This is a genomic window from Algoriphagus terrigena DSM 22685, from assembly GCF_000429445.1.
GTDB lineage: Bacteria > Bacteroidota > Bacteroidia > Cytophagales > Cyclobacteriaceae > Algoriphagus > Algoriphagus terrigena.
In genome coordinates, this window is sequence record NZ_AUBW01000006.1 from 173015 (window position 1) to 230685 (window position 57671).

45 protein-coding genes and 1 riboswitch are annotated in these 57671 nt (G+C 49.6%); of the genes, 18 read left to right on the forward strand and 27 right to left on the reverse strand.

The genetic code is table 11. The features are described from left to right. The first annotated feature begins 598 nt into the window (after positions 1 to 598). The 3 genes from G459_RS0106690 to G459_RS0106700 all read left to right on the forward strand — a co-directional run bounded on the left by G459_RS0106690 (position 599) and on the right by G459_RS0106700 (position 4646). Positions 599 to 2317, forward strand: a complete 1719-nt coding sequence (locus G459_RS0106690; RefSeq protein WP_035455327.1) for a tetratricopeptide repeat protein — start codon at positions 599 to 601, stop codon at positions 2315 to 2317. 49 nt (positions 2318 to 2366) lie between these two features. Then, complete coding sequence (locus G459_RS0106695; protein WP_026966947.1) at positions 2367 to 3614, forward strand: erythromycin esterase family protein; 1248 nt, start codon at positions 2367 to 2369, stop codon at positions 3612 to 3614. Between the two features lie 156 nt (positions 3615 to 3770). After that, positions 3771 to 4646 (forward strand): hypothetical protein, encoded by an 876-nt coding sequence (locus G459_RS0106700; protein WP_026966948.1) that lies wholly within the window; start codon positions 3771 to 3773, stop codon positions 4644 to 4646. 261 nt (positions 4647 to 4907) lie between these two features. Here G459_RS0106700 and G459_RS0106705 read toward each other — a convergent pair whose 3' ends face one another. Continuing rightward, positions 4908 to 5624, reverse strand: coding sequence for a 3-ketoacyl-ACP reductase (locus G459_RS0106705; protein ID WP_035455331.1), 717 nt, complete (start codon positions 5622 to 5624; stop codon positions 4908 to 4910). Positions 5625 to 5869: 245 nt separating this feature from the next. Here G459_RS0106705 and G459_RS0106715 point away from each other — a divergent pair, with 245 nt between their 5' ends. Next, on the forward strand, positions 5870 to 6463 hold the full coding sequence (locus G459_RS0106715) for a dihydrofolate reductase family protein (RefSeq protein ID WP_026966950.1): 594 nt from the start codon (positions 5870 to 5872) through the stop codon (positions 6461 to 6463). Here the strand turns inward: G459_RS0106715 and G459_RS0106720 are convergent. Continuing rightward, a complete protein-coding gene (locus G459_RS0106720; protein ID WP_026966951.1) occupies positions 6460 to 6948 on the reverse strand; it encodes a hypothetical protein in 489 nt (162 codons plus the stop codon). The two genes, G459_RS0106715 and G459_RS0106720, sit on opposite strands and share 4 nt — an antisense overlap. A 376-nt stretch (positions 6949 to 7324) precedes the next feature. Here G459_RS0106720 and G459_RS0106725 point away from each other — a divergent pair, with 376 nt between their 5' ends. The 3 genes from G459_RS0106725 to G459_RS0106735 all read left to right on the forward strand — a co-directional run bounded on the left by G459_RS0106725 (position 7325) and on the right by G459_RS0106735 (position 9703). Next, entirely contained in the window at positions 7325 to 7777 is a 453-nt protein-coding gene (locus G459_RS0106725) for a DUF1569 domain-containing protein (protein WP_026966952.1), read from the forward strand. A 136-nt stretch (positions 7778 to 7913) separates the two neighbouring features. Next, entirely contained in the window at positions 7914 to 8363 is a 450-nt protein-coding gene (locus tag G459_RS0106730) for a nuclear transport factor 2 family protein (protein ID WP_026966953.1), read from the forward strand. A gap of 170 nt (positions 8364 to 8533) precedes the next feature. Further along, a complete protein-coding gene (locus G459_RS0106735) occupies positions 8534 to 9703 on the forward strand; it encodes an MFS transporter (protein ID WP_026966954.1) in 1170 nt (389 codons plus the stop codon). Positions 9704 to 10101: 398 nt separating this feature from the next. Here G459_RS0106735 and mph read toward each other — a convergent pair whose 3' ends face one another. From mph to G459_RS0106765, 6 genes are all read right to left on the reverse strand, one after another. Beyond that, positions 10102 to 10986 carry an Mph(E)/Mph(G) family macrolide 2'-phosphotransferase gene (gene mph, locus G459_RS0106740; RefSeq protein WP_026966955.1) on the reverse strand — a complete coding sequence of 295 codons (885 nt, stop codon included), beginning with the start codon at positions 10984 to 10986 and terminating at the stop codon, positions 10102 to 10104. A 35-nt stretch (positions 10987 to 11021) separates the two neighbouring features. Further along, positions 11022 to 11567: a pyridoxamine 5'-phosphate oxidase family protein gene (locus G459_RS0106745; protein ID WP_026966956.1), complete on the reverse strand. Its 546-nt coding sequence runs from the start codon at positions 11565 to 11567 to the stop codon at positions 11022 to 11024. A gap of 95 nt (positions 11568 to 11662) precedes the next feature. Continuing rightward, positions 11663 to 11953, reverse strand: a complete 291-nt coding sequence (locus G459_RS0106750) for a Trm112 family protein (RefSeq protein ID WP_026966957.1) — start codon at positions 11951 to 11953, stop codon at positions 11663 to 11665. Further along, positions 11950 to 12579 (reverse strand): thiamine phosphate synthase, encoded by a 630-nt coding sequence (locus G459_RS0106755; RefSeq protein WP_026966958.1) that lies wholly within the window; start codon positions 12577 to 12579, stop codon positions 11950 to 11952. The genes G459_RS0106750 and G459_RS0106755 overlap by 4 nt, the downstream gene beginning before the upstream one ends. Next, positions 12576 to 13640, reverse strand: a complete 1065-nt coding sequence (locus G459_RS0106760; protein ID WP_026966959.1) for an AIR synthase family protein — start codon at positions 13638 to 13640, stop codon at positions 12576 to 12578. The genes G459_RS0106755 and G459_RS0106760 overlap by 4 nt, the downstream gene beginning before the upstream one ends. Then, complete coding sequence (locus G459_RS0106765; RefSeq protein WP_026966960.1) at positions 13640 to 14365, reverse strand: class I SAM-dependent methyltransferase; 726 nt, start codon at positions 14363 to 14365, stop codon at positions 13640 to 13642. The genes G459_RS0106760 and G459_RS0106765 overlap by 1 nt, the downstream gene beginning before the upstream one ends. 45 nt (positions 14366 to 14410) lie before the next feature. Beyond that, a riboswitch (TPP riboswitch) is annotated at positions 14411 to 14504 on the reverse strand. A gap of 184 nt (positions 14505 to 14688) precedes the next feature. On the opposite strand from G459_RS0106765, the gene G459_RS27015 reads away from it, so the two are divergent. After that, positions 14689 to 15786 carry a serine hydrolase domain-containing protein gene (locus tag G459_RS27015; RefSeq protein WP_051315108.1) on the forward strand — a complete coding sequence of 366 codons (1098 nt, stop codon included), beginning with the start codon at positions 14689 to 14691 and terminating at the stop codon, positions 15784 to 15786. A gap of 36 nt (positions 15787 to 15822) precedes the next feature. Here G459_RS27015 and G459_RS0106775 read toward each other — a convergent pair whose 3' ends face one another. The 5 genes from G459_RS0106775 to G459_RS0106800 form a co-directional block, all read right to left on the reverse strand. Next, the gene (locus G459_RS0106775; RefSeq protein ID WP_026966961.1) at positions 15823 to 16650 is read right to left on the reverse strand and encodes a cyclase family protein; all 828 of its coding nucleotides are present in this window, start codon (positions 16648 to 16650) and stop codon (positions 15823 to 15825) included. A gap of 107 nt (positions 16651 to 16757) precedes the next feature. Then, the gene (locus G459_RS0106780) at positions 16758 to 17606 is read right to left on the reverse strand and encodes a sugar phosphate isomerase/epimerase family protein (protein WP_026966962.1); all 849 of its coding nucleotides are present in this window, start codon (positions 17604 to 17606) and stop codon (positions 16758 to 16760) included. A gap of 359 nt (positions 17607 to 17965) precedes the next feature. Then, positions 17966 to 18982, reverse strand: a complete 1017-nt coding sequence (locus tag G459_RS0106785) for a ThuA domain-containing protein (RefSeq protein ID WP_035455333.1) — start codon at positions 18980 to 18982, stop codon at positions 17966 to 17968. 106 nt (positions 18983 to 19088) lie between these two features. Continuing rightward, on the reverse strand, positions 19089 to 19958 hold the full coding sequence (locus G459_RS0106795; protein ID WP_026966964.1) for a DUF808 domain-containing protein: 870 nt from the start codon (positions 19956 to 19958) through the stop codon (positions 19089 to 19091). Positions 19959 to 20187: 229 nt separating this feature from the next. Next, positions 20188 to 21090: a phytanoyl-CoA dioxygenase family protein gene (locus G459_RS0106800; RefSeq protein WP_026966965.1), complete on the reverse strand. Its 903-nt coding sequence runs from the start codon at positions 21088 to 21090 to the stop codon at positions 20188 to 20190. 205 nt (positions 21091 to 21295) lie between these two features. Here G459_RS0106800 and G459_RS0106805 point away from each other — a divergent pair, with 205 nt between their 5' ends. Next, the gene (locus G459_RS0106805) at positions 21296 to 22720 is read left to right on the forward strand and encodes a Gfo/Idh/MocA family protein (RefSeq protein ID WP_026966966.1); all 1425 of its coding nucleotides are present in this window, start codon (positions 21296 to 21298) and stop codon (positions 22718 to 22720) included. A gap of 186 nt (positions 22721 to 22906) precedes the next feature. Here G459_RS0106805 and G459_RS0106810 read toward each other — a convergent pair whose 3' ends face one another. Together G459_RS0106810 and G459_RS0106815 are read right to left on the reverse strand one after the other, a co-directional pair. After that, positions 22907 to 24139 (reverse strand): M48 family metallopeptidase, encoded by a 1233-nt coding sequence (locus G459_RS0106810; RefSeq protein WP_026966967.1) that lies wholly within the window; start codon positions 24137 to 24139, stop codon positions 22907 to 22909. A gap of 6 nt (positions 24140 to 24145) precedes the next feature. After that, positions 24146 to 25192, reverse strand: a complete 1047-nt coding sequence (locus G459_RS0106815; protein ID WP_026966968.1) for a PorP/SprF family type IX secretion system membrane protein — start codon at positions 25190 to 25192, stop codon at positions 24146 to 24148. Between the two features lie 82 nt (positions 25193 to 25274). On the opposite strand from G459_RS0106815, the gene G459_RS0106820 reads away from it, so the two are divergent. From G459_RS0106820 to G459_RS0106845, 6 genes are all read left to right on the forward strand, one after another. Then, positions 25275 to 30788, forward strand: coding sequence for a T9SS type B sorting domain-containing protein (locus G459_RS0106820; protein ID WP_026966969.1), 5514 nt, complete (start codon positions 25275 to 25277; stop codon positions 30786 to 30788). Position 30789: 1 nt separating this feature from the next. Next, complete coding sequence (gene yaaA, locus G459_RS0106825) at positions 30790 to 31542, forward strand: peroxide stress protein YaaA (RefSeq protein ID WP_026966970.1); 753 nt, start codon at positions 30790 to 30792, stop codon at positions 31540 to 31542. A gap of 101 nt (positions 31543 to 31643) precedes the next feature. Further along, the gene (locus G459_RS0106830; RefSeq protein WP_026966971.1) at positions 31644 to 35144 is read left to right on the forward strand and encodes a T9SS type B sorting domain-containing protein; all 3501 of its coding nucleotides are present in this window, start codon (positions 31644 to 31646) and stop codon (positions 35142 to 35144) included. Between the two features lie 86 nt (positions 35145 to 35230). Beyond that, positions 35231 to 37984: a T9SS type B sorting domain-containing protein gene (locus tag G459_RS0106835; protein WP_026966972.1), complete on the forward strand. Its 2754-nt coding sequence runs from the start codon at positions 35231 to 35233 to the stop codon at positions 37982 to 37984. Between the two features lie 115 nt (positions 37985 to 38099). Next, positions 38100 to 39326: an MFS transporter gene (locus G459_RS0106840; RefSeq protein WP_026966973.1), complete on the forward strand. Its 1227-nt coding sequence runs from the start codon at positions 38100 to 38102 to the stop codon at positions 39324 to 39326. Between the two features lie 49 nt (positions 39327 to 39375). Next, positions 39376 to 40758 (forward strand): glycoside hydrolase family 140 protein, encoded by a 1383-nt coding sequence (locus G459_RS0106845; protein WP_026966974.1) that lies wholly within the window; start codon positions 39376 to 39378, stop codon positions 40756 to 40758. Here G459_RS0106845 and G459_RS0106850 read toward each other — a convergent pair. The 6 genes from G459_RS0106850 to G459_RS0106880 all read right to left on the reverse strand — a co-directional run bounded on the left by G459_RS0106850 (position 40755) and on the right by G459_RS0106880 (position 47451). Continuing rightward, positions 40755 to 40988, reverse strand: coding sequence for a DUF903 domain-containing protein (locus G459_RS0106850; RefSeq protein WP_026966975.1), 234 nt, complete (start codon positions 40986 to 40988; stop codon positions 40755 to 40757). The two genes, G459_RS0106845 and G459_RS0106850, sit on opposite strands and share 4 nt — an antisense overlap. Before the next feature lie 89 nt (positions 40989 to 41077). Continuing rightward, positions 41078 to 41746: a 3-keto-disaccharide hydrolase gene (locus G459_RS0106855; protein ID WP_026966976.1), complete on the reverse strand. Its 669-nt coding sequence runs from the start codon at positions 41744 to 41746 to the stop codon at positions 41078 to 41080. A 400-nt stretch (positions 41747 to 42146) separates the two neighbouring features. Then, entirely contained in the window at positions 42147 to 43187 is a 1041-nt protein-coding gene (locus G459_RS0106865; protein WP_026966977.1) for a hypothetical protein, read from the reverse strand. Positions 43188 to 43306: 119 nt separating this feature from the next. Continuing rightward, positions 43307 to 43705 (reverse strand): group III truncated hemoglobin, encoded by a 399-nt coding sequence (locus G459_RS0106870; RefSeq protein ID WP_026966978.1) that lies wholly within the window; start codon positions 43703 to 43705, stop codon positions 43307 to 43309. A gap of 2 nt (positions 43706 to 43707) precedes the next feature. After that, positions 43708 to 44955 carry an alkaline phosphatase family protein gene (locus tag G459_RS0106875; protein ID WP_026966979.1) on the reverse strand — a complete coding sequence of 416 codons (1248 nt, stop codon included), beginning with the start codon at positions 44953 to 44955 and terminating at the stop codon, positions 43708 to 43710. A gap of 114 nt (positions 44956 to 45069) precedes the next feature. Next, positions 45070 to 47451: a tetratricopeptide repeat protein gene (locus tag G459_RS0106880; protein ID WP_026966980.1), complete on the reverse strand. Its 2382-nt coding sequence runs from the start codon at positions 47449 to 47451 to the stop codon at positions 45070 to 45072. Positions 47452 to 47926: 475 nt separating this feature from the next. On the opposite strand from G459_RS0106880, the gene G459_RS0106885 reads away from it, so the two are divergent. After that, entirely contained in the window at positions 47927 to 48598 is a 672-nt protein-coding gene (locus G459_RS0106885; protein ID WP_026966981.1) for a YiaD family glycine zipper/OmpA-like lipoprotein, read from the forward strand. Here the strand turns inward: G459_RS0106885 and G459_RS0106890 are convergent. From G459_RS0106890 to G459_RS0106920, 6 genes are all read right to left on the reverse strand, one after another. After that, positions 48595 to 49125 carry a GNAT family N-acetyltransferase gene (locus G459_RS0106890; protein WP_026966982.1) on the reverse strand — a complete coding sequence of 177 codons (531 nt, stop codon included), beginning with the start codon at positions 49123 to 49125 and terminating at the stop codon, positions 48595 to 48597. The genes G459_RS0106885 and G459_RS0106890 overlap by 4 nt on opposite strands. A gap of 1 nt (position 49126) precedes the next feature. Further along, positions 49127 to 49717, reverse strand: coding sequence for a hypothetical protein (locus G459_RS28890; RefSeq protein ID WP_051315110.1), 591 nt, complete (start codon positions 49715 to 49717; stop codon positions 49127 to 49129). A 43-nt stretch (positions 49718 to 49760) separates the two neighbouring features. Continuing rightward, positions 49761 to 50624 (reverse strand): bile acid:sodium symporter family protein, encoded by an 864-nt coding sequence (locus G459_RS0106900; protein WP_026966983.1) that lies wholly within the window; start codon positions 50622 to 50624, stop codon positions 49761 to 49763. Between the two features lie 192 nt (positions 50625 to 50816). Beyond that, positions 50817 to 51950 carry a DUF819 family protein gene (locus G459_RS0106905; protein WP_026966984.1) on the reverse strand — a complete coding sequence of 378 codons (1134 nt, stop codon included), beginning with the start codon at positions 51948 to 51950 and terminating at the stop codon, positions 50817 to 50819. Positions 51951 to 52012: 62 nt separating this feature from the next. Then, the gene (locus G459_RS0106910; RefSeq protein WP_026966985.1) at positions 52013 to 53308 is read right to left on the reverse strand and encodes a glycosyltransferase family 4 protein; all 1296 of its coding nucleotides are present in this window, start codon (positions 53306 to 53308) and stop codon (positions 52013 to 52015) included. Between the two features lie 337 nt (positions 53309 to 53645). Then, complete coding sequence (locus G459_RS0106920) at positions 53646 to 55100, reverse strand: NADP-dependent isocitrate dehydrogenase (protein WP_026966987.1); 1455 nt, start codon at positions 55098 to 55100, stop codon at positions 53646 to 53648. Positions 55101 to 55312: 212 nt separating this feature from the next. Here G459_RS0106920 and G459_RS0106925 point away from each other — a divergent pair, with 212 nt between their 5' ends. Together G459_RS0106925 and G459_RS0106930 are read left to right on the forward strand one after the other, a co-directional pair. Next, positions 55313 to 56098: an enoyl-CoA hydratase/isomerase family protein gene (locus G459_RS0106925; RefSeq protein WP_026966988.1), complete on the forward strand. Its 786-nt coding sequence runs from the start codon at positions 55313 to 55315 to the stop codon at positions 56096 to 56098. A gap of 15 nt (positions 56099 to 56113) precedes the next feature. Next, a complete protein-coding gene (locus tag G459_RS0106930) occupies positions 56114 to 57619 on the forward strand; it encodes a lipopolysaccharide biosynthesis protein (protein ID WP_026966989.1) in 1506 nt (501 codons plus the stop codon). The last annotated feature ends 52 nt before the right edge of the window (positions 57620 to 57671 follow it).

A 57671-nucleotide genomic window follows, 5' to 3' on the forward strand; every position in this document is an offset into this window, starting at 1 on the left:
TTTTTCTAGCACCTCTTTCCTTCCTTTATTCCAGCCATTGAAATGACTGGCTAGGTAATCGGCCATGCCTACGGCATTGTTTCCAAATATACATTTCCCGCCCTGCAAGCTGGCTGCTCGCTGGATTTGTCCACTGGACAATTCCTTTACGCTCGCTCCTCCCGTATGGACGATCCATTTTCTTGCCAGTGGTTTCAACCTCTGGAAAATTTGATGGCAATAGGTTGTGGCAAAGTCCCGTAGGGACGACCGATATAATTTTCATCCGCATTTAATCTAAACTGGATGTATTTCCAATCTGAGTGTAGTTTGACCTAGGCTTAGACGTATTTTTCAAAACGCCTTCATATCCAAACGAATTTGCTATTCGCTAAAAATCAACCTCCAAAATAAATCCGTCCAGTTGAAGATCGGCTAGAATATTCAAGTGTTTTACAAGCCGCTAAAATATGTTTACCGCGACCAAAAACCCTCCTGTATTTCAATGAATTGGACTTGCTTGAGGTGAATTTTTTAATTAAAATCACAGCAGTTTGAATTGCTGGATTAAGTAATCTTTTTAGTTGAGTTTTTTTTTATCCCACCAACCTTTCTTGCCATGAGAATCCTATCCAATCTTCTGTTCTTCTGCCTGCTGCTCTCAGCCTGCAAGCAGGAACCTCCTACTTTCAAAGCTCCCCTGCTTACGAACATCGGGGAATATCAGGTACCAGTCACCACCAAGTCACCGTATGCCCAAAAGTTTTTCGACCAAGGCATCATCATGGCCAACAACTTCAACCATGCCGAGGCCGAGCGTTCCTTTCGGGAAGCAGTCCGGCTTGATCCCGATTTTGCCATGGGCTATTGGGGGATCGCTTATGTCCTGGGCCCCAATTTCAACTCCTCTTCTAACATGGGAGCTGTCGAAGAGATCCGAAATGCGGTAGCAGAAGCCTTACGACTCAGTAAAAACGCCAGTCTCTGGGAGCAGGCCGTGATACAGGCCATCGCCATCAAATTCCCTTCTTCCTCCACCACTTCCGAAGACGAGGCCTTCTCCAGCGAAGTGCGGAAAGCCCACGAAGCCTTTCCCGAAAACTCTTTCGTGGCCACGCTGTATGCAGAGTCAGTGATGAATCTCCACCCCTGGGACTTCTACGACAAGCGCGGCGGCACACCACGACCCTGGACACCCGAAGTGGTGACCCTTTTGGAGCGGGTCATCGCCATCGACCCCAAAAATCCACTGGCCAACCATCTCTACCTGCACGCCACGGAGGCCAGCGGAAAGATGGAACAACCGCTCCAAGTGGCCGAGCGCCTGAAAGACCTCGTGCCTGCTGCCGGACATTTGGTCCACATGCCCTCCCATATCTACATCAATACCGGAGACTATCACGCCGGTTCCGTTGCCAATGAAAAGGCCGTCCTGGCAGACAGCACCTATATCGCGGAATGCAGGGCACAGGGCTACTATCCCCAGATGTATTTCACACACAATTACCATTTCCTTGCCGCCACTGCTGCTTTCGAAGGCAGAGCTTCCCGATCGATTGAGGCGGCTTTCAAGACCGCGAGCTTGGTGGACCCGGCCTACACGCACGAGCCCGGCTTCGAGATGGTGCAGCACTATCTGACCATCCCCTATCACATTCTGGTGAAGTTTGCCCAGTGGGAAAAGATCAGATCACTCCCCCAGCCTGCCGAGGACCTGGTGTACCCAAGAGCCATCTGGCACTATGCCCAAGGCATGGCTTTGGCCCAAGAAGGGAGAAACGAGGCGGCCAAAAAGGAACTGGAACAGCTCCGGCTTTTGGCCCAGGACTCGACCATCGCGGACCAGATGAACTGGGGAATCAACAAGGTGACGGAGGTTTGCCAGATTGCCTCCAGGGTTTTGGAGGCAAAATTGTTGACCAACGAGGGAAAGGACGGGGCAGCCAAAAGCCTGCTTGCAGAGGCGATTGTGATCGAAGACGGACTCAACTACAATGAGCCTCCGGATTGGTTTTTCTCCGTCCGACATATCCTGGGAAATCTATACCTGCAAGCCGGCGACTTTGCCACTGCGGAGCGGGTGTATCGGGAAGACCTGTACAACTGGCCCAAAAACGGTTTTGCGCTCAGCGGTTTGACTGCTGCCTTGATGGCTCAGGGAAAAAACGAAGAAGCGGCGGAGATGGACAGGCAATTTCAGGAGGCTTGGAAACTTGCAGAAATGGATCTGAAAGGCTCAGAGATAGATCCTGAGAAACGACAGGATGTCGCGCTGACCATCGATGCTACTTCACCCAAGGAGCTGGTTTATTTAGCGGCTGCTTTCTGCATGCGGTAAGTCTGATTACAATCCCAATTGGCGCGCGCAGAAAACAAGAGATGAGGAAATGATGAGACACCCTATACTCGGATTGGTCCTTGGACTGTCCACTTTCACCGCAGCATTTAGCCAATCCCTATCTGATGACCAAACAGCTTTCCTCCAAGACTATTCACAGACGGTATACCTGGACAGTCTGCAAACTCAGGCAAAGTGGGATTTCCTATCGCCGCATGTAAAAGGCAAAAAGCTCATCCTGATCGGAGAATTCAATCACGGCTCAAAGGAGATTTTTGAACTGCGCAACTCTCTGATCGCCTACTTGCATCAGGAAATGGGTGCAAATACCATCCTGCTCGAATCAGGAATCGGTGAGTTAATCACTGCCGATATCGACCGGGAATTCATGAGCCCTTCTCAAATGACAAACGGGCTGTTTGGAGGCTGGCGTACCAAGGAATTTGTAGATCTATTCAGCTATGCAAAATCCCAGGACATCTCCATTGCAGGCTTTGATGTTCAGCGTACGGGAGTCTCGTTCAATCCGATCTTCAAAAAAGTAATGCTGGACTGCAAACTCGACACCTCAAGTATACACGACCTTGAATCGAGGTATGGCGCGGCGGCAAGAGACTTAACCAACAGAAAGGCCGTCTATGACTCTTTGAGGGACAACACCACAAAACTGATGGGTGATTATCAGAAAGTCAGGGCTGACCTAGCACCCTTCGTCACTGCAGAGGCTCCCAAAGAACTGATGCTGGTAGATCATACCCTCGAAAACCGGATCAAATACCTGTCCTACATGCTCCAATTTCTCAAAGACGGGGACTGGAGCAGAAGGTGGGCGGCGCGGGACTCAGCAATGGCAAACAATACGGAATGGCTACTCACCAAGGTCTACAAGGATCATCCGGTAATACTCATTGGTCATAATTTCCATTTGGGAAAGTGCAACGAAAACGAAACCGTGATGGGCGAGTTGCTTAAGGACAAGTACGAAAAGGACATGTATTCCATCGGGATTTTTGCCGGGTCCGGCTCCTACAGCGATAATTCCGGCAAAGAAGTCGCGATGACTCCGCAGGATTCTACAGGTCTGGATATCAAACATATCATTACCGAACTTGAGGCTGCCGTCACCTTTCTGGACATGCCGGAGGAATTCTCGCCGGGAAGCGACTGGCTCAATCAAGACCTCATCGTCAGCGACACTTTCATCGACCTGAAAAACAGCAACAAGATGGTGCTGGCAAGGACCTTTGACGGTCTTTTACTCCTGAAGAAGGTCTCCCCAACAAAAGTTGACTGGTAATCCGACCGATAGGGTTTGTAAAACGCCTTCATTTCAAGATGAATTAACAATTCGCTAAAAAAATCCTCAACCAATTAAAGAATGATGAGGATATTGGGCAAGACAAGGCAATGAAATACTACCCAATTGCCAGCCAGAAACGGGCGTCTCAAAAATATGACAAGAAACAGATTTGACTATTTCATTACGCCAATGGCAGCTTTGCCGGCTGTGACTATCGGAGCTGTCGCGATGAAGGCACACGCTGTTAATGGGCTTATTGCGACATCAAACCTTGTATTCGTGGTGGTCGGATGGTTAATCTCATGCTATGTGATATATAAAAATTCCAAGAGCATAAATGGAACACTGATGACATGCTTGATAATCGCTTTGTACGCACTGACATTTGTTGATCCTGGCATTGACAACGTCCACAGATGGCTGTCCATCGGACCAATCAGCCTATACATCTCCAGCATATTCGCTCCGATTTTAATCATTACACTTTGGACTCTTCTGAAAGACAATAAGGATCTATGGGTGAGTGCAATTACGATCACAGTAGCTATTCTGCTTGCTTATCAGCCAGACGCATCGCAGCTAACTGCATTTGCTATTCCCATGGGGATCATCCTCTATCATAAAGTCGGCAACAGATTTATTTCACTTTTCACCATCTGCATCTTAATCTTCTTGGTAATCCTGTCATGGATACACTTAGATACGCTTCCAGCGGTGGACTATGTGGAAGAAATCTTTGGGTTGGTAATGAAAATGGGCTCAATCTGGACTGTTCTCGGGATTATTTCGCTGATCCTTATACCGCTTCCATTCTTTGTTACACTGAATCACAAGGAGAGGCTGCTATCCGGGCTTCTGGGTTTATACTTTACGATATTGATCATCACCACATTTTTTGGAAACTTCCCGGTCCCACTGATGGGCTATGGTATTTCACCCATAGCAGGTTATCTAATGGCAATGACTTGGTTGATTAAAAACAAGGACAACAAACGCCCAGAGAGAGGCGGTGAACTTGTGAATTTTTAGAGCAAAGCTCCCTGCCTTTATATCCAAACGAATTTACAAATTGATCAGCGGACAGCTACCAAGTTGTCGTCCGGGTTCGGAGCATTTGAATAACGCTTAGGTTTCGTTCAGACAAAGGACGACTGGCTAAAAATAAGACAAGAGGCTTATCGGAATCGACCCAACCGGCAAAAAACTAGACTCCCAAAACACAAAGCCCACAGTCTAAACCATGGGCTGGGTATCCTTAAAAGAGGAAAGCGCAATTTGTAAACCTATAATTTATGGATTGGTCGAGAAAATAGAACCATTGGCAATGAGGGCCCGTCGGTTCATCTTCAGCATGTCCCGTACCCACTCAGCAAAGTCTTCCGGCTGCAATACTTTTTCGGGATTGCCGTCGGTCAGTCCGCCTTGGATGCTCATATCGCTGGCGATAGTGCTCGGTGTGAGGGTGAATACGCGGATATTCTGCTTGCGCCATTCGGACATCATGGATTGCGAGAGGGAAACGACCGCAGCCTTGGACGCTGCATAGGCCGACATCGTAGCCCCACCTTTGAGCCCGGCTGTAGATGCCACATTGACGACATCACCTTGGCCTCTCGATTTCAAATGCGGATATACCGCCATCGCCGTATAATAGACACCAAACAAATTGGTGCGAATCACCTGCTCCCAATCCGCCGAAGACATCACTTCCAGCGTCCCTAACTTGGCGATCCCTGCGTTGTTGATCAGGATATCCACTCCCCCCAGCTGCGCCACCAAGGCATCGATTCCCGCCACAACTTCGGCTTCATAATCAACACTAAATGCTGCGTAGGCCGCCTTAACACCGAGCGCTTTCAGCTCCTCCACGACTGCCTTTAGTTGTTCTTCGTTTCGTCCCGTAATCCCGATATGAACGCCTTCCTCGGCGAGTTTCAGTGCCACTGCTTTCCCCAATCCACGTCCACCACCGGTGACAATCGCTATTTTTCCTTCCAATGAAATCATGTTGCTAAAGTTTTTTGTCAGACCAGTAAACCCAAAACAGCCAAGAAATGTCCCCGACTATGGGCAGAAATTTGCCAAAATCAAATGTTTCCAAAAAAAGGCCGATCCTTTACAAATCGTTAAAAATCATCAACCAAGATAAATTAAGCCAATTGACGCATTGCCCCTCTAAGATTGCCGCATTTCACTAGCGTAGCCAAGCCGCAATTGACGAAATTTATATTCTGACCAAACCACTGGAAATCATGAGAAAATTCATCGTCTTATCATTCATTTCACTAGATGGGGTAATGCAAGGCCCGGGCAGTCCGGAAGAAGATCCCTCAGGCGGATTCAAACACGGCGGTTGGGTCGCGCCCTACGACGACGAAGTCAACAACAAGATGATGGAGCGGCTGCTGAAGCCGGCAGACCTTCTCCTGGGCAGAAAGACCTTCGAGATTTGGGAAGATTACTGGCCCAAACACACCGAATATTGGCCCACCATCAATGACGTCAACAAATACGTCCTGTCGACTACCCGAAACAAAACGGACTGGGAGAATTCCGTTTTCGTCCAAACCGTCTCTGGCATCAAAAAAATCAAATCCTCAGAAGGTCTGGATATCCACGTGTGGGGCAGCAGCGAGGTCGTTCAATTGCTTCTTGAGCATGAACTGGTGGACGAATTCTGGCTGATGATCCATCCGGTAATCCTTGGTCATGGGAAACGTCTGTTTGACGACAAAGCAATTCCAGCCGCATTTACCTTGGCAGAAAGTGTCGTAACCCCCACTGGCGTGATCATCGCCAACTACCAGCGGGCCGGAGAAGTTAAGACAGGAAGCATAGGGACTTAGCGGACATTGGAGATACTGTTTTTTACCGTATCGTGCTTTGTTTTCATGATGTTACTTATAGCTGTATAGCTCCTGTTCTCATTCTGCATCTGCTGCTGAAGCTGGAGGTACTGAAGATTGAAGGACATCTGCGTTTCCTGAAATTGCTTCGTCAAACTCCCCACGGGAGCCATTGAAGTCTTTCTACCGGAGGGCTTGGAAGCGGCCTTGGTGGCTAATCCGTCATACACCGCTTCCAGCTTTTCAGTACGCGTCACCAGCTCCTTTTGCTGTGCATCAAGTGCCGCCATTCGATCCAGCAGGTCTTTTCGTTGTTTTTCAAGTTGCTTCAGTTCCTTCTGAACTTCTTTGTACTCCGATTCGGATTGCTCAAAAGCAAGCACATCAGCGCTTGACAGTGATTTATCGGAAGTACTAACCTGTGCCACCAGGGCATTGCTGAGGAATAAAGCCAAGATCAGGCAGGCCAGTTGTTTGATTTTCATATGATTGTAATTTGATTTTTATTGGACATATGGAATCTCGCATGGCATATAATCATTCCAGTGTGTGAGGTTTTTGTTATGCTCGATTTCATAGTCGTTCATTTTTAAAAATTCATTTTCTCTGATGGGATCTTCTCCCGGGCATCATCCCAACTATTATAAATATCAGCAATTTCCGGGTTTGAGGCTTGAAATTCCGCTCTGAGAACGGGATTTCATTGGGCTTTCCACCCTGAAACAGAATCGACTGTTTGCGTCGGCAGTTTTGTTTGCAATACTTTTGTCGCTAATTTTTGGTCAAGGGGTATACGTATTTTGTCTTGATCCAATCGACAAAACATTTCATTTTCCACCTCAGTCATCAAGCATTTGAACTATGAAAACCATTTTTGACCAAGCTACAAGAAACGAACTGATCGAAAGAATTGCCCAGATCTGCGAAAAGGATCAAGCTGAATGGGGAAAGATGAACGTCTTCCAGATGGTTGCTCACAATACCTACTGGAACGGATGGATTCTCGGGACAGACCCCCATACCTACCGTCAGGAATGGCTCGGGAAGATCTTTGGAAAGATCGCGCTGAAAAGTATGATCAAAAACGAAAAGCCCTTTGACAAAAACGTCCCAACCTCCGAGCAATTCAAGGTAAAAGCAACCACCTGCGATCTGGAGGCCGAAAAGGCCAAATGGATCTCCTTGCTCCAGGCTTACGAGAACTTTGACAACCCGGATTTGATCCACGACTTCTTTGGAAAGATGAGCCGGGAGCAGGTTGGCATCTTGGCTTACAAACACACGGATCATCATCTGAGGCAGTTTGGGGTTTGAATTCCTCTGCCCAGGAGTCCCAATCTCCTAGATTGACTTCGCTTGCTGCCGTCCTTCTGTTGCCAGCGGTCGGACAGACCCAAAGCCAGTTTTCAATCCCTTTTCCTACTTCCACTTTAACCCAAAACACACCACCTTGAAAAAATCCCTCGCCATCCTATCCCTCTTTTTCCTCTTTTCCTTCGCGACGCAAGCACAGACACCTTCTAAAGAACAACTCTTGGAACTGGACATCGCCTGGGAAAAGGCTCTCCTGACCTCGGACGCGCCATTTTTGGAAAATCTGCTCGCGGAGGATTTTGTCTGGGTACACAACCATGCCAGCTTGGTAGACGGAAAAACCAACGCCGTCGAGCGGGCAAAACGGATTCAGGCCGGTCAAGCCGACAATACCAAGGGCCGGTTACCCCGCGATCAGCAGGTGGTGATCTTGGGCAATACCGGAGTGGTCAGCGGCTTCACGGTGGTGGATCGCCCGCCAAGTCCCGTGACTTACCACTTCATGCGAACCTACGCCTGGATCGACGGGAGATTTTACCTGCTGGCCAATCACACGATGGCTATACCGGATGAGGAAGTGAAGTAGGCTTGTCCTCAGTCGACAGACCACAGACGACAGCCCGTTATCGATCTATTTAAAAGAGAAGGCAAAGCAGTACTGCTGCTAAATTCTAAAAAACCGCGGCAGTAGACCGTCAACCGTAGTCCGCTGACAAATCAAAGCTTAACAATTAACCCCTCACCTTCCGATCCATTTTGAAAAAAATCCTCCTGCTCCTCGTCATCTACCTGGCCTTTATCAGCCTCGGTCTTCCCGATTCACTCTTGGGGGCTGGATGGCCCGCCATGTTTGAGGACCTGGCTGTTCCGCTGGACTACGCGGGTATTCTCTCCATGATTGTAGCCGCCGGCACGGTGGTGTCGAGTTTGTTCAGCGGCAAGGTCATCGATCGGTTCGGGGTGGCCGCCGTCACGACGGTGAGCGTCCTGATGACCGCTTTGGCGCTGATGGGTTATTCTTATTCGCATCATTTCGGCTTCCTCTGCCTGCTGGCAGTTCCCCTCGGACTGGGAGCCGGAAGCGTGGACTCCGCCCTGAATAACTACGTGGCACTGCACTATCAGGCCCGGCACATGAACTGGCTGCATAGCTTTTGGGGAGTCGGCGCAGCGATCGGGCCGATGATCATGGCAGGTCACCTGGCCAAAGGAGAATCCTGGTCTCAGGGCTACCATACCGTTGCCTGGATTCAGCTGGCCTTGGTCCTGATCTTGCTGGCTTCTCTTCCGCTTTGGATTAAGGGAAAGACAGTAACAACGGATCCTGCTTCAGAAAAATCTCCCAGCATCTTCTCCCTGATCGGCACACTACCGGGACTCAAACAGGCCCTGGCTGTGTTCTTCTGCTACTGCACTATCGAGGCAACTTTCGGACTTTGGGGAGCAAGTTACCTGGTATTCGAGCGCGGATTGGAGGCGGATCAGGCTGCGCGGTTGGTTTCCCTGTATTTCTTGGGGATTACCTTGGGCAGGTTTCTCTCCGGATTTCTGACCAGCCATTTCTCTAACCGACAGTTGGTGTACCTGGGTCAGGGCGTGATTGGGTTGGGGATTCTGACGCTATTTCTTCCGTTTTCCGACACCATCCTGCCTGGATTCTTGCTGATCGGGCTGGGTTGCGCGCCGATCTTCCCAAGCCTGCTCCACGAGACTCCTGTCAACTTTGGCGAGCAGCACTCACAGAGCATCATGGGCATGCAGATGGCCAGCGCCTATGTGGGCATTACGCTCATGCCTTTTCTGTTTGGGAAAATATCCAATTTCACCGGTCACGGCTTTCTATTGGCCTTTTTGGGCATTTTTCTGGTGCTGATACTTCTGCTGACGAGAGGAATGAACAAAAAGGTCAGATCCGCTCATCACTGACAGTAAAGCAAGATTTACTTTCCCTTGGAGGAGAGACCCAGGAGCTTTCACGCTTTGCGACTTCGCGCCTCTGCGAGATGATAGATCTTTCTCGCAAAGACGCTAAAGGCGCAAAGTTCACCTCCGGTCGCTAAAGTCCATTTTCTGCTTCAGCATTTACAGGCTCGATTTGCAATTAGGCCTGTTTATCCCGCCTGCGATAAAGGCTCCTGTATTTTTACCACCACCAGTGATCGAATCCGGGTTTTACCCTTCGCGACTTCGCGCCTCTGCGAGACTATAGATCTATCTCACATAGACGCCAAAGGTGCAAAGTACGTTCCCGCTCGCTACCGTATAATCTCAGGCTTGTAATTTCGTAGCCACTTAATTCCCCAGCATTTTTAGCGAGGTTACCACTAGCCAACGCCCAGCTGGGCCTTTGCTCCGAGGATGTGCTTCTCATCCTGTGTTTCGACGGCAAAGAAGCCATAGGCCAAGGGTGCAGCAGCGGCCCGCTCGAGGCTTTGCTCAAAGAGCTTATCCCAAACCTCTCCGCCCTGTTTTTGGTACTCGGTAACAAGCGCCTTGAGGCTCTCTTCTCCAAAGACAGTGGCGTGCCCGGAAAAGTCTAGCGCGATGTCGGCCACTTGGGCGGTGGACCAGTCTATGATGCCCGACACAGCTCCAGTTGGGGAGGTGAGAACATGCCCGGCATAGAGATCTCCATGGATAAATCGCGTGAAATCAGGCCAGAGTGCGTCCTGATCCAACCATTTCAGGTAGCGTTGCTCCAGTGCTTCGCTGATCCCGAGCTCGGACTTTACCAGCTGGAGCCGGTCTGCGATCTCAGTTCTTACCGCTTGGGGGCTTAGCACCTTCAGGCCATTTGCCCGAACTTCCTCCTGAGGAATGCCATGAAGTTCGACGAGCGCCTTTGCCAGGGATGGAATATAGTGAGGACTGTTCTGATCCATATTCCAGGTCACCTCATAGGTGTCTGCATCAAAAGTCAGGGCAGGTTTGCCGTCAAGTAAGGGATAGGCTACCAAGTTTGGCGTGGCAATCTTCCAATCCGGCACCTGCACCGATAGATGTTGGCCCGCGAGCTTCAGGATGCGCTTTTCTTCGTCGATCTGCTCGCCCAAACCTTCTCTCCGGGGAATCCGCAGCAGCCACGGCCTACCGTCCAAGTCCTTTGCAAAACCGACCCGAAAGTCGATCCCCATCTCATTGAATTCCATCTCCTCCGACAGCAGCAGTCCATGCTCCCGGGCAAGATCCTGGATATCCTTTATTTCCAATTTCATTAATCGATGTTTTTCTGGTTTAACGGAGCTTAGCTCTCCAAAATCCTGGTCTCAAAACCGTCGAGGCTTTTGGTGTTTTTTCGCTCCCAATACTCTTCGATGCCATCGGCCCCTTGCTTGGAAGACCAGGCATTCAGCGTCCCCCGCTCCTCCTTGAAGTCCATAAACGGCACGGCAAAACCGCAGCTGGTCTGCACCAGGTCGACCTCCATCTCGATGATCTGCCGTGAGCCGGTGTTTGCGGGGAACAGGTCGATGTACTGATGAAATTCCCGATCCCGTTGATGGTAGATCTTGGCTTGGCCATAAAGCCTCAGGATCAATGGCTTTCCCTCAAAGGCACAAAACATGATCGTCATCCTCGGATTGAGCAGCAAGTGGGCAGCAGTCTCGTTGCCACTGCCGGTCAGGTTAAGCCAGACGACTTTGTTTGGACCGATCACCCGAAAGGAATCCGTTCCCTTCGGCGAGACGTTGACCTTGCCTTCTGCGGCGGCTGTACCGACAAAAAATACCTTTTGGGCGGCGATAAACTCGCTGAGCTCCTCCGTGATCGATTCCAATTGCTTTCCCATAGTTCGATGGCTTGATTGATTTTGATGAAAAATAGAGAGTTAGTCCCAAAAATAGCTAAAATCTCTGTCGAAGCCTTCTCCCAGCCAGCATTGGATTACCCCTCCAATTCCTTCGGACTGATGGGTTTTTCCAGTCTAAACGATCCACTCTCCGCATCCAACTCCAGCCCCCACCGCTTCAGACTGGGCAGTTCGAGAGATTTTTCCCGATACTGGTCCGGCGTCATGATCGGTATCCCGTAGATGATGGGAAAGTAGCGCTCGCAGCTCGGACAGCTGAGGAGGCCTTCGATGATTTCGTGGTCTTCGGTTTCATGAAAGATCTGCACCTGCAGGTCACTCTTGTCAAATGGACAGCAAAGACGGTCTAATAGCTTTCGGTTCATGGTTTGGTTTTCATTTTTAATAGATAGTCACTTGCAGCCTGTTTGGGGTCGGCTGCGCCTAAAATCCCCGAAATCACTGCGACGCCGGCATAGGAGTAGTCGAGCTGGGGAAGATTTTCGGGGCGGATTCCCCCGGAGAGAAAGATCGGAATCGGGGTTAATTTCCGCGCTTGGCGGATGCTTTCTGGTGTGACCAGCTCGCATGTATCGACCGAACTGGACGGAAATACCGAGCAAAAGCTGATGTAGGACAAGACGTTTTCGTGAGCCCAACGCACCAGATCCAGGTCGTTTCCTACCGTGATCCCCGTGAGCTTGCCCTGGAGTCGGGGTTGGATTTCCTTCCAGTTCTCTGGAATCCGGTCAAAGTGTACCCCGTCCAGCCCGGCTTCCAGAGCGAGCTCCATATCTTCATTGATCAAAGTGGGAACGTCAAAATCTCCGGCCACCGCTTTGATCTTTTTTGCCAGTTCCAGTTTCTCTTTCTTCGAGAAATCTGTAGGCCAATGATCCCAAATCTGCACCAGCGCTACTCCACCGCTTAGCGCTTGGCGAAGACTTTCGAGCAAAGAACCTTCCTTCTTTGCTGGGTCCAATACGAGGTACAATCCTTGTGGCTTTTTCATTGCTTTCCTGACTCTACGGCTTTAAAAAATGCTTCCCAATACGGGTCTTTTCCATCAAAGTCGGCTTCCTCCACGACTCCGTTTTCTCTCTGAATCAGCTTGCTCCTCTCCGCAGTGAAGTGTCCAATGACCGTCGCCGATATTCCATCTTCGGCTAGTGCTTGGATCAACTTTTCCTCGAAACCCATCTTGACCGAGATCAGCATCGAACCCGCTCCTACAGAGATTAAAGGATCAATCTCAAAGAGTCTTGCAACTTTCTCCACCTCGTCGGGAACGGGAATTTTGTCCAAGTCCAGCAAAAATCCCAGGCCGGATGCCTCAGCCATCTCGGTCACAGCACCCAGGACACCGCCCTCGGTGACGTCGTGCATCGCACGTAATTCCATCTTGGGTTTTAATGTCCGTGCTGCAATAAGTGCCTCAGGAAGTACCGAAAGCTTCCAAAAATTGTCGCTCGCTTTTTCCTGAATTTCTTTTCCAAAAGCATCCGTCACCGTCTGGGGGAACGCCATCGCCAAGATAGCCGTGCTCGAGATCGCGGCATGCTTGGTGAGGATCACCGAATCTCCCGGCTGGGCTTGATTGCTGCTGAGCAGCTGATCTTTGGGAGCTTTCAAAAACATCGTCCCGCCACCTGCAATGGTCGACTCCTGACCGGGAACCTGGCCGGTATGGCCGCCGGTGATTGCGATACCTAGTTCCTGACAAATCTCATGGATGAACCTCCAGTATTCGGCAAACTGCTCCCGGGAGACACTTGGCGGCAGGTTGAGTACGAACTGCGCAAACTGCGGCGCAAAACCTGTGGTACTCATGTCGTTGGCCAACAAATGAACCGACAGCCACGCTGAGACTTTCATCCCCAAGGAAGGAATCAGCGAAAGTGGGTCGCTGGAAACCGCCAGCGCCTGCCCGTCTCCGAGATCAATAGTCGCAGTGTCTACCCCAAAAGCAGGTCCGCAAATGACCTCGAGTCGCTCAGCTCCGCACAGGTTCATCAGTTCGTCCTTGAAAACCTTGGAGCTCACCTTACCTGAAAAATCCTCAAAAGCAGCCATCAGACGTCGAGGAGTTTGACATGCATCCCGAAGAAATCGCCATAGGGAACATTCCACTGCTGGGTTGGAAACCACTTCGGAAGGCCCGTCGCCTTCCATTCGATGGAATAATTCCGATCCGGCAAAGCCTCAGCAATCAGTGCTTTCAGCGAGCTCGGCGTATAGAAATTCGCGGTGGTGTAGTAGTTGTTTTTCCCAAAAGCCTGTTGTACTCGCCTCCGGATGAGCTTGGGAGTGTTGCGGTTCATCATCCCAAAGATGATCCCATACTTACCTACTCTGACGGCTTCCCGGATCACCTGTACGGGATTTTGGTAGTATTCGAAGGTGGTCACAAAGGCCAAGGCGTCGAAGGAATGATCCTTAAAAGGCATGTGGTGCGAGTCGGCCAGCACCAAGTCCCCGTCAAAGAGCTGAACCCCCTGCGCCAACATGAAAGGAGAAATATCACCCCCCGTCGCTTCGAGTCCGATCTCGTGCCACCATCGGGTAAAGCGGGTGGTTCCACAACCGAATTCCAGCAGGGTTTTGACGCGGGAGTCTTGGGTGATGAGGCCTTCGAGCGTCTTCTTTTGCCAAACCTCCTGGAACTTGTATGGGCCCTCGTAGTATTGCTCGTAGTGATCGGTGTCGTCCCGGTTGAAAAACCATTCTTTCCTGCCTTGCCAGGTGCGCAACTCCTCAGGAGCTACTTGGAATTTTTCTTGTTTGATCAGTTCGCTCATTTGGTCTAAAGTTTAGACCTGAATGCATCCCAGAAAGGTATAAAGGCGAGTGCCTTTGACAATTCCTACGCTGGCATTATCCAGATCAGGTGTTCGGGTATGATCTCAGCCTTACAGTCAGGCACCCCGTTGTTTTATTTAAATCCAAATATAGGCTTCAATTTGGATTCGTCAACAGTAAACAGACGACCGCCCACTGATTCGGAACACTTTTATGAAAATGCCGGGCGAGATTCTGTACCTCAAAAAAACGACTGGAGAAAGCAGGTAGAAAGATTTCGTCTAAAGGCATATTTTAGCAGTCACTAATCCGCAGCCAGCCCATGAAATTCCTCGCAACTTCTATCTGCCTCTTTCTTTTTATCTGGGGAAAAAGCCCAGCTCAAGACTTTCAGCAAACGCTAACCTCGGAACTCAGCTACAAGATGCCCGGGATACTGTTTACTATAGAATCCGGTGACGAAAAGCTCTCTTGGACCGGCGCTTCCGGCTTCGATGACCTTGCAGCTGGGGACTCATTGGAGCCCGATCAGACTTTCCGAATTGCCAGCGTTACCAAGACCTACGTGGCAGCCAGTATCCTCCGACTGATGGAGAAGGGAATCCTAAACCTGGACGACCCAATTTCCAAGCACATCTCTTCTGAGCATGCTGAGATTCTTTCAAAGGATTATGACCTAGAGCAAATCACCATCAGGCAGATCTTGAGACATTCCGCGGGCTTTTTTGACCACACCCATGCTCCGGAATTCTTTGAAATCGTCCTCCAAACCCCGACGCATGAGTGGACCCGAACCGAGCAGTTCCGCATGTGTGTGGAAAAAGGTGAGCCAATCGGCACTCCGGGGAAGCAGTTCAGCTATTCGGACACCGGATATGTGATCCTGGGAGAGCTGATCGAACGCTACACCGGCAAAACGCTAGACGGCGGGATCAAGGAAATGCTTGGACTCCAGCAACTGGGACTCGAGCGAACCGACTTCGAGCGGGTCGATCCGCAGACGGATCAGCTGCGAATCCACCAGTATTTCCAGGGCAGAGACACCTACAGCTTCAGTCCGACCATGGATTATTATGGGGGCGGAGGTATCCTTTCTTCAACCCAGGAATTGGTGGATTTCTTTCAAGCTCTTTTTGGAGGGAAAGTCTTTGACCATCCCGAAACCCTGCAGCTGATGCTGGAACCCGTGACTTATGAAACCAAAGCCCAGATGGACTATCAGATGGGAATGTATAAGGTGAAAGTCAATGGGCTAGACGCATATTGCCACTCCGGATTTTGGGGCACTCAAGTGCTCTATATCCCTTCACTGGATCTCTATCTGGCCACCAACTATTCAGGAGGCTGGAGAGGGAGCCCGGTTGCGCCGGTTTTCGGGAAGGTGCTGTTGGAACTGGGAAACTCCAAAACTGAAAATTGAGAGGTATTTCGCCGGTATTACCACTCTACATCAAACTCACTTCTTCACTCCAGCAATCACCCGCAGTGGTCCACCGCTGCCGCCTTTGATCTTCATCGGAAGTGCCACGATGTAGAAGCCCGACTCCGGCAGCTGGTCGAGATTCGCAATGTTTTCGAAACCCGGGATATTATGTCCCATCAAAACTTGGTGCGACTCAAACTCCTTAGACTGTCCATAATCCAAGCTGGGCGTGTCCAAACCTACCGCTTTGACCTTTATCTTCTCTGCCAAAAACAGGGCGGCCTCGGGGTGAATTCCCGGAAAATGAAGTTCAGGAATGGCTTCCAGTCCCATCTTAGCGGTACCGAAATACTTCTCCCGATCCGGGTAGAAGCTTCCATACCCCGTTCGGAACAGCACCATGCTTTGCTCGGGAATGTGTCCGTTTTTTTCCTCCCAAGCCAAGAGCGCCGCGACGTCGATACGATAATCCGGATCTGCCAAGGCTTCCTTGCTCACATCGATCAGCACAGCAATGCCAGTAAGCTGAGAAAGGCTGAGTTCGTCTAGCTTTTGCCCCTTTGCAGAAAAATGAATCGGCGCATCCAGGTGCGTTCCGCCATGCTCTGGTGTGGACAGGCTATAGGACGAGTAAAAGTATCCGGCCTCTGTCATTCCCTCCGCCTCAGTCACGAGCTCAAAGCCTTTTAGATTGTTTGGCCAGTAAAGTGTAGTGGAATCGAAAGAATAGCTCAGGTCGATCCATTCGAGTTCGGCGAGAGTTGCAAGAGGATCGGTGGGCGCTGTTTGAGCCGGCGGCTGGCAGGAGACTCCTACAACCGTCAAGATCAAAAAGGAAAGGCAAGCAGAAACGTATCGCATGGCAGGAAGAGATTTCGGAAGAAATAGCGCCGAAATTCACCGAATCCCAGAGCGCATTATCCCTGAAAATATAAAACTTACCTCACAAAACGGCCAGAGGCTTCTTTCTATCTGTGCTTTTCAAGCATCCCCTTGATCAGCTTAAATCCGTTCTCCGCCATATCCCAAGGCTCGGAGAAGTTTCTCCATACGCCGATGGAGTTGGCAAAGGCAGGATCGTTGCGGGTAAAGCCCTCGATGGTCAGCCAGCCCTGGTAGTTTACTTTCTTCAAGGCTGCGAAGGCCTCGTCAAAGTTCACATGACCCGAACCCGGAGTGCCACGGTCGTTTTCCGAGATATGAAAGTGTCCCAACCGGGGAGCAATGAATTCAATGGCTGCACCGGTCTTTTTCTCCTCCATATTCGCGTGATGGGTATCAAACATCGCCTGGACGTTGGGATGGTTGACCTTGGTCAGGAGGTAGTCCATCTGTTCCATGGTATTAGCCAGATAGCATTCAAAGCGGTTGAGCGCTTCAGGTGTCAGGAGAATTCCCAGCTTCTCGGCGTAGTCGCCCATCTCGTGCAGAACTTCCGCCGACCAGTTGTACTCCTCCTCCAGCGGCTCGCGTGCTGCAAACGTCGCAAAAGCCGAATGGAATGGCCCGCAAAGCACTTGAGAACCCAGGTCCGCCGAGCGGTCCAAGACCCAGCGAAGCCGTTCTTTGGACTTTTCTCGAATGTGTTTGTCTGGCGAAATCGGGTTTTCCTCCGGACTGAGGACAGTCACCGTGGTGACTTCGAGTCCGATATCTGCACAGTGCTTGCCCACTGCCTTGAAGGCTCTCTCTTCCCAAGGCCCGACAAAAAATTCCGCTCCGTCGTAACCTATCGCCTTCAGTCGATCCAAGATCGGAAACAAGTCTTCCGATACTACCGCTGACCAGGCCAGCACGTTAAATCCTATTTTGTTCATGAATTCTTTGTTTCAAATTTTAACGGAATCTTGATTCTTCAATATTCAAAATTCGCCGTTCGGTGTTCGGTGTTCGGTGTTTAATGATTTACTCTCCAAAATCTGCCGTTAGTGGAGACACTAACGGCGGCGGACATAAACGCCGGCTAAGGTTTCCACATCTTCGTTATTCTAGATTCGACGTTCGGTGTTCGATGTTTCTTAGAAATGAATATAGAATGCTGAACTCCGAATATCGAAGTTTCGTTCATGCCGTTTGTGAAGACACAAACGGGCGGCGAAAGATCATTAATAATGAATATGGAACTCTGAATTTCGAATGTCGAAGTTCTTGATACTTGATTCTAGCGACTTGCTACTTACTTAAAATCAGCCACTTTCATCCCCTTGCGGAAGGTATCAAAGCCAAACATCGTCGGATTATATTCCCCCACGATCTCGACGTTGAAGTCCGGAGTGATCCTCTCTCCCATTCCCAAAAGCCAAAAAGAAGCATTGACGATCATTCTTCTCAGATCCTCGTTTTGGAAACCCAAGGAAGAGCCCATGGTAGATGTGAAGGCCATTCCTGCTTTGCCATCTTCGATCTGATATGGCTTGGTCCATGCGACTGGCATCACGGACTTTTCCCACATCAATGGTGCTTTATCATCCATGCCGGCAGTAGATTGTCCATAGAGCAACACCTCGGCTTCGGCAGGCAAGCTTTGGATTCCATAGACGTCCTCTGGCACCCAGATGTCATTAAGACCCCGAAGTACGGGATGGTCGTTCATCTGCTGAACTCCGTCTACTAGTGCTCGTGAACCTTCTTTGCCGTGATTTCCGTGGTGGTTTACCCAGGTTTCACCAAAGATCCGCATGCCAAACCCCTTCTCCCAACCTGCTTCGTTGCCATTCCAAGTCCACTTGGCGTAGGGAGAAAGTTTGTTTTTCTGATAGGCAAAAGCGTGGGTAGATGTCCGTAAACCGATGATTGGCTTCCCTGCTTTCAGGAAATTCTCAATGTATTTCGTCTGGGCATCTGGCAACTCCCGGAAGCGCGTCAGCATGATCATTAGATCTGCCGACTCCAAGTGCTCTAGGCCGGGGATGTTATTCTGATAGCTGGGCAAGATATCGCCGGTTTCCGGATGAATTGGGAAAAGCACCGTGGTCTTAAACCCAAATCGAGTCGAGAGGATCTTTGCCAGCATGGGCATGGATTCCTCGGAGCGGTACTCATCGTCTCCGGCCACCAGGACAATGTGTTTTCCTTTGCCCAGCCCTTCCTTCCCTTCATATTGGAGGAAAGTTGTTCCATTTTGGGCGCATGCCAAGAGGCAGCAGCAGGTCATTAAAAAACTAAAAAGGAGGCTTTTGGGTAGGTAGGACATAGCTATTCGGTTTATTTGAAAAGATTCAGCGAGAGAATGGAAAATAGATTCCCGCCCTCAAAATAGGGCTTTCGGACAAATTTGAAGCAGAAACTTCCAAGTGCGGTCATTTTCTTTTGAAAATCCACTTGATAGCGGAAACCAACAGCAGCACCACCACGCCGACTACCAGACCGATCAGAAATTCCTTAACGATGGCCGGCCAGGATTCCAGCAAATGATGAAAAAAGTCAATGTTGTGAGCGAAGATCCCTCCGGATACTAGCAACAAGGCGATGGTACCAATAAAGCCGATCACCCGAATAAGGTGCGGAAGGGCATTGACCAAGAGAAGGCCGACTTTATCTGAAAAGCTGTCTTTTCGGTCGTTTAGTGCGATGAGCTTGTAGCCAAATTCATCCATCCGGACGACGATCGCTACGATGCCATACACCCCCACAGTTGCAATCAGCGCAATGATGGTCACCACGGCAATCTGGTTGGTCAAGGACTCGCCCACCACCGTCCCCAAGGCGATGATGACAATCTCCACCGAAAGGATAAAATCGGTCGTGATGGCTGATTTGATCTTTTGCTTCTCCAGCGCCAACACCTGCTCCTCCGTGATATCTTCATCCAGCTTCTCCGCAGTGTGCTGGTGATGGGGCGCGAAGTACTCGTAGATCTTCTCCGCCCCTTCATAAGCCAGATACAAGCCGCCAAGAACCAATATAATCGTGACCGCCACCGGCAGAAACGCGCTGAGCAGAAACGCTACGGGGAGGATGATTGCCTTATTGAGCAGCGAGCCCTTGGTGATCGCCCAAAGGACCGGAAGCTCGCGGTCTGAGACGAAGCCGGAAGCTTTCTCAGCATTGACCGCCAGATCATCGCCCAAAATCCCGGCGGTCTTCTTTGCCGCCACTTTACTCATCACTGCCACATCGTCCATCAGCGTGGCGATATCATCCAAAAGGGCAAATAATCCTGAAGCCATTCTTTAATTTATAATTTTTGATATTCGAATTACGGGAAAGGAGTACAAAGTATCGAGTACAAAGTACCAAGTAAATAAAAAAGTGTTCAGTAATCAGTCTCAGCAGGAAGTTTGTTGCAGCCTAAATTATTGAGTTGACACTTTCGCATTACAACATTCAAACCCAATTTTCAAATGAAAAATATCGAACATCAAATGTCGAACTCCGAATGTTGAAGAGGGTTCAACCTTAGCACTTTCCAACTTTACTACTTTCCAACTCCTTCGGATCAAAGATCAACGGAAAAAACTTCCCTCCCATCGTTTCCCCTTTTGAAATCACCGGCACACCCGCCAGAAGAGGTTCATTTGAATCCGAAATCGTCCCATTTGCAAAGACATTCAGTACAAAGGCCTTTCTTGATTTATCAGAGTAATTTGCGAAGCTCCCATGGACCAGCAACGGATGGTGAAATGCGGCATAGCCGGCTTTCAGCGGAATCGCCACGGGTTTGAAAGCCGCCTTTTGCTCCTCGCTCATCATCGCCATCAGCCCGTCCATCTCTCCGGCAAGCGCAGGCTTCTCCAACAATCCCCACCGATGCGAACCCGGCACATATTGCAGGCAGCCGTTTTCCTCCGTGGCGTCATCCAGTCCACACCAGCAGGTCAGATGCTGCATCTCAATCGTCCGTGTCCAATAGGAATAGTCCTGATGCCAGGCCACATTTCCCCCGTGATGGGCTGGCTTGCAAAAGAGCTGATCGTGCCAAAACCGAACCGACCGGTCACCCAAGAGTTGGCTGGCAGCCATGCGGAAGGCAGGATTCCAGATTGCATCGTGAAAGGCCTCCGCAATCCGCCAATGCCCCAGCGAGTGGAACAGCACCTTGTTGGGGTCTCCTGACTCGTTGCTGTGAAACTCATGGAAAAGCGAATGCAGTGGATGTGCAGGATCCATGACTTCGTCCAATGCCTTCTTCAAGGCTTCAATCTGGATTTCGTCCAACAGCTTAATACCCGCCAGGTATCCATTTTCATGGAAAAAGTCGACCTGCTCCTTGCTGAGCCGGTATTGATCCCAGTCGGAGGTAGTTTTCGGTTGGGGGAAAAGGTCCGTGAGCGGATAGTTAAAGTCTGCCAAGTCTTTCATGGATTTCGGGGTTATTGAGCGGGCAAAAGATAGTAAAAATCGGAAATGAAGCTATCCTTACCTTGGGTTTCGGCATCGTTTGCGTGGATTTTCCAAAACCCGCTTCTCAAGTTTAGGGATATGTCGGTAGATTGGTCCGTTATAATCTCCAAGGTTTGAATCCCTTGAAAGGTCTTCCCGTACTTTAACCCAAAAAACCCATGCTATGAATACAAATCGAAGAAACTTTTTGAAAACCGGAGCGACGGCAGCTCTTGGGCTTTCTGGACTGACGGTGATTTCACCAGCTGTCTTGGGAAAGTCCATGGGCTATGTAGCTCCCAGTGACAAAGTCAACCTAGCCTGCATCGGCATCGGCAACCGCGGAGCGGAAATCATCCGTGAACTTCACAAGACCGGCCTCTGCAATGTCGTCGCGCTATGTGATGTGGACATGGGAGCCAAGCAGACCGAGGACATCATGAAGATGTTTCCACAGGCGAAGAAATTCCAGGATTTCCGTAGGATGTTTGACGAGATCGGAAAAGAATTTGACGCGGTCAGCGTCGCCACTCCGGACTTCTCCCACTTCCCCTGTACTATGCGCGCACTCGCCGAAGGCAAACACGTCTACGTGGAAAAGCCCATGGCCAGAACCTTCCAAGAGGTCGACCTAATGATGGCCGCCGCCAAAAAATACCCGAATCTGGCCACCCAGATGGGAAATCAGGGTCACTCCGAAGGAAACTATTTTCAATTCAAAACCTGGAAAGAAGCCGGAGTCATCAAGGATGTGACGGCCATGACTGCGCACATGAACAGCCGCCGACGTTGGCATGACTGGGATCCAAAGATCTCCAGCTATCCCGCCGCCGAGCCCATCCCCTCCACCTTGGACTGGGACGTCTGGACAGCGCAGGCAAGACCACACGAGTTCAACAAGGACTACCACAACGGCCAGTGGAGATGCTGGTACGACTTCGGCATGGGCGCACTCGGAGACTGGGGAGCGCATATCATGGATACGGCGCATGAATTTCTAGAGCTCGGCTTGCCCTATGAAGTCAATCCTACCAAGCTCAGCGGACACAATTCATTCTTTTTCCCGATGTCCACCACGCTGGAATTCAAGTTTCCGGAACGTGGCGCCATGCCTCCGATGGTCATCACCTGGCAAGATGGATTGGACAACATCCCATCTGTACCAGAGGGCTACGGTGTGTCCGAACTGGATCCAAATATCCCGCCGCCAAGCAATGGCCAAATGCAGCCGGCAAAGCTGAACCCTGGCAAGATCATCTACAGCAAAGACCTAATCTTCAAAGGCGGTTCGCACGGTAGCACGCTATCCATCATCGGTGGCGACAAAGCCAAAGAATGGGAATCCAAGCTTCCTGAAGTTCCTGCGAGCCCGTCCAACCACTTCGCCAACTTCCTCAATGCCTGCAAAGGCGAGGAGAAAACCAGATCCCGCTTCGAGATCGCCGGCCCACTTTCACAGGTGTTCAGCCTGGGCGTGATGGCACAATGGTCCGGGGAGAAATTAGAATTTGACAGGGAAACCCGTCAGATCACCAACAATCCGATGCTGAATCAGATCCTGGTGGGCATGCCGCCGAGAAAAGGCTGGGAGGAGTATTATACCGTGTAGAGGCAAGAGGATAGAACCAAGACGCTAGACGCTAGACTTTAGTATCAAGAGGCCGTCCGGATGCAGATCTGGGCGGCTTTTTTTTATTTTCCTCAGAGGCGGGACATCGGGAAATCTGTGCCGATCTGTTGGCTTCTCTGTGAAGATCCGCGGGAAAAACCCCTCTATTCCGAAACCCGAAATCGATCAACTCTCCAGCCGCTCCAACCTTTCCAGCAGCGGCGGATGGGAATAATTCACAAAGACATACCAAGGATGCGGATTGGTATTGCTGAGCGACTTGACAGACAACGTCTTCAAGGCATGAGCGAGCGGAACTCCCGCAAAGGTGGTCTTCGCAAACTCGTCCGCCTCAAATTCATTCTTACGACTCAGCCAGTTCATGCCGATCCCCAACACGGTGGAAATGGGCGAGAAAAGCATCGCAAATCCAATGATATTCAACTCCACGGCCATTGAGTCTCCGCCAAGGGCAAGGCTGATATTTTCAGAAAACACAAACTGCCCCAGCAAAAACAACATCAATCCCACCTGAATCACCGAGATCACCATCCCAAGGACGATGTGCTTTTTCTTAAAATGTCCCACTTCATGCGCCAAAACAGCGATCAGCTCGTCCTCCGAATGCTGCTCAATCAGCGTATCGTAAAGCACGACTTTCTTCCTTTTACCCAATCCGGAGAAAAAAGCATTTGCCTTGGCAGAACGCTTGCTGCCATCCATGACGAAGATGTTATCCAGCGAAAAATCCACGACGCGGGCGTATTCGAGGATCTTTTGCTTCAGCTCCCCATCTTCCAGAGGAGTAAGTTTGTTGAATAAGGGCAGGATCAGGGACGTGTAGAGCAAGTTGATCAAGACCATAAGTGCAGCGGCGACGATCCAAAACTGCCACCAGAAGTCTTCTCCCATCCGATCGATCAGCCAAAGAAACAGCAGTAATAATCCCCCGCCGATCACAATACCCAAGACATAGCCTTTGATCTTGTCGGCAAAAAAAGTCCCCAGCGTAGTCTTGTTGAAGCCATATTTTTCTTCAATCACAAAGGTGCTGTAATACTCGACAGGCAGCCCCAGAATGTCTGAGGCTAGAAACAATATTCCAAAAAACACCAGTGCCTGAGCGACCGACCCCAACCCAAAGCCCGCGACCCAATTATCTACAGCACCCAGCCATCCTTGGTAAATCAGGAGAAAAGTCAGAACAAATGAGACGATGCCGACCAACAGCTTGAAACGGAAATTTTCCCGCTGGTAGGACCTTGCCTGGTCCAGTTTTTCCTGACTGAGATAGCCCTCCAGCGTTTTCGGGATCTTTGACGCCGGATTTTTTACATTGAGAAAATCCAGGATTTGGTTGAGCAAAAAGCCAAACAGCAATACCCCAATCAAGAGGTATTTCAAAGCTTCAACAGACATCAGCAATTAGAATTTTGGGCAAGGAAGGACGGTATCCCTTCTGGAAGGCTTGCCCTGATACTGATTAGGCAGTGTCCAGGACAGGCTTAGCTCATGGGCTCCGCCGGACTGAATGCCCAGTTGGGAAACCGTGTAGTCAAAGCTATACCCGATATTCATTCCACTCAGCAGGTTCAAGCCAACCATCATGACGATGGCGTCGCGGTTGCTTTGCTGCTCAACAGGCTTGTAAGGCAGTCCTCGGTACCAGAGCCCAAAAACAATCGGTTCAATCGAAAAATAGGCACCGACGTCCAGCTGCTCAAATGGTCCCTGGCGCTTGTAATTGACGGTTGGAGTAAAGGATCGCTGCTTTCTCATGTGCGTAAAATCCCCCCGCATAGCCCCTTCTCCCAGATCAATCCGATATCCAGCATGAAAGGAAAGCTTCATCGGCAATGGACTGACCCCCTCGATAAAGGACTGGTTCGGCTCGTTTACATGATGAGCAGCAAATCCGACCCAGAGATTTTCTGTAAAGAACATTCCACCCACAGACAGTGAAAGCATGCTGATGGGGTCTCCCAATCCGGGGATATCTGTACCCGGCAAAGTGGGTCCAAAAGGATCAGAGGGATTGATCTGGTTGGCAAAAACCAGGTTTTCATAGAATCCGATTTCCCTTCGGATATAAGTCGCCTGAAATCCCGGACGGAAGTAGGCATTATCGCTGATCTTGAGTTCGTAGGAGTACAATGCTGAGATTGATGTCGAGCGCAGCTTGGCCGCTCCCTCCGTGTCCTGCATCACGTGAATGCCGATGCCACTGTTGTAGTCAGGCAGATAGGTATCGTAGTAAGCTGAAAACGTGGTAAACTGTGCATCTATCGATGGCCACTGATTGCGGTAGTTGAACCCAACGCGACCGGTCAATTCCCCTCCTGCCATTGCCGGGTTCAAATAAAGCGGGGCTGCGTAATACTGGCTATATTGCGGATCCTGAGCAAAAGCAGAGAAGCTCAAGCAAAGACAAAAACCAGTAAAAAAAACCAAACTTCGAAGTGACCGTAACAAGGAATTGTTCGTTTATTTGAGTACTCAGTCAGCTTCTAAACGTTCCAGCCTTTGGGTTGTTTTAGAAAGCAGTTCGAAAAATATGAAAAGCAGCCCTATTTCCATAAGGTTCATTTTAATTTTTGCAAGTTTCATTTCCCTGAGCTTTTTCGGAGTCAATAGCTTGGGTTATTCTCAAGGCTTCAATGAAAACGAATGGATTTTTGGCTATTGCGGTGGAAGTACGGATAACAACTACCTCTCCTTCGGAAAAGGCGGCACTGCAAACGTCCAGACTTTGCCCGGCTCTGTCATCATCGGAGCCAACAACAACGCACTCGCCATCGACCCCATCACCGGCCAGCCGCTCTTTGCCACCAATGGAGTCTTGGTGTACGACTACAGCTCCTCACCCATCCAGGGCAGCGCTCCAGGGCTCAATGGCGACATAGACGGCCATCAGAAAGTTGCCACGGGATTTCTGGAGTACGACCCTGACGGGAACAAACTTTTCTACATTTTCTATCTTTCTCCCGGCGGGCAACTCCAATATGCCGTAGTCGACATGAATGCGCCCGGTCAGGCCGTGGGCAATGACCGGCCTTTGGGCGAAGTCACGACAAAAGACCAGGTGATCGGGCCCGCCTCGGGCGCTCTTTTGGTGGTAAAAAGTCCCGCTTCCCCCTCCTACCTGATCAGCTTTACCGGAGGAAATCTAGTCTCGAATCAACTCCAATCTACTCAAGGCAGCTTTTCCCAAACAGATACTGAAGGGATTCCTTTCACACCAAAATCCATCGTCTTTGACGAGGAGAACAGCCAGTTGATTGTCATCTCAGAAAACTCCGGAGACGACATCATGGTCGTACCTTACGACACCAGCTCTGGTAATTTTGGAACTCCCCAAGCGATCGCGGGATCGAGCGGAAGTGAAGATATCGGTGGCGCGGACTTTTCTCCGGATGATGCCTTCATCTACTTTTCCAGGGGAAACCAACTCTTCCGGGTTCCCAGCAGTGACCTGAGTGCTACTCCGGAAGAAATCCCGCTGACGGCCGGATTGAATCAAGTCTATGACATCAAAGCCGGCCCTGACGGACAGCTCTACTACATCTATGAGGAGGTGGTCGGTGGCCCTCAGTTGATCGGGCGAGTCACCAACCCGAACGAACCTGACCTCACTTTGGTCACTTTGGAAGAAGATCCGTTCAATGGAACAGATTTCTGCGGAACGATATTTCCCGTCTTTGCGCCAAATGCGGACATCGCGCCTTCGGTTGACTTTACCTGGGATCCAGAAGCCCCCTGCTCCAACAATCCCGTGCAACTCACCAGCGTGATCACCCCGGAAAATTACCAGCCGGTTTCGTTCAATTGGGAATTTACGCCGCCACTGACTGACTCGGACGGCAATCCACTTCCGGCTGACTTCACCCAGGAGCATTTTCTGATTCCTCAGGATGCTGCTCAAGGCACCAGCATTTCGGTGACGCTTACGGTAGAGTTTGCGGATGGAAGCACTCAGGTCGTGCCCAAAACGATCCCGCTGACCGAGAATAAACTGGAGGCAAACTTCAGTCCCTCAGACACGACCTTGTGTATGTCCTGCATCGACTTGGATCCACTTCTCCAGGCTCAGGCGGCAGGTGAGGATGGAGAGGCTCCTCCAGGTGGCGGCGGAGATACCTACGAGTACTTTTGGTCCAACAAGCGGGACCGCGGCTGGATCGGCAAAGAAGCAAATGAAGTATGTCTTCCCGGATTGTATTGGGCGCTGGTGCGTGAGCCAGGCTCGCAATGCTACGCATATGCTGAGATTCGGGTAAAAATTTGGGATCTCCCCGATCAGTCCAACAACATCTGGTATTTCGGAGACGGCGCGGGATTGGACTTCAATCCTGATCCAAACGACTCCACTGCCCCTACTCCAAGGCCAATTGCCGAACGGCACCCTCAGAATATTCCAGCAGGAACCACCACGATATCAGACCAGGCCGGACAGGTGTTGTTTTTCACAGATGGGCAAAAAGTCTGGGATCTCAACGGAGATCTGATGGCCAATGGTGACAGCATCGGAGGTGACAATTCAGCAAGTCAGTCAGTGATCGCGGTGGCGGTACCGCAGCAGCCTACCTTGTTTTACCTTTTCACGACACAGGCAAGCGCCAGCGGCTCCAATACCGTGAGCTTCTCCATGGTGGATATCAAATCAGAGAATACGACCGGGGTGGGCAATGTGGTCACCAAAAACAATTTCCTCTTTAGCCCCTCCACTGAGCAGTCGGCCGCATTCTCCGGCGGGGACACCACTTGGGTGATGTACCATGAGTTGGGAAACAACTCCTTCAGGGCCTATCCTGTTTCCGGGAATGGCATCGGGCAGCCTGTCTTGAGTTCGGTGGGGAGCAGTCACGGGTTTAACTCCGGAGTAGGCGCGATGAAGTTTAGTCCGGACGGGACGAAGCTCGCCGTGACCATCTCTGAGGGTGGCTGTAACAAAACAGAAATCTTTGAATTTGACCAGCAAACCGGTGAGTTGACCGAATACGCCCGACTTGATCTAGGCTGCGATGGAGATATCTATGGGCTGGAATTCAACCAAGACTCTGACAGAGTATTGGTTTCCTATCGAAACGGCGGCCCCGGGGTGGAGGAATTCATCATCAAAGAGGTTGAGAACGACGACGAAACTGCTCCGTCCTGTCCGGCATGTTTTGGCTCAGCAACTACCCGGGCCCAGCGTGAAGCCTGTATCCTCACCACCAAAAAGACGGTCAGCGGCACGTCAAGCTTAAATCTGGGAGCACTTCAAATCGCCTCCGACGGGCAAATCTATGTTGCCGTGGTCGGTGATAACCGAATCGGACAGATTCAGGTAGGATCGGGCTGTAGCGGCACGAGCACGTTCAATCAGGATGCCGTAGAGCCCATGCCAGGAACTTCCAATTTGGGACTCCCTTCATTTGTCCAAAACTCCGGCAGCTCGATCCCTGAGCCTTCGCTTGCTTTCCCTCCCAGATTATGCTTGGACCCCGAGCTAGGAGCCGGTGCGCTGTTGGAAGGAGGCGGTGAGCCCGACATTGATTCCTATTTCTGGACGATCACCCACGAAGATGGAACCGTGATCAGGGCAAATTATGGAGGCCCGGGAGATCAGTTCCAGACGTTGGATCAAATCTTCAACGCACCAGGCATCTACACCATCGAACTCCGCGTGGATCGATGCGGGGACCCTGACTATTTCGAAGCTGAAGGGGAGATCGAAGTGGTTGCTCCGCCCACGCTTACGCTGCCCACAGACATCACACTATGCGCTGGAGCGCCGGTGACCCTCACGGCAATTGACGGGTATGACCCGGCAGAAGGATTGTATGATTTTCAGTGGACCAACGCGGCAGGACAGGTGTTTGGAGATGAAAACTCCAACTCCATCGATGTGACTGAGGAAAGCATCTACACCGTTGAGGTGAGTTTCCGCTTGCCGGAGGGACTTTCAGATGACGAGGCACTACTCTTCGAAACCTGTCCTGCGACCGCGGACGTGTTTGTGGGACCGGCTTTTGAATTTGACCTGACTCAGACAGCGACTGAAGTTTGTTTTGAGGAAACATCCGTGACTTTTGCTCCGAACACTCCGATCTCAGGCGAATGGTTTTACGACCTAAACGCCAGTGGCACGAGGGTTTCTTTGGGTGAATTTTTCGAACTCGAGCTGATCATCAACACGCTTCCAGGTCCGGGGCAATACGAGATTATCTTCGTGACCGAAGATCCGATCTTGGAAGGTTGTGTGGTAGAGAAAAAGTTGGACTTGCTGGTGAACGAACTGCCAATCCTGATCGCTACGCAAACTGCTCCAGCGACGGATTGTGCTACTCCGGATGGGGCTTTTGAGATTACACTTCAAGGCGATGCAACTGAGGTACGGGTTCCTGAGTTGGCACTCACCTTTAACAATCAAACTGCCGGAACTGTCATCCCCGTTACCAATGTCTTGCCGGGTGTCTATACCATCGAGGCAGAAAACAGCACGGGGTGTGTCTACTCTTCCTCTGTGACGGTAGAAAACCAAAATCCTCCCACTCCTTACCTATTTTCAGCCACTCCGACAGATGAGACCTGTAATGCTACCGGCGTAGAACCCGGAAAGATCACTTTCACATTCAACAACGGAACAGCCCAAGTCGGAACTTATACTGCAGTTCGCCAGGGAGATGGGCAGATATTTACCGGCCCGCTTCCAAGCTTGGCAACTTTTGATGTTGCTGTGCCATATGGCGACTACTTGGTGGAAGTAGCTGACGCGTCAGGTTGTGCCGTGCCGGATCCGACGCTCTATTCCATCACCCAAAAATTCGAAGTAGTCTTCTCTGTACCCACAGAGCTGACTGCCTGCGAAAGCTTCACTTTTGCGCCGACCGGTCCCAAACCGTTGACCTACACCGTCACAAATTCTACAGGCACCACCATCTCCCCTGATGCTGGCGGAGACTTCACTTTCACCCAAACCGGAATCTATACGATTCGGGGCGAGGATCCCAGTGGAGTCGATTGTCCGAAGGAGATCGAGATGAACGTCACCATCACCCAAACTTTGGATTATGAACTTGCCGGTCCGATTGTCGATTGCCAGACTGGGATCCGGTATGAAGCAGTATTGAACAATGCCGATCCTGCAGATGTTGTTTTCCTCTGGAAAGATGACCTGGGCGTGATCGTAGGAAGAAGGCAGACTTTTGTACCAAATAGAGATGGAGACTACACCCTGGAAGTACAGCCAACCAATGGTGGTCTGTGCCCTTCTACTGAGATTCCTTTTACTGCGAAAATCTTAACCGAGGCAGTCCCGGTGACTTTGGATGTGGTACCATTTTGTACCGAGCAGACCAGCACCACGATCACTGTCGTCGCCGACTTGGCTGATGTAGCGCAGATCGAGTGGTACAGCGTGTCGGGTGGCACACGTACGCGACTGCCTCAATACGACGACTTGCCGATCATCGACGTAGCGGTGGAGGGGACATACGAGGTTCTCTTGCGAAGTGAGTTTGGATGCGACCTCGGCCGGGCAAACGGCGTAGTGGCCAAATCGACGATCATTCCCCCTGTCGTACCGACCCAGCTGACCATCTGTGCAGTAGAAGGCATCACAACTAGTATTGACCCCGGTATCTACGACAACTACAGCTGGCTTTTGAATGGTGTAGAGGTTTCGCAAGAAGCGATCTTCACTCCGACTTTGCCGGGGAATTATGAGCTGCTCGTCTCTGACAATTTGGGCTGCGAATATAGGGTTGCTTTTGTCGTAGAAGAAGATTGTCGTCTGCTGATCTCCTATCCAAATGGCGTCGTGCTTGATGACCCCAACCGCGGATTTATCCTCTATGCCAATGATTTCATCGACTACATCGAAGTCTATATCTACAACCGATGGGGCGAGTTGATCTTCTACTGCGAACACGAAAACGTGGAACCAAGACAACCTTTCTGTCCTTGGGACGGCGTAGTCAATGGGAAATTTGTCCCCAATGGAACGTATGCCGTCGTCGTGAAATTTACTTCCAACAACCAGAACATCACCAAAACCGAAACCAAAGCGATTACGATCATCCAATAGTATGCTGATTCTTATTTCCCCTGCCAAAAGCCTCGACTACAGTATCCCAGAGTACAAGAAGCACACCTTGCCGGACTTTACTTCGGACATCAAAGCGCTGGTGAGTGTGATGAAGAAGAAAACGGCGAAGGAGATTTCCGAGCTGATGCATGTGAGCGAAAATCTGGCGGTGCTCAATGAGGAACGCTATAAAACTTTTCAAAAAGAATTCACCACCGAAAATTCCAAGCAGGCGATCCTGGCGTTTAACGGTGACGTGTACACCAAGATCGATGTAGACAACTATTCTGCTGCGGATTTTGGGTTTGCCCAAGACCACCTGAGGATTCTTTCAGGGCTCTATGGCTTGTTAAAGCCGCTTGATCTGATTCAACCTTACCGCCTGGAGATGGGCACTCGGCTGGAAACTAAAAAAGGCAAGAACCTCTACGAATATTGGGACAAAAAGATCGCCAAAGCAATCAATGACGCTGCCGCGGGAAGGCCTATTGTGAACCTGGCGTCTCAGGAATACTTCAAGTCAGTCCATCTCAAAACCTTGAAAACTCCGCTGGTAAACATCCATTTCAAGGAGTTCAAAAACGGAACCTACCAAGTCATCGGGATCTTTGCGAAGCAGGCAAGAGGGATGATGACGAATTTTGCGATCAAAAACCGACTGACAGATCCAGAGGAATTAAAGTCCTTCAACGAAGAAGGCTATGAGTTTTCGGCGCCGATGAGCGACGGTTCAGATTGGACTTTTATCAGGTAAAAAGCTTAGATCAAGATGCATTTTCGGCTAGCTCAAATTAATTTTTAGCGGGATAAAATTGGTAGATTAGGCGCCTAATTTCCAGTTTGTTCTCGAATAATTTGAAAAAGCTTTTTCTTTTTATCCTGTTGGCTATCTCTTTCTTGTTGGACGGATCATCTTCCGGAGGGACAGTTGGCTTTTTGGTAGATAAGGCCAGTAAAGCTTTTGTCGAATTTAAAAACACGCAAGAATTCAACGACCCTGAGCTAACTGGTCCCGATCGACTCTGCAATATTTTTGGGAGTGTGCTGGGCACCTACTCGGGAGGCGGAGATCCTGAAACAGATGTTTATCAGTGGACGATTTTGGATCCGCAAGGGCAAATTTTGTTTACCCGACCGGCAGGTGCATTTCCTACCATTACCTACACGTTTGAATTAGTCGGGACGCACAAAGTTGAACTAATCGTTTCGAGAGGAGGGATTCCTTTGGAAAGCTTTTCTAAAGAAGTCGAACTTGTAGAAGGTCCTGAAATCACTTTGAAGCCTTCCTACGTGATTTGCGAAAATCAGGAAATCCAACTGCAGGCGATTGATCCTTCTAGCTCTAATTTTCCGGATTATGAGTTTGAATGGAAAGATGAATCTGGCGTTGTCGTTGGTACCTCGAATAGTTTGAAAACTTCAGCTTCGGGGAAATATGAAGTTACTTTTCTGTTCAAAGATTCCGGAGGAAATCCAGAGTGCGAAACCCGCCTGCAGACGGAGGTGATCAGCGCTGGAAGTTTTTCAATCGTAAGCTCCTCAACTACTGTCTGTCCGGACGGCACTATCACTTTTACGTCAGAACCGGAAGTTGATGGGGACTGGTTTTTACAAAAAATCGGCGATCCTGTATTAACACCATTGGGGTCTGGTAATTCTAAAACAATCAGTCCGGGCTCTGATCTGGATGGGCATGGTGACTATGAAGTTAGCCTCGTTGTTCCAAATCCAAACAACGTCGCTTGTATCCAGAAAGCCCAGCAACAATTTTCATTTAATCCGCTACCCGAATTTGAGCTTGAAAGTGCGGCCAGTGCCACTGGCTGTCTGGTACCGGATGGTGCAATCAGGATAGTAGCGCTTACTCCAATCGATTTTTTGATTTTAGACGAAGTTGGTCAATCATTTGGCCCATTGAATCCAGGCGATATTGTTGAATTTCCAGGTTTGGAGTCGGGCACTTACACTATTTTAGGCCAATTGGGAGGATGCTTGAACTCATTGGGTTCGGTTGTTCCTTTGGTAGATCCTCCTGCTCAGTTGGAGTTTGAGATATCAGATATCCAGTCTGAATACTGTACCGAAACAGGAAAAGAAAACGGATCTTTTTTGGTCAAACTAATCAGCGGTATATTGGAAGGGTCCTATCGGATTAAAAACCTGAAAGGTTCGGTGGTCAAAAATGAACCTCTTCCATTAACAGACGAATTTCGAATCGATATTCAGGGGGGTAAATATTTCTTTGAAATATTGGACAAGGACAGCTGCAACCTTCCAAAAAGTGAAGAATTTGAAGTTCCCAGCCTTGATCAAGTCAATTTTTCCATATCCGACAACTTGTCGATTTGCCAATCCTACGAATTCACTCCTCAAACCTCGGAGGCGCTTGAGTTTACACTCACATTTCCCGACGACACCGAAGCCGTTCTTCCGGCGGGAGAAGCATTTGTACTGACTCAGGCCGGCACCCACACTTTGGTGGGAAGGCTTCCGGGACAAGCTGAACTCTGCCCAACTTTGAAGGAATTTACGGTCAAGCTGGTGGACCCAATAGTGTTTGAACCCCGACTGATGAGTGAGGATTGTACGGTTGGAAACCGCATTTATAAAGCGGAAATTTTCGAAGTAGACCCTTCTACAGCGGTTTTTCAATGGAAAAATGAAACCGGGGAAGTGGTTGGAACGGGACAGTTTCTTTTTTTACCACCAAGTTCATTTGGTGAATTCTCACTGGAAGTTCAGCCTGCAGAAAGTCAAACCTGTCCGATTTCCCCTACAAAATTTATCGTGAAGAAGCCGGTTTTGTCAGTGGATGTGACATTGGAATCCACCAAACTTTGCGAATATGGCCCCAGAGCTTTGGTAGATTTGACCACGACGTTTCCGGAGGAAATCACCGATATCGAATGGCGCAGATACGACGACATGGGAAATATCGAACCCCTCCCTCAATTCAATAACCAATGGCAGATCACAGCGGATATTGCGGGGATTTACGAAGTCGCCGTTTTCAGCAGGATTCCGTCGATCAACAAAGATTGTGAGCTGGGCCGCCAGACACTGGACATAGACCTCATCCCGGAAAAGGTACCCTTCGACGTGCCCAGCGATCTATTTATCTGTGATCCCTTTTCGCTCGTTCCGGAGTCAGCGACTCCTTTGGCGTTTGAGTTGACTTTCCCTGACGGAAAAATAGAAGTCAAAGACTGGAATGAAGCGTTTATCCTTGATCAGGAAGGCAGCTACACCCTGCTCGGGTACGATCCGAATATTAAAGGGCCGCTTTGCCCCGATGAAAAAACCATTCAAGTCAAAGTCTTTGAACCTGTTCAATTTGTCCCCAAGCTGGTGGATATGTCCTGCACGGGTGAATATCATTATACAGCCGAGATTATTAACTATCCTCCCGACGAGGTAGACTATCTTTGGAAAGACCCGAGCGGGAATTTGGTGAGCAGCACTTCGGAGCTTTTTTCCACAACCTATGGAGCTTTTACCCTCGAAATCCAACCAACGGGGTCGATTCCATGTACGGTTACGCCGACTTCCATCATACTGGAAGTTCCTGCCTTGTCCATCACAGCGAGCATCGTAGCGGAGACACTTTGCCCCGACCAGCCGGACGCGGCACTTCGATTGGAAACGGACTTTGGCCTGGTCGCCACCATCGAATGGTGGTTTACCGACCTGAGCAGCAATCAGTCTATGCTTTCTTCCGAAACAGGGAAAAGAGAAATCCTGGCCACGAATGAGGGCACTTATCAAGTGAGGATTTTTAATGAATTCAATTGTCTATTGGGTTCTGACGAGACCTTCGTCGCGCGAAGTACCGATGCGGTGCGTCCAAAGCTGGAAGAGTCTTATCAGATTTGCCCCAAGTATGAGATCGCTCCTACCCTGAATCCCGGCTCATTTGCCCAATATGAATGGTATTTTGAAGACAATCTTGTCTCCACCAATCCTACTTTCAAACCCTTGCAGATTGGCACCTACTACTTGATCGTGGTAAGCCAGGAAGGATGCGCTTACGAAACAAGCTTTGAAACCACCGAAGAATGCGATCTTGAGGTGGTTTTTCCAAATGCTATACAGCCCGGAAATCCGGACAAACAGTTTCTTACCTACGCAAATTTCCTCGTAGACGAGATGGAAATTTGGATATTCAGCAAGTGGGGCAATCTTATCTTCCACTGCTTTCAAGTCAACTCAGCGCCAGGAGAATCCGCTTGTTTCTGGGATGGAACTTTCGATGGAAAAGCCATCCCTCCCGGCTCCTATGCGGTGCGAATCAACAGCCGAAACATCGAGAAAAACCTAAAGAATGAACAATGGGAGGCAATCTTAGTGGTTGATTAAATTTCGAACATCGGCTGGACTGGTACATTTTTTGACCTGACGGCAGGATACATGCTGCAGAGCGCTGTATCTTTGTCGCAATCCCCGTGGAGTACATTACCTTGATACAAACCCTGTTTCCCTACAACAGAAGGGTTGGAACATCGGCTATCTGGTTGTTTTTTTTTCTTCTCTCTTTCTCATCAAAAGGAGAGAGGCGAGAAGATCTGAGCCTTGGCAGTCCAACCTTTTCTCTCAGCGCAGAACCAAATCTCACCGGTTCTGAGAATATCTGCATTCTTTATGGCGCAGAGGTTGGCACCTACAGTGCCGGTGGTGATCCAGGAGACGTCTACGAGTGGTTGGTTACCGATGCTGCAGGTGCTGTAATTTTCGAGAACAGTGGAGGAGATCAACTGGAAACCATCCAAGTGGTATTTTCCGAGGTTGGATCCTACACCGTCCAACTAAAAGTCCGCCGGGGTACGAATGCGGATTATTATCAAGACCAGCTTACTGTCACGGTCCAACAGGGCCCCACGCTGGCGCTTTTACCTGACTACCTCTTGTGCGCGGGATCTCCGACACTTTTGACAGCGCTGGACCCAGCCAGCACCAACTTGTCCGAGTTCAGCATCGAATGGAAAAATATCAACGGAGACGTGATCGGTACCGGAAACGAATACCTGACCTACAACGAAGGCTTCCATTTGCTTGAACTTTACAAAATCGATGCCTCCGGAAACCCCTCTTGCCTGGTGACAGCCTCAACCTTTGTAGGGCCTCCGATTGACTTTCAAATCATTCCCTCCAGCACAACCATCTGCGAAGACGGATCAATTCATCTCGGGCTGGACACTCCACTTTCCGGTGATTGGTTTATACAAAAAGACTTCACTGGCGCAAGAAGTGCAGTCGGCACTGGCTTTGAGGTCGATATCAAAGCTTCCGACCTTTCAGGGCCAGGATTGTACCTGGTCGCTTTTCAAACTGTTTCGGAGCAATATCCGGATTGTATCTCGGAACGAATGATTGGATTTGAACTGGTCGAATCGCCCAAGATCACGACCTCAATCGTCAATCGACCGGATGATTGTGCTGTCCAAAACGGTACGTTCCAAATCACTTTCGATGCGGATGTCGATGCCTTTTATGTACCGGAGTTGAACGTCGTCGAAGGACCACATAGCGTAGGCGATCAGCTCACCTATTCCAATCTGGAGCCTAAAGTCTACTCTTTGGTGGTGGAAAAAAATGGATGTCAGGTCACCCAACTGTTGACGCTGGATGCGGATAATCCGCCCACGTCACCAAGCCCGCCGAGCCAGACTCCGCCTGCCATCTCGGTGCAGGCAGAATCCTGCTCCTCCGACGGAGTGAAACCAGGCAACGTATTTATCGACCTTAGCGCACCGGTGTCTGCAGGTGAATATCGGATAATGAGAGATGGCCAGGGGGAGATCAAAAAAGGGGCGATTTCTACAAGCGGACAGACCACTATTGACCTGAGCGCGGGAACTTACCTTCTTGAAATGAAGATCGACGGTTGCACCCACGCCGTCGAAACAGTCACGATTGAGGACTCCCCACAGGCAGATTTCACGATTCCTGAGGAATTGAACATCTGCGAGACTTTTTCTCTCAAACCCGAGACCGACCAAAACCTAAAGTTCACGCTGACTTTCCCTGACGGGAGCTCACAAGCTGTCACTTCCGGTGACGGTTTTACGCTAACTGAAGCGGGCGCCTATTCCCTCTATGGCGAAAGTAGCAGCTCCAGTCTGCAGGTTTGTCCCAAACGGATCGATTTCAACGCAACTTTCTCTTCCCGCATTTCCTTTGCGCCTGTGCTGGCGATTGAGAAATGCTTTGCTCCGATCAGGTATCAAATAGATCTGCAGGGAATCCCGATCGAAGAAGCGGGTATCCGCTGGTACAATGACCAAGGAGAAATAATGGGCAGAGGGCCGGAGTTTTACCCTCCCAGCGTGGGACTTTACTCTTTGCTGGTCCAGCCTCTCCAAAGCGGGTATTGCCCGGTTGAGCCGGTTGAGTTTGAGGTTGTGGCACCGATCACGGCCGTGCCGATGGACCTGAAAGCCGGAAAAATCTGCCCTTCGCCAGAGGTTAGCACGATCACGCTGACGACCAATGAAGATGAGGTGGTCAATACCGAATGGATCTTCTATGATCTCGAAGACAATAGAGAGGAACTCACCTCCCTCGATGGTCTTTTCGAAATCGAAGTCAGCCAGCCCGGAACCTACGAAGTAGTAGCATACAATGCCATGGGCTGTGAAATCGGCAGAAATCTGATCCCGGTCGAGGAAAGTGTTCTTCTTACGCTACCGGAATTGGATGAAGAATATGGGGTTTGTAGCAAAGGAAAGACTGGTCCACAGCTAAATCCGGGAGAATTTGACCAGTATTTCTGGTATTTCGGCGAGGAACTTGTCTCCGAGGAACCCGTCTTCATTCCGTTCCAAGCCGGCGACTACTCTTTGCGGGTGGTGACTGTGGACGGCTGTGAGTTCTTCGAAACTTTTAGCACGTACGACGCCTGTTCCTTTGAGTATGCCCTGCCAAACGCTTTGGTGCTGGGAGATCCTTCGCGAAATTTTCAAGTTACCCTCAGCGAAGGTGTGACTGAAGCGGAATTGTTTATCCTAAATCGCCAAGGCACCCTAATTCACTACGAGAAAGCGGCCGAAATCCCTTTTGGCGAGCCCTTTTTGCAATGGGACGGAACGTCAGGCGGTAAATTCATTCCGTCAGGCACTTACGTCGTCGTACTGGCGGTCTCCAATCCCCTCTATGATTACGAGGAAAAAATCACCACCTCGCTGTTGGTATTGGAATAGAATCCGTCCAGATAATATTTAGGAAGGCGGGAGAGCAAAACCCTTTTTTTTTTCTATTTTGGGCCGCTTCTTAAGCTATGTTCCACCTCAACCCAAAAACCAAACGTATTCTTATATGACTCAAACCATCAATCGAGGCGCCCTCTTTAACGCAAGCTGCCTGGCGCTCATCACCACCGCATTTTCATTCTCTATCCGCGCGGGAATCCTCCCACAACTCGGAGATTCCTTTGGCCTATCTGCTGAGCAACTGGGCTTTATCAACTCCATGTGGTTCCTCGGATTCCCAATTTCGATGATCCTCGGAGGGCTGTTCTATCACATTATCGGCCCCGCCAACATCATGCGAATCGCCTTCGTAACCCACACCCTGGGTATTTTGATGACCATATTTGCAGACGGCTATACTACCTTATTGATTTCGACACTGTTTATCGGATTTGGCAACGGCTGTACCGAAGCAGCTTGTAATCCTTTGATCGCCGACATGTATTCTGGTTCCACGTTGAACAAGATGCTCAACAGATTCCACATGTGGTTTCCAGGCGGAATCGTCTTGGGAAGCTTAGTATCCAAATTCATGACTGACGGCGGCTTTGCGTGGCAGACCCAGGTTTGGGTGATGATGATCCCAACCATCGCTTACGCAGTTCTTTTCTTTGGAAAAGCCTTCCCTAAGCCTTCTGTCGCAGGTGCTGCATCACTTGGAAGTAACTTCAAGGCGATGATCAGCCCAGTATTTATCTTTCTATTTTTCGCGATGGCTCTTACCGCGATTACCGAGTTTGGACCACAGCAGTGGGTAGGTTTGATTATGGGAGCGAGTGGTGCTAGCCCAATGTTGATCTTGGCTTTGACTACTGGCGTGATGGCGATCGGACGATTCTTTGCCGGACCGGTTGTAAAGGCACTGGGTCAGACCGGCGTGCTTCTTGGCGGAGCGATCTTCGCTGCCTTGGGCATCTTCCTTTTCAGCACCGTTACTGGCCCAATGGCCTATGTTGCGGCTTTCGTCTTTGCGATCGGTGTATGCTACTTCTGGCCAGTGATGGTGGGCGCAGTTGCTCAGCGCGTGCCACTCTCAGGAGCTTTGGGAATGTCTATCATCGGCGGTATAGGGATGTTTTCCACGGCGATCTTCCAGCCTTTCATCGGCTCATGGATTGACGGTTCGATGGCTGCTCAAAGTGCCGCCGGACTTTCCGGTACTGCGCTTGAATTGGCGGCAGGACAGGAAACACTTCAAAAAATCCTGATTTTCCCAGGCATTCTGATCGTGATGTTTATCTTTTTCTTCATTTGGCAAAAAGGCTCCAAACCCGCCGGTTCGGCAGCTCACTAACTCATTCAAAGCAGCCTTCGGGCTGCTTTTTTTTTATCCCAACCGACCTATGAAATCGAAATCCTCCATCCTCTCGCTCCTTCTGGTTTTTTGGTCTTCACTTGCTTTCTCCCAGGAAATAAAAGGTCCGATCCAAGTCCATCCGAATGGCAGATTTTTGATGACCTCGGAGCGAGAACCCTTCTTCTGGACAGCTGACACGGCTTGGGAGCTTTTCCACCGGCTGGATGAAAAGCAAGCCACCATCTATTTGGACAAAAGGAAAGAACAGGGTTTCAATGTCGTGCAAGCCGTGGTTTTGGCGGCGCTGGATGGAATCAATACACCGAATGCCAATGGGGATGTCCCTTTTTCCGACCTTGAGAAGTGGGAATACAATGAGGCTTATTTCCAGCAAGTGGATTTGATTTTGGGCTTGGCCGAAAAGCGCGGAATTCACATCGCGCTGCTTCCCACTTGGGGCGACAAGCTCTTCAAAAGCACTTGGGGAGCCGGGCCGGAGATCTTCAATCCTGAGACCGCCTATTCTTATGGAAAATGGATCGGAGCCCGATACAAAGACCGCAAAAACCTGATTTGGGTGCTGGGAGGAGACCGGACTCCGAGAGAAGACTCCCAAGACCTCGAAGTCTGGAACCAGATGGCGAAAGGAATTCTGGAAACACAAAATCCGGACAATCCTATCTTGATCACGTTTCATCCCCAGCCAGCCGGGCCCGGCGGAAGTTCAAATTGGTTTCATCAGGAGGACTGGCTGGGCTTCAACATGCACCAAACGGGACATTGCCCCGGGGATTCGGATTTTGAGAAGATCACCCATGACTACCAGCTCAGCCCCGTCAAGCCGACCATCGACGCAGAGCCGCTCTACGAAGAGCATCCCTATTGCTTTAATGCCAAAGAACACGGCTACAGTGAAGCTGCAGACATCCGAAGGATCATGTATTGGAATATCTTTGCAGGGGGAGCCGGTCAGACTTATGGCTGTCATGCGGTCTGGCAGATGTATGACTTGGATAAAGCACCTGTAAACGGCCCGCTGAAACCTTGGCATAAGTCCCTCGATCTCGAAGTCGCCAATCAGATGAAACACATGAAAAATCTGATGCTGAGCAAATCGTATTTTGAAAGGATTCCGGATCAAAGCCTGATTGCAGAAAGTCAGGCAAACGACATCAGTTTTGTGGCTGCGACACGTGACAATGCCGGAACCTATGCCCTCTTCTATTTTCCAGACGGAAAGGAAACCGCGATCAATCTGAACAGTCTCAATGGCTCAACATTTAAATTGACCTGGATGGACCCTCGAACTGGAGTGGAATTTCCCGGAAATCAGGGAGCTTCACTGCCAAAAGGAAGCAACTTGTCGATCACCCCACCAAGTTCCGGAAGGGGAAATGATTGGATATTGATAATAGATAGTTTGGATTAATTGCAGCTGTAGCTCTCGTACTCCTCGGAGGTTAGCGACCACAGCTTCCCGTCTTCATCCCGATAAGTCAGTGTGCCGGTGCTTTCCAGGATTTCGATGGTATCAGAAGTTGAAATAGTCCTTCCATCTACCAATTGGATCGTGCAGGGACCCTCCAGCTCTTGGATATCAGACAGCAGATCGCAACCGGAAAAAGCTATAAGTGCCAAAAGGATCAATAAGTAACGCATCGGGTGATTGGTCTGCTCTAAAATTAGCCTAAAAATAGCTATCGGAAACAGTCGCGGGCAAACAGATTTCAGCATCTGACCATATTCTCTTAGAGCGAGGTCAATAGCAGGTTCTTAAACTCCACCTCGGCACCTTCGGCTTGCAGGGCTATCTGGCCTTTTTGGGCGGTTGCGCCGAAGCCGTCGTTGACCAAGTCTCCGTTGATCCACACGGTGACCTTGTCACCCTCACAGCGGATTTTCATGTGATTCCACTCGCCGAGTGGCTTTTCTGAATCATTCGTGAGGTTTTTCACCCTCCTCTCCTTTCCCTCCGAAACGCCCCAATCTTCCTTTGGCCCGCGTCTGCTCTCCATGTCCTCTACTTGGATGTTCTGCTGGATGCACCAGAAATCGCCCGCATTGCTGTGCATCATCTGCACTTCGATGGACTTTGGAAACATTTCATACAGGGCTCTGGGCGTAGACGCATGAACCAACACTCCGCAGTTGCCTGGTTCGCCGGCGAATCGGTAGTCAAATTCCAAGACGTAGTTTTCATAGCTTTTCTCCGACATCAGGTGTCCTTGGGGTGTCCCCAAACTCACCAAAAGCCCGTCCCGAACGATAAAGGGCTTTCGAAGGCTGCTGTCCTGCTGCAGATCCGGCACATCCATGTACCAGCCGGCGAGACTTTTTCCGTCAAATAGCGAAACCTGACAAAAGATCTTGGAATGAATACACAAGAGGAGAATGATGACCAGCGAGATATTTTTCATCGGAGATTGTTTGCCATCAATCTAGCAGAAAAGCCGATCCGATCCAAAACGAAACTATCAATCCAATCCTCACCGGCAAACGGCTTGATCGAGAAAAAGGAAAGATTAAAAAATGCTTTGAAAAATCTAACTAGAAAGGATTCGAATCCTTTTCCTAGCAGCTGAGTATCAAAAAATAGTTGTTAAAAAATCACCCTTAGTTCTCGTCTCCTTTCGTAGTTTCAAAAGGAACAAAAGAAAGTTAGCACTTGTGATTATGACTTCAGAGAGAAAGCTCCGCCAGCCTAGTGCGCGGTTTAGTAGTGTCCAATAGACGCTTGGCCTTAGTGGAATGGAGTTCTCACCTTTCGCAAAAACGAAAAGCGTATTGTCAGTTTTTAGTAAAAAATGCAAAAACCGTTTAAAAACTCTGAGCGGCAGAGTTAGCCCGACACGCGCCGAGCACTTGGGCTTCAAATGCCTTATCTGACTTCAGCAAGTCAAAAAAACCCTTGATGTATTGACGGCAAGCCTTGGCGTTTGATTCGTCAAAGTACACCTCATTAGTTTCGATTGTCTTGAATATCTGACTTTCCTTGGCTAAAATCTCGGCCCGTACCGCCTGCATCAGCTGCGGATCTCTGCAAAAACCCCGATAGAGTCGATCCGTAACCCTCTCGATGCCGATGTTATTGTTCACCTGTGCGTAGGGCGGGTTGACCAATCCGGTCATATCAAAATCATAGGCTAGCGGCACGATGGTCTTTTCATCGAGCATCAAAACCTTTTCATTGTGCTGAAAGAGCCCCGACCAGTCGGTATTCCCTATCATCATCTGAAAAAAATCGTGCCTCACGGTCGCTGTATCTTCCATCAGCGTTGGAATGATTTTTTTGTCATCCAGAATTTTACCCCCAAAGCGATCAGCGACTTCGTCGTCATCTTCGATGAAAAATCCCAAAACTTCTACTGACTCGCCCTTTTTGTCGTCCGTATCGGTGAGCGTCACCCTGAGCAACCGGGTGTGGAAGGTATATTCAGCAACGTCCTCATACAGCTGATACGCGAGATATTCCTTGCCCAGAAAATTGTCAGCTGTCTTGGCCTTAGAGCAAGGCAATACTAATTTCAAACTTCTGTTTCCTTTGAAAACGGTATTATCGGCCTCCTTTTTCTTAATCTTGAGGCGCATCGGAGGATAAAAGCAATTCTCCAAGCGGAAGTTGCCCCTTGTGCGGATTTCAATATCCAGCGTGTCTTTTCGGCCGTCAGCAGCTACCATGAAAAGCTGGGAATCCATGAATGTGGAATCGTCCGTCTCTGATTTGAGTTGCTTAATCGAAAACTTCAGCTCTATCGCCATCGGCTCATCTGACTCAAACAGCCCCTGGGAAATGGCAGGCATGGAGTTCGCTAAGCATAGCAGCAAGAAAAGTGCAGAAGAGAGCAGGCGGTTTTTCATTTCGATCTTTAGTTAATCGGATAATTTCTTACTCAATTTAAAGAATCGCTTCTCAAACCCGCTATGTTTAAACGTTTTGTAGTAAAAATTGCCAAGAATCTTGTACTTGGGTTTTCCTGCTACTTCTTCGCCCTCGCTTCCCAAATCCTCATGAAGAGCATGTGCGCCATCCGTCTGGCGTGTTCCTTGGCGTAGTTGGCATTTTCACCTTCAAAGTAGCGGTCGATGGTCGCAAACCAAAGCTCCAGCCAGTTGCCAAAATGAACTTGGGTGACCGAATGATCCACTTTGGAATCAACGTCCTGGTGCACTTTGGTGGGGTTAAACATTCCCCGGCCTGGTCCCGTCTGGAGCAAGATCATCTCCCAAAAATCAGACAAATGAATCAGATGATGCTCCCAATCCTCCACCACCTCATTGAAAATAGGGCCCAACAGCTCGTGGTCTCGCACTTGATCATAGAATCTCCTGACTAAAAAATCCACTTCCTTCCGACTGCGTATCTCTACTCTGTCCATGATCAGTCCTTTAAGATCGGCTTCAAAACCTCCAACTTGCCATCTATTTCCTCCGAAATCGGAAGTCCCAGCAGTTTACAGATCATGGGATAGATGTGGATGTTTTGGAAAGCGTCGATCTGATTCTCCGATTTGATCTGGGGGCCATTGGCATAGAAGATCCCCCAAACGTCCTTATTTCTCGGGCTAAACCCATGCTCTCCGAAAACATCGGTCTTCAACAGCGCAGCACGATTTTGATAGCGCATCATGCCGCGATTGTCAGCAAGGTAATACCCAAGCTCAGGTACAATCAGGAAATCCCCTATCCGCTGAGGAAATCGGCTGACGTCGGTGTAGTTCTCGTTTTCCTCTAAGTCATCGATCGTGATGTGCGCACTTCTGGACTGGATCAATTCAATAGCGGCTTTGTGATCACTTTTATCTTCCAAATGTACGTGGGCCAAGGCGCCGTTGTTGACGATCCTCGCCTGGACTCCCTCGGTCAATTCGTCCAGATTGATCAGCTTATCTTTTTGCACGTCAGCCATCCCATGATCGGAGACGATGATCACATTGATTGGGAGATCAAAGCTCTTGATTCCCTCGAACAGTGCCCCCAATTCATGGTCGAGTGTGGTGAGTCTTTCGCTCAGTTTCTCATCATTGCTCGGGCCATAAGCGTGACCCACGTCATCCATATCTGAAAAATAGAGCGCGATGAACCGCGGACGCTCCGCATCGGGCAACTGCAGCCATTCGAAGACTTTGGAGATCCGTGTCAAATTGGGCACCCTGCCATCGTAGTCGAAATACTCACTCGGTCGGATTCCCTGAACTGGCGCTTCGGAGCCCACAAAAAAGTAACTGACGGCTTTTATCCCGTTGTTCTCTGCTAACACCCAAAGCGGCGTCCCTCCATACCAATAGCCATCCTGGACGATATCCCGATTGCCCATCGTGTACACCTGGTCTTTGAAGGGCTCATAAAACGAGTTGTCCACCAAGCCGTGATGTTCGGGTAGCATTCCTGTCGCGATGGTGTAGTGATTGGGAAAGGTCTTGGTGGGAAAAGACGGAATCAAAGCCTCGGCAGAAGTCCCAGCTTTGACGAACTTTGAGAGATTTTCGGGCTGGAATCGCTCCACGTAGTCGTACCGAAATCCGTCCAGAGAGATCAGAATGACAATCGGCTCAACTTCCTTCTCCTGAGAGAATCCCGAGGAAGCACCAAAAAACAACAGGAAGGCTATGTTGAGAATCCGACGCATTTTTTTCTCAAAAATATCGGCTCAGCTCATCTCTATCAACCTTATTGATGACTTATTTGAAAAGTTTTCAACTACTGAGAGAAGTCACGGTTCGTTTATTGAACGTCATATCCCCTACTGAGGCACGCCGGCGGGAAATAGCAGCTGGTGGTAGCGGTTCATCTCCTCCGTATTACCCAGACTCTTGTGCACCAGATAGAGGTTGCCTACCGCAGCTCGGGAAGCCTGGATAGCGACGGCTTTCTCCAAAACAGGAATCGCCTGACGCTCCTTGCGCTGTATCAAAAGTGCCGAGGCGAGGTTCATGTAGGACTCGTAGGTCGTGGACCCGTAGTCAATCGCCTGCTGAAAATAGCGCTCCGCTTGCGGATAATTTTGATCCTTGTGGAAGGCAATAGTTCCCAGATTTGTAAAGACGACCGGATCTTTGGAGCCCATTTCGTCCACTGCTCTCAGAAAGAACGTCTTCGAGCTGAGCGTATCGCCGGTTTCAAGTAGTGATTTTGCCAGGGCGGAGTAGAAGGTCGGAAATTTCGTCTTGCCATCTACTTCCTCATATATCGGCTCGATCTTCTTGTATTCCGACAGGGAAGTTTGAAAATCTCCCTTGCCAAAAGCGATATTTCCCAGCATGGTAGCGTTGATGAAGGCGATCTCCTCGGCACTGGCATTCTCGTCCGTGGCGAGGTACCTGGCAGCTTTTTCAGTTTGTCCAAGTTCGGAGTAGAGGAATCCCAACGCACGCCTGATCTCCGGTCCATCAAAGTATTCGAGGGATTTTTCGAGCGCCACGATTGCCTTGTCTTTTTCAGAATTCCGACTGTAGGACAAGCCGAGATTTCTGTACAACGGGCCGAAGTTGGGGTTCTGGGCCTGGAGCGCCTTTTGATAATAGTCGATCGCCTTCTCATACTCTCCTCCTTCATAGGCAAATCGACCCAGCTGAAAGAGCGGATAAAAAGCCTTGGGGTTTCTCTCGATATTTTCTTCCAACACAGTCACCGCCATCGCACTGTCACCCAGATTGATCAGCACTTCCGCATAGGTGGCCAAATATTGCGATACCGGCAGGTCTTTGCCCAAGATCCCAAACATGATCTCGTACTCTTTCTTCGCTTCCTGCAGCGTTGCCTTTGCCGAATCAGGGTGGTCTTTCAACGCCGCCAAGCCTACCCTTCGCAATTCCTCTGCGTAAAATGTGTGAGTTCGCCAGCTTTTGGGAGCGCTTTCCACGTCATTTCGGGTAATGCTCAGGTTGTCTTTCCAGACTTTGGCCCGGTCAAAAGTCTTCCAGGAAAAACCAAAAACAACAGGTACCAATACCAGCAGGGGAATCAAATGAAGCCGATTGGGCATCCACTTTTTTCCCAAAAGAAAAAGGCCATATACTGCCAAAAAAGCAAATGCCAGGGAGGGAACGAAAAGAAACCGCTCGCCAAGGTTGGACCCAATGGTCAGAGATGGAAGCAAGTTGGCGAAGATCGAAAAGGCTGCGAAATAGAAGATCAGACCGAAGCTAATCAGGCTGCGGCCTTTGAATCCCCGGTAAGCCAACCAAATCAAGGCCCCGAAAAGAACAACACTTACCCAAACCCACGGACTCGAAAAGCTCTGCACCGAGAGCTGGCTAAAGGAGTAATCCCAAGAAAGCGGATGAGGGAAAAAGAGGAGCTTGACATACTCCAGATAGATGTAGAAATTGGTCGCCAATCGCTGAAACCCGTCCGCAACGTACAGGATACTGTTGATGTAGGAATCGTACGTCGTCGCAGCCGTGTCCAGCACCAGGCCCCTGATGAGCAGGTAAACGGCCGCTGCGCCTGCAAAAGGCAAGGCCGCCCGCATTGCCTGAAGAGCACTTTTTCTCTGAAAAAAATAGGCAATCAACCCCACCAAGGCAATCAGCGGAATACTCTCCTCCTTCGACAGAAGTGACAGAAAATAGATACCCAGAATGACAGCCCACTGCCACATCTTTGGCATCGGCTGCGTCCTCCACCAGATGAGAATGGCGCTGAATGCGAAAAGAGAAGACAGCAAGGTGTCCCGGCTTTTGGCTGAGGCGACGACCTCCACGTGCAAGGGATGGACGGCATAGAGCAGCAAGATCAAAGCTGGGACCCACCAGGGAAGCTTTTTGACCTGGATCAACTCAGCCAGCAAAAATCCAAGCACGACCAGCAGCGCAAAGTACAGCAGCAGATTGATGGAATGGCTGACACCCGGATCAAATTTGCCCACGAGCTCGTTTTCAACCGCAAAGGTGAGCAACGTAAGCGGTCGGTAAATGCCGGTGTTGACTGGGCTGATTTCGATGAAATTCATCGAGCCGTACTTAAATAGTTCGGGCCATTCTTCGAGTCCTTTGAGGGTCACCCGATTCGAATTTGCATAGATGCCGTCATCGAGTGTGTAGTCAAACCCGATGGTCTGGATGTAAAGCAGGGTTCCAAAAAATGCGATCAGTAAAATCCAGATCCAGGTTGTTTGATTCATGGTGGCCAGTAAAAGTCTTGCTAAAGTTAAACCCAATCGCGAAATGTCCAAACGTCCGACCGCCAATCTACCCGCAACAAAAACTCCATTTAATCGACTCACCAAACGCAATGGATGGCTTCGAAACCGCTCAGGCTTTAGCCAGATTGTTGGTGTTCCCAGCTTGCGCACATTGAGCACGTTTTTCCCCAACTAAGGACATGCGTTGTCTTAAGATTGTACATCTCCTCGTGTGACCATCGCTATTTTCATTGAAAAAGAGGTCTCGTTGTTGGCCATTATCTATCTCTGAAACGAAAATCGCCTAGCCCGAAAAGACCTGCTTTTCGCTCAAAAAGCACTTATCTCTTGACTTCCCGGACCCCACAATCTACGTCTTCGCAACCGTCTAAGATGCTCTTTTCACGAGCCCAATCAAGACGGTGCTACTCTGGAATAGCCTTTGATTTCCTTACCCTGAAAAATTCTATAAATCATGAAAACATCCAATCGAATTTTATTAGGAGTGGGACTTTTGGGAATCTTGGCAGCTGCGCCTTCGTGCAAGACCAGCAACGCCGTGAAAGGAGGCGCTATCGGCGGAGCAGCCGGAGGAGTGATTGGCGGACTGATTTCCAAAAACAATACTGCGACCGGCATCATCATCGGATCAGCAATCGGAGGATCAGCTGGGGCAATCATTGGCCACGAGATGGACAAGCAGGCTGAAGAACTCCAAAGAGATTTGGAAGGCGCCAAAGTCGAGCGGGTTGGAGAAGGGATCAAAATCACCTTTGACTCGGGCTTGCTGTTTGGTTTTGATCAGGCTTCCCTGACTGCCACTTCCGAAACCAATCTGAAAGACCTGGCTACTATCCTCCAAAAATACGAAGATACCAACATCCTGATTGAGGGCCACGCGGACGACAAGGGAACTGAAGAATACAATCAAAAGCTCTCTGAAGAACGGGCGCAATCCGTCAGCTCTTACCTCACAGGCCTCGGGGTCAGCTCAGGGCGAGTTTCCGACGTGGGACATGGGGAAATCATGCCCGTAGGCTCCAACGATTCTGAGGCAGGAAGAGCTGCGAACCGAAGAGTGGAAGTAGCGATCTATGCCAACAAGAAGATGCAAAAGATGGCCAAAAAAGGCGAATTGGGAGGTTAAAAGTCGATTCTCATCAGAAAATCTGTCTGAACTTCATCTCCAAATGGAAAAGGGTGGCTTCCGAATATTCGGAGGCCATTTTTTTCATAAAAGCGGATCGCCCGGGCGTTGTGTTCCCAGACACCGAGCCAGAGGTATTTTTTTTCGTTTTGCTTCGCAAAGTTGATTGCCGTATCAAGAAGTTTTTTGCCCAATCCCAGTCCAAGAAAATCCTCCAAGACATAGAGTCGGGCGATTTCAAGACTTTCCGGATCATGGACATCCGTCTGGGCGGGAACCTGGTTGACTTTGACATAGCCGATGATCTCCCCTTCCAGCTCGGCTACCAAAAAGGTGGAGGCTTGCGTGGCCATTTCCTTTTCAAATTGCTCCAAAGTAAACGCTTCCTTCAGATAGGCAGTCACGTTCTCAGGCTTGTTGCCTGCTGTAAAAGCCTGCAAAAATGAGGTGCGGGCCATATGAAGCAGGTCTCCCAGATCATGGGAAGTGGCTTTTCTGATTACCGGTTGAGGAGCTATCGTTTCCATCTTAAAGTTTTTTGAGTGCTACATCGATTTGGGATATGGGATGTTCACCCAAAATCCCCCTGAAATTCCCTTTGGGATTGATCACGACAAAACTCCCACAGGGATAGGGGTATTGGAAAAAAAGCTTTTCGAACAGCTGATCGGGATCTGCCGTCCACTCCTGAATGCCTTGGTATTTTTCCAGTCCGTGGGGATTTTTATAAATATACAGAGGAGGTACTGCATCGTGTTTTTCTGCATATTTCAGAAGGGATTTATGCTTGTTTTTGAGATATGCTCGGTCAGTAAATCCAGTACTGTTGCATCCATCCTTCCCTGGATAAAAAATCACAATCAGCGGTTTGCCTGCTTGGAATTCTTCCAATAGACCCAGTTTTTCATAGATCATCCTAGCGTCAGTGACTCCCACCGGCATTCGATGAACGAGCTTCATATCGCCTATTTGATCTCCCGGCACTCCGAAATAGGGGCCATTAAGGATCTTCTCCTCATAGTCTTCCTTGACAATCCTGCGATTGGACTCATCAAAATAGGTTTGTCCTAAAGCGGAAAACGAAGTCAAGAGACAAGCAAGCATCAAAAAACTCTTCATATCCTCAACACCGATTTATGCAATTGAAGGGATTTTATTCTGACTAAGCATATTCCTTTTTATTTCCCCAGGCGATGATCAGCCCCGCTGTCCCAAACATCAGCAAGCCGTAGATCACCGATGGGATCGTCATCGCGGGATTCACCAACAAGGTCGCTGCGACAGTAATACCAAGTGTGGCGTTTTGAATTCCCGACTCGATGGAGATGGTTGTACTTTGTTTTCTACCTAGACCCAATAGCTTGCCGGAGAAATAACCGACCGCCAGCGTGCAGACATTCAGCGCCAAAGTCACCGGACCCGCTTCCAAGAAATACTGAACGATGTGTTCTCTTTCTTTGAAAATCGCCGCTAAGACAATCACCACAAAGAAAATAACCGAAATCTTGCGAAAAGGCTTGTCCAATCTCGCGGCCAATCCAGGCGCTTGTTTCAGAATAATCATTCCCAGAACCACTGGTATTACGGTAATGAAAAGAACGGAAATGACGGTTCCCACGATATTCAGCTGCTGTACTTCGCCTCCGGGCATGAAATAGTTAAGGGAAAAATTGACTACAAACGGGATCGTCAGGACAGTGATCATCGAAGAGAAACCCGTCAGCGTGATGGAAAGCGCCGAATCACCTTTCGCCAGATGAGTGATCAGGTTGGAAGTCGCGCCTCCCGGACATGCCGACAGGATCATCACTCCCACGGCGGCTTCCCGCTCCAACCCAAACAAAAGAATCAAACCAAACGCGACCAATGGAAGGAGTATCAGCTGATTGATGAGGCCGATGGCAACTGCTTTGGGATAGATCAAGATCCGTTTGAAATCCCCGGGAGTCAGGCTCAAGCCCATGCCAAACATGATGATAGCCAGCGCAAGTGGCAGGAATAGCTGAGTCAGGATACTGGCTTCCATGGGTTATTGGGGTTCGGGCTTAGGTTGGGATGGGAAAATAGGAGAAATATTCCCAATAACATCGCGACTCGGAATGGCAATTCCCTTTTTATTTCAAAGGATTAGAGGTTAGCACAGCACCGTTTCTGGCTCCTTTTCTTTGATTTTCGCTTGCAGCGTCTACTTCATACTAGCGTCCAGTTACTTGATACTTTATAAGAATCCCGCTACTGCAAATCCTACATAAGTCCCCAGCGCATTGCCCAAACTTCCCACCAGCATGCCGGGGATCAGCAGATCCGGTCGATTCAAGCTCTCTGCAGCGGCTATTGCCGTCGTGTTTCCCCCAATATTCGCCTGAGAAGCCACAGCGATCACGTCCCAGTCCATCTTGAACAGTGCCCCGACTCCAAAGATCACCGCGCCGTGGATCAACACCAGCAAACCCACAAACAGAATCAGCGTTCCCGCTAGGTCACCTACTCCAGACAGCGCCCCTACGTCACACAGTGTACCAATCACCGCCAGGAAGATCAGGATAAAAAAGAATCCCAGCGTATGCTTTCCCGTCAGTCGCTTTACAGCAGGAATCTGAGCCAAAATCAATGCTATCGTCGTCAATACGATAATTTCGGGCACTTGTGGAACATAGGAAACTACTGCTTTGCTGACAGCCATCCCCAACAATCCCAGGGCGAGAATCATCGCAAGAGGAGCAATGGAAATCTTCTCGTCGGAGATTATTTTCTCCCCGGACTGTGCTGATGACAGCTTCTTTCTTGGAAAATACTTCTGCAGATATTTAGGCAGGATCAAGGTAGCTACGATCCAAGGCGTGCCGATCAAATTATCCACCACCGTGGTAGCGGCAAAGAGATTTCCGTTTTGGTTCACGTCATAGTGCAGCGCGATTGCGTTGAAATTGATGCTTCCGCCGATGTAAGTTCCCGTGTACATCCCAGCTACAGCCGAAGCCAAATCGCCAATTTCCGCAGCGGGATTGACTACAAACCAGGCGACCAATACACCAATAACAGTAGCTGCCGCACCAAGCAAAAACATCAACAGGAGTGGCAGGCCGGCTTTTTTCAGGCTTTTCAGATCCACCTCCAGCAAGGCGATAAAAATCCCCAACGGAGCCAAATAGCCAAATACCCCATCGTACACCGGACTGCCATCCATTGCACTAGGGATGAGGCCGATATTGGAGATGAATGCACAGATCAAGATGACCCAGATGGCCGCACCGACAGTCCTACCCCAGGTAAATCGGGTCAAAGCCTGTGCAAAAAATACCACCAGACAAAGGATGCCTGCTATGAAGATCGGATTTTCGGTGAAGGTCATTGGGAAAAATAGGAAAAAGTCCTGACTGGATGGTGGCTGCAATAGCCCCGCTCAAAAAAATCCTAGGCTTCTCCCCGCGTACTTTCATCCAAAATCACAGCCAACTCCTGAGTCAATGACTGCCGTGAAAACCGCTCGATCCTCACCTCCGATTCTCTTTCGGCTATTCCGTCCATGAGCTTTCTTAGGGCTATCTGGATATTCACAAAATCCTCGTGGCGGATGACTTCGCCACCTCCAGCTTCGCTGAGGATCTTGGCAGAATCTCCGTCAGGATCACCCAAAGCCAAAACCGGAACACCCGTGGCCAGGTATTCGAAAAGTTTTCCGGGGATGTTTCCCTGGGCATTCTTGGTATCCGTGAGGATCAAAACCAGCGCGTCTGCCTTCGCATAGAAATCAAACACTTCCCCGTGGGGGACATAGCCGGGAAAGAAAACCCGCTCGACCAACCAAGAATCGTCCTTCACAAAATCCCTAACCTGCTCGGAAACTTTCCCCACAAAGGTCATCCTGACTTCCTCTCCTGTCTCTATAAATTCCTCCTTCATCGCGTTCAGAATCGGAATCGGATTGCGGATCGAGTCGATCACCCCGGAATACACCAGATGGAGACTTCTTTCGGTTTTCATTTTTGGAAAAAAATCGGAAGGCAGATCCGCCGGATCATAGCCATTGGTTAGCAGGTGGATCTTTCTTCCGGCAAGTTTTTCAAGATCGATCTGGAAAGTCGGGGAAATCGTCAGCACGGCATTGGCTTCATTCAGCACGCTTTGCTCCAAACTTTGATGTCGGCGGCGGATGAGATCGGTCATCGGCATCGCGTCCAAAAACTCCCATTGCGACCAGGGATCCCGAAAGTCAGCAACCCATGGAATGCCGGTTTTCCGCTTGAGCTCCAGCCCGATCAGATGCATACTATGCGGAGGCCCAGTGGTAATCACGGCTTGAAATTGCCCGCTTTTCACTAAATCTGTCAGAAATTTCACCGAAGGTTTTACCCAAAAAATCCTCGGATCAGGCACCAGCAAGTTGGCCCGCATCCAGATGGCGGCTTTCTCCAGAAAGCCCCGATCCCGTTGTTCCAGGAGTCGGCCCGGGTGGGTTTTGGTTTTTCCTTTCACCTTGGAGAAAAGCTGGTAAGGCTCCCAAATCGGGAATTTGATCACCTCAAGCTGGGAAGGTATCTGCTTTGAGAGGCTCTCGTCCTGAAGGTCAAAATCCGGATTTTCAGGTGTAAAGATCACCGGCTCCCAACCGGAATCAGGCAGGTACTTGGCAAACTTCAGCCAGCGCTGTACACCCGATCCTCCGCTGGGCGGCCAATAGTATGTGATGATGAGGACTCTTTTCTGCATTTGTGTATAAAGTACCAAGTTCCGAAGTACTAAAGTAAAAGATGTGCCAAAAAGAAAGGGAGAAAGTGTCCCTTCTCCCTTTTCGAGTTACTGGTTATTTGCACTTGTTATTTACTATACGCATAAACAAACTCGCCAATGGTCAACAATAGAGACAGACAGGCAACGGAAACTAGGACCTTTACGGCCTTCCCAAGCCGTGGCGTATCCCTTTTTATCAGTCCTGTCAATAAAAACCAAAAGGTCCACGCAATCCCTAGAAGGACAATGACCATTTTAATCAGAGGAATTATAGCCATACAACCGCTTTTTGGTTTCCGAACGCTCCTATTAAAAATTATTCTCCTTGCGCCAGCGAATACGCCCGCTTGCCGTCGAAACTGTAAAGATTGGCAGTCTGGATGAATTCAATCCCCAAATTGGAGACCTGCTGCAACAGATCCAGGATCTGCGCATGACCGATCACAGCCTGATCGGCCGTCTGGAATCTGCATCTCCAGTGATCGGTACAAAAGGTTTCTTTCATACCTGCCGGGAATACTTTCACACCCCGGTTGGTGATCAGCTGAAGCTGCAGCCCGCCCGCATTGGCAGCGCGAAGTTTTTCGCCCAGCACGTTTGGATCGCGTCCTTCTTCATCCCAAGCCACAAATACATCAACGCCGATCAATTCCTTTTTTTCTGGAGTTCGGGCTTTCAGTTTGGTATTCATCGGCTTGGTATCCTCTTTGTCAAAGGAAGCCGGAATCATATTGGCAGGCATTTGTCCCAATCGATCAATCACTGCTTGTGCAAACTCGGCCGTTCCAACTTTCTTGCTGGAAAGTCCCTCCTGATAGATGTCCCCGGTATGGATCCCGTCTTCCAGTGTCTTCATCCAAGCGTTGGCGATCTTCTCCGCCACTTCCGGCTGACCGATGTGCACGAGCATCATGATCGCGCCATTCAATAGACCCGAGGGATTTGCTATTCCCAAGCCGGTGATATCCGGCGCGGAGCCGTGGATCGCTTCAAACATGGCCACCTCTTCCCCAACATTGGCAGAGCCGCCCAGTCCTACCGAACCGGTCACCTGAGCAGCCACGTCGGAGATGATGTCTCCGTACAGGTTCAGCGTCACGATCACGTCAAAAACCTCCGGGCGATCTGCAATCAGCGCAGTCCCGATATCGATGATCTTGTGGTCTGTTTTGATGTCTGGGTATTCCTTCGCGATTTCATCAAAAGTCCTGTGGAACAGTCCATCGGCCAACTTCATGATGTTGTCCTTGGTCATGCAAGTCACTTTCTTGCGACCGTACTTTTTAGCGTATTCGAAGGCATATCGGACGATCTTCTCAGAGCCGGGTTGGGAAATCAACTTTAAGCTTTGTACGACCTCTTGAGTTTGTCGGTGCTCGATTCCTGCATAGAGATCTTCTTCATTTTCGCGGATGATGACCATGTCGGTCTTTGGAAAATGAGTCTGGATAAAAGGCGAATAAGCCTTGCAGGGCCTCACGTTGGCAAAAAGTCCAAAAGAAGTACGAGTGGTTACGTTCAGGGATTTGAAACCTCCTCCCTGAGGAGTCGTGATCGGAGACTTCAAAAAAACCTTGGTTTCGCGAAGCGATTCAAAAGCCTTTGGCTCCATTCCGGAACTCACACCTTTCAAATAGACCTGCTCGCCTATCTCGATCACATCGTATTCAAGTTGGGCACCGGCAGCTTCCAGGATATTGAGGGTTGCGGTCATGATTTCCGGGCCGATTCCATCCCCGTAGGCCACTGTAATCTTCGTCTTAGCCGACATATTTATAGGCAGTTTAGTTGGATTTTAGAAAGTCCAAAAGTAATTAAAAATGGCTGAAACAGACTGGGAATCGAGCTTTAATTCCCAGGATGGTGGCTGGCAAATTTCAGCGGAAGCTCTGCTTTCCCATTCGGCCGAGGATAATTCTAGGCGGGCAAATTTGGCTTTGTACCCCCTAGGCGTATATTTGCTTTTCCACACTCAACCCGCTTATGGCAGATTTTCAAAATATCCTGACAGAAGAAAAAAACGGCGTCCTCTACCTCACCGTCAACCGAGAGGATAAAATGAACGCTCTCAATTTTGCCACGCTGGAAGAGATAAAGGGGATTTTTGAAGAAGCTGCGGACAATCGGACCATCAAAGCGGTGATCATCACAGGCGCCGGAGAGAAGGCTTTCATCGCCGGAGCGGACATCAGCGAGATTGCCACACTCAATGAAGTCAATGCTCGAAAATTCGCCGAAAATGGCCAGGAAATCTTCGCCATGATCGAAAACTGCCACAAGCCCGTCATCGCGGTAGCCAACGGCTTCACACTAGGCGGAGGATGTGAACTGGCCATGGCCTGTCACATGCGCATCGCCACGGCCAATGCCAAATTTGGCCAACCTGAAGTCAATCTCGGAATCATCCCCGGCTACGGTGGAACCCAGCGTCTGACACATCTGGTCGGCCGAGGCAAAGCAATCGAACTCATGATGACCGGAGATATGATCGGCGCGGAGGAAGCCAGAGACCTTGGATTGGTCAACTACGTGCTGCCAACCAAAGTCGAAGCGATGGAAAAAGCTGAAGAAATCATCGGCAAGATCATGAGCAAAGCACCTTTGGCTATCGGCATGATCGTGGATTGTGTCAACGCGGCTTTTCTTTCTGACGAAAATGGCTATCAAACCGAAGCCAACAGCTTTTCCCGCTGTGTGAAGTCTGGAGATTACAAAGAAGGAACCTCCGCATTTTTGGAAAAAAGAAAACCCATCTTCAAAGGCGAGTAGGCTCTTGGCTCCCAAATGAGTAACCTGAAAAAACTTGCCGGCCAAACTGCCATCTATGGACTGAGCAGTATTCTGGGTCGATCCATTAATTTTTTACTGATCATCGTTTATACCGCCTACCTCAACCCAGAGGCTTTGGGTGCATTTACGGGCATCTACGCATTGGTCGGATTCTTAAACATCATCTTCACGTACGGGATGGAAACGGCGTTTTTTCGCTTTTCCACAGGTAAAAACCTTGATCCCACCCGGGTATATCACAGCACCCAATCGCTTCTGATCACTTCAACTTTGGTTTTGGGATCAGCGCTTTACCTAGCCGCGCCCTGGCTGGCAGAAGTGATGGATTACCCAGGCCAAGCCTACCTTTTTCGCTGGGTAGCTTTGATCCTTTCATTCGATGCCATCCTGGCTATTCCATTTGCCAAGTTGCGATTAGAAAATCGGGCAGTTGCCTTTGCAGGCGCCAAGCTCATCAATATCCTTCTCAATGTTCTGCTTAATCTATTGTTGATTATCTGGATTCCTGAATGGATGGAAGAGGGACTGATCGACCCTGGTTTTATGGGTTTCCGGACCGATTGGGGAGTTGAATACATCTTGCTTTCCAATCTTTTGGCAAATGGATTAATCATCCCATATGTCTGGTGGAGAGCCGGCTTCTTCCGGTTTTCACTTGACAAAGAGATCACTCGCCCCATGTGGACCTATTCTCTTCCCCTGCTTTTCATGGGCTTGGCGGGTGTCACCAACGAACTCGTTTCCAGGTTTTTATTTGAATATATTTTACCTGAGAACTTCTATCCCGGACTCAACTCAAGGGAGGCTGCCGGTGTTTTTGGAGCCAATTTCAAGCTGGCAATCTTGATGAACTTGGTCATTCAGGCGTTCAAGTACGCAGCAGAGCCCTTTTTCTTCAAGCAATCCACGGATAAAAATTCACCGCTGCTCTATGCCCGGGTCATGCATGCGTTTATCATTTTCTGCACGGTATTAATGATCGCTATTTCAGTGAATCTGAGTTGGATCGGACCACTGTTTCTCAAAGGCGACGTCTACGCCTCGGCATATTTTATTGTCCCCATCCTGCTTATGGGCTATTTGCTTTTAGGCGTGTATTTCAATCTCTCTATTTGGTTTAAAATCACGGACAAAACCAACTACAGTTTCTGGATCACCTTGATTGGTGCGCTGGTGAGTGTGGCGGTGATTGTCTTTTTAGTACCTGTCTGGGGATATCTCGGCGGTGCATTGAGTACCTTGGCCTGCTATCTGGTCATGACCTTGATCTGCTTTATTTTTGGGCAGAAATATTATCCGATCCCTTATCAGACCGGCAGGGACATCAGTTATCTGATCATCGCATTTGGACTGAGCTATGCCGGGTTCTTTCTCGATTTGGATTCGGCAGGTTTAAACTTTTTTGCCAAAAATAGCCTTGTAGTACTGTTCTTGGCTTGGATTGGATATCGGGAAAGAGACCTGCTTGGCGCTGTATTCCAGCGCAAAAAACCGTTCTGACTTCGCTTCGCTCTTTCGGGCAAAAGACGAAATAGTCCAGCCAATCTGAGCA

Excerpts from the sequence above, each read along its gene's own strand:
- G459_RS0106690 (WP_035455327.1), top strand. The coding sequence starts at position 599 with ATGAGAATCCTATCCAATCTTCTGTTCTTCTGCCTGCTGCTCTCAGCC.
- G459_RS0106695 (WP_026966947.1), top strand. The coding sequence starts at position 2,367 with ATGATGAGACACCCTATACTCGGATTGGTCCTTGGACTGTCCACTTTC.
- G459_RS0106700 (WP_026966948.1), top strand. The coding sequence starts at position 3,771 with ATGACAAGAAACAGATTTGACTATTTCATTACGCCAATGGCAGCTTTG.
- G459_RS0106705 (WP_035455331.1), bottom strand. The coding sequence starts at position 5,624 with ATGATTTCATTGGAAGGAAAAATAGCGATTGTCACCGGTGGTGGACGT.
- G459_RS0106715 (WP_026966950.1), top strand. The coding sequence starts at position 5,870 with ATGAGAAAATTCATCGTCTTATCATTCATTTCACTAGATGGGGTAATG.
- G459_RS0106720 (WP_026966951.1), bottom strand. The coding sequence starts at position 6,948 with ATGAAAATCAAACAACTGGCCTGCCTGATCTTGGCTTTATTCCTCAGC.
- G459_RS0106725 (WP_026966952.1), top strand. The coding sequence starts at position 7,325 with ATGAAAACCATTTTTGACCAAGCTACAAGAAACGAACTGATCGAAAGA.
- G459_RS0106745 (WP_026966956.1), bottom strand. The coding sequence starts at position 11,567 with ATGGGAAAGCAATTGGAATCGATCACGGAGGAGCTCAGCGAGTTTATC.
- G459_RS0106750 (WP_026966957.1), bottom strand. The coding sequence starts at position 11,953 with ATGAACCGAAAGCTATTAGACCGTCTTTGCTGTCCATTTGACAAGAGT.
- G459_RS0106755 (WP_026966958.1), bottom strand. The coding sequence starts at position 12,579 with ATGAAAAAGCCACAAGGATTGTACCTCGTATTGGACCCAGCAAAGAAG.
- G459_RS0106760 (WP_026966959.1), bottom strand. The coding sequence starts at position 13,640 with ATGGCTGCTTTTGAGGATTTTTCAGGTAAGGTGAGCTCCAAGGTTTTC.
- G459_RS0106765 (WP_026966960.1), bottom strand. The coding sequence starts at position 14,365 with ATGAGCGAACTGATCAAACAAGAAAAATTCCAAGTAGCTCCTGAGGAG.
- G459_RS27015 (WP_051315108.1), top strand. The coding sequence starts at position 14,689 with ATGAAATTCCTCGCAACTTCTATCTGCCTCTTTCTTTTTATCTGGGGA.
- G459_RS0106775 (WP_026966961.1), bottom strand. The coding sequence starts at position 16,650 with ATGCGATACGTTTCTGCTTGCCTTTCCTTTTTGATCTTGACGGTTGTA.
- G459_RS0106780 (WP_026966962.1), bottom strand. The coding sequence starts at position 17,606 with ATGAACAAAATAGGATTTAACGTGCTGGCCTGGTCAGCGGTAGTATCG.
- G459_RS0106785 (WP_035455333.1), bottom strand. The coding sequence starts at position 18,982 with ATGTCCTACCTACCCAAAAGCCTCCTTTTTAGTTTTTTAATGACCTGC.
- G459_RS0106795 (WP_026966964.1), bottom strand. The coding sequence starts at position 19,958 with ATGGCTTCAGGATTATTTGCCCTTTTGGATGATATCGCCACGCTGATG.
- G459_RS0106800 (WP_026966965.1), bottom strand. The coding sequence starts at position 21,090 with ATGAAAGACTTGGCAGACTTTAACTATCCGCTCACGGACCTTTTCCCC.
- G459_RS0106805 (WP_026966966.1), top strand. The coding sequence starts at position 21,296 with ATGAATACAAATCGAAGAAACTTTTTGAAAACCGGAGCGACGGCAGCT.
- G459_RS0106810 (WP_026966967.1), bottom strand. The coding sequence starts at position 24,139 with ATGTCTGTTGAAGCTTTGAAATACCTCTTGATTGGGGTATTGCTGTTT.
- G459_RS0106820 (WP_026966969.1), top strand. The coding sequence starts at position 25,275 with ATGAAAAGCAGCCCTATTTCCATAAGGTTCATTTTAATTTTTGCAAGT.
- yaaA (WP_026966970.1), top strand. The coding sequence starts at position 30,790 with ATGCTGATTCTTATTTCCCCTGCCAAAAGCCTCGACTACAGTATCCCA.
- G459_RS0106840 (WP_026966973.1), top strand. The coding sequence starts at position 38,100 with ATGACTCAAACCATCAATCGAGGCGCCCTCTTTAACGCAAGCTGCCTG.
- G459_RS0106845 (WP_026966974.1), top strand. The coding sequence starts at position 39,376 with ATGAAATCGAAATCCTCCATCCTCTCGCTCCTTCTGGTTTTTTGGTCT.
- G459_RS0106850 (WP_026966975.1), bottom strand. The coding sequence starts at position 40,988 with ATGCGTTACTTATTGATCCTTTTGGCACTTATAGCTTTTTCCGGTTGC.
- G459_RS0106855 (WP_026966976.1), bottom strand. The coding sequence starts at position 41,746 with ATGAAAAATATCTCGCTGGTCATCATTCTCCTCTTGTGTATTCATTCC.
- G459_RS0106865 (WP_026966977.1), bottom strand. The coding sequence starts at position 43,187 with ATGAAAAACCGCCTGCTCTCTTCTGCACTTTTCTTGCTGCTATGCTTA.
- G459_RS0106870 (WP_026966978.1), bottom strand. The coding sequence starts at position 43,705 with ATGGACAGAGTAGAGATACGCAGTCGGAAGGAAGTGGATTTTTTAGTC.
- G459_RS0106875 (WP_026966979.1), bottom strand. The coding sequence starts at position 44,955 with ATGCGTCGGATTCTCAACATAGCCTTCCTGTTGTTTTTTGGTGCTTCC.
- G459_RS0106880 (WP_026966980.1), bottom strand. The coding sequence starts at position 47,451 with ATGAATCAAACAACCTGGATCTGGATTTTACTGATCGCATTTTTTGGA.
- G459_RS0106885 (WP_026966981.1), top strand. The coding sequence starts at position 47,927 with ATGAAAACATCCAATCGAATTTTATTAGGAGTGGGACTTTTGGGAATC.
- G459_RS0106890 (WP_026966982.1), bottom strand. The coding sequence starts at position 49,125 with ATGGAAACGATAGCTCCTCAACCGGTAATCAGAAAAGCCACTTCCCAT.
- G459_RS28890 (WP_051315110.1), bottom strand. The coding sequence starts at position 49,717 with ATGAAGAGTTTTTTGATGCTTGCTTGTCTCTTGACTTCGTTTTCCGCT.
- G459_RS0106900 (WP_026966983.1), bottom strand. The coding sequence starts at position 50,624 with ATGGAAGCCAGTATCCTGACTCAGCTATTCCTGCCACTTGCGCTGGCT.
- G459_RS0106905 (WP_026966984.1), bottom strand. The coding sequence starts at position 51,950 with ATGACCTTCACCGAAAATCCGATCTTCATAGCAGGCATCCTTTGTCTG.
- G459_RS0106910 (WP_026966985.1), bottom strand. The coding sequence starts at position 53,308 with ATGCAGAAAAGAGTCCTCATCATCACATACTATTGGCCGCCCAGCGGA.
- G459_RS0106920 (WP_026966987.1), bottom strand. The coding sequence starts at position 55,100 with ATGTCGGCTAAGACGAAGATTACAGTGGCCTACGGGGATGGAATCGGC.
- G459_RS0106925 (WP_026966988.1), top strand. The coding sequence starts at position 55,313 with ATGGCAGATTTTCAAAATATCCTGACAGAAGAAAAAAACGGCGTCCTC.
- G459_RS0106930 (WP_026966989.1), top strand. The coding sequence starts at position 56,114 with ATGAGTAACCTGAAAAAACTTGCCGGCCAAACTGCCATCTATGGACTG.